Genomic DNA, 57,671 nt, shown 5'->3' with positions numbered 1-57,671 from the left:
AAACAGCTCAACGCCTTTGGTGAAATGGGATCAATCCAAAATCAGCGTAATCAATAAAGATTCTATTGCGCTTGATTTTACTACAGAGTATGATGATTTTAATCAAAAATTCTACTTAGATTTTAAAAGAGAACCTTTAGAACGCTATGTTATTAAAGCAATGCCGGGTGCAATGACTGATTTTTTTGAAAAAGAAAATGATACATTGTCTTATAAAGTCAGTACCAAAAATAGTTCTGATTACGGGAATTTGAGAGTCATTCTTGAAAACGCCAAACGTTTTCCGATTATAGTAGAACTGACTGATAAGACCGGAAAAGTTAAGTATACAGCATATACAGAAAGTGATACTGCCATATACTTTGACGCTATTGAACCGGCTTTATACACCTTGAGAATCATCTACGACGATAACAAAAATAAGATTTGGGATGCCGGAAATTTTCTCGAAAAACACCAATCTGAAGAAGTGATTTATTTTCCAAAAGAAATAGATGTTCGCTCTAATTGGGATGTGGAGCAGCCTTTTAACTTAGGCGGTTAACCCTATAAGCCATATAAGTCTTTTGTTTTCTTATATGGTGAAATGATCTCTATCTTCTAAAAAAGCTAATTTACTTCGGGTTTCTAATAGTTTTTCTTTGTCTAGTTCCACTATAAAAACACCTTCACTTTGTTGTGGTTCAACCAAATAATTTCCCAAAAAATCAACGGCTTGAGAATGCCCAACGTATTCCAAATTATTCTTGTCCATTCCAATTCTATTCACGCCAATGGCATAACTCATGTTTTCTACCGCGCGCGCCTTGAGTAAAATATCCCAAGCATTGATGCGTGGTTTGGGCCAATTGGCCACATAAATTAGCAAGTCATAATTCTCCACATTTCGGGCAAAAACCGGGAAACGCAAATCGTAACAAATCAGCGGGCAAATCTTAAATCCTTTGTACTCAATGATTATTTTTTCTTTTCCCGCGGTATATACTTTGTCTTCTCCTGCGAGTGTGAACAGGTGTCTTTTGTCATAAGTTTTCAAGTCACCATTCGGAAAAACAAATATCAATCGGTTGTAAAAATTACCGTTTTCTTCTATAACCAAGCTTCCGGTAATTGCGCAGTTTTTGGCTTTCGCCAAATGTTGGAGCCACGAAATTGTTTCGCCATCCATAGTTTCAGCAACGTTTTTCGGATTCATGGTAAACCCGGAAGAAAACATTTCGGGCAACACAATCAAATCGACGTCTTCCATAAAACCCGTAATTTTTTGGGCCAAATGACTTCGGTTCTCCGTTGGGTTTTCCCAAATTAAGTGCATTTGTATTAAGGCGATTTTCATTTTTAGGGATAAGTTTACTTTATGGTAATTTCATCAATAAAGATAAAAGCATCGCCATTGTACGGATAGCCTAAATGCCATTCCGGTAGTTTGCCGTAATTGTAAGCTTTCACTTTTACATATCTTGCTTTGAGTACTTTTGAAGCCGTTAGGTTGAAATCTTTGATTTGATTGTCATCGGTTTTCGGATCAACATCGTTATCCACGCTTCCGGCTAAAGTAAAATTAGTATTATCCGAAGAAATATAATATTCCACTTTGGTCGGCATCAAAATCCAAGAGCGCTGGTCTTGCAGAAAAGTACTGTGAAATTCTGTTACGGTTTGTTCTTTTTGCATATCGATTACCGCTTCAAAATCTTGGGTTTGGTAACCTTGCCAATCACCTTTGCGCCAATTAGTCGTTCCGTTGATGCCGTCTAATAAACCTTCAGCACCACCGGCATGGTATTGCGGATTGTAAGTCGATTTGATATCGATGGTGTAATTGTTGGGCTTTTTGAAGAAATTCCCTGAAATAATTTGGCTTTTGATAGGTTGATTGTCAATCATTTCGGCAAATCGCACTTCTATTGTTGCAGTTTCTTTCAAAGTAATTTTTTCTCCTTGGTATTGTTTGAAAGGCACTCCTTTTTCATCATTATAAACAATTCTATAGGAATAACTACCCAAATGATCCGGATGCGGATGATCAAAGTCGATGGCTAAAGAATCTTTAAACGATTTTCTTTGAGCAATAATGACCGGAACGGGAACAATATCTTTGTAAACAAAAAGATTGCTGCTTTTAATAGCATTCTTGTAAAAACCACCTAAATTTTTTAATTCTTCAGCAGTTGAATTTTGATTAATTTCTGCTATATTTTCTCCATCTATATTGAATTTAATTCTTTCAAAATAGGGTTTAGTTTCATCCCATTTGGCCATTCCCGGTGTAACCGCATAAATCCCCATAGAACTCAACACATACCAAGCGCTCATTTGACCACAGTCTTCGTTGCCAATCAAACCGTCGGGTGTGTTTTTGTAGAATTCGTTTAAGATGTATTGTACTTTGGCCTTGGTTTTTTCCGGTTTCCCAACATAATTGTATAAATACGCCATGTGATGACTTGGTTCATTGCCGTGTGCATATTGCCCAATTAAACCGGTGACATCGACTTGTTCTCGACCGGTAGTTTTGCTTTCGCTGTTGAACATTTCGTCGAGTTTGGCTTCAAATTTTTCGGCTCCGCCATATGCTTCAATCATACCCGGAATATCTTGCGGAACAAAAAAAGTATAATGCCAAGCATTCCCTTCGGTGAAGTTATTATTGACTTCTTTCGGGTCAAAAGGTTTGTCCCAACCGCCGTTTTTCTTTGGTCGCATAAAACCGGTATTCCAATCAAAGACGTTTTTCCAGCTTTGGGAACGTTTCATGAAGTACTCGTAATCGTCTTTTTTGTTTAAAATCATTGCCATTTGCGCAATACACCAATCGTCATAAGCATATTCGACCGTTTTGGAAACGCTTTCGTGTTCGTCATCCATGGAAATAAAGCCTTGTCTTTTGTAGGCTTCCAAACCTAAATGATCGAGCATTGCGCTGTGTTTTGCTGCTTCAAAAGCCTTTTCGTAATCAAAACCGGTCAAGCCTTTGGCCATCGCATCTGCCATCACGGAAACCGAGTGGTATCCAATCATACAATCGGTTTCATTCGATGCCAATTCCCAAACGGGTAATCTTCCGCCTTGTTCGTATTGTTTTAAAAAGGTATTTATAAAATCGACGGTGCGTTTTTTTTCAATCAAAGTGTACAACGGATGCGCGCCACGGAAAGTATCCCAAAGCGAGAACACTGAGTAATAATCAAAACCTTCCGCTTTATGAATTTTATTGTCGCGACCACGGTATTTGCCGTCGATGTCTTGGGCAATATTGGGTTGCGCCATCGTATGGTATAAAGCGGTGTAAAAAATGCTTAGTTTGTCTTTATTGGTCTCTGTAATTTCAATTTTGGCTAATTGTTGGTCCCAAAGTTGCTCGGCTGCTTTTTGAACTTTACTAAAATCCCAACCCGGAATTTCGCTCATGTTCAACTTGGCGCCTTCATAACCGGTTGGTGATAAAGCTACTTTGATCCAAATTTTATCGCCTTTGCTGACTTTTTTAGAAAAACTCAACGCCAATTGCGTTCCTTTAAATACTTTGTCAGTGGTAGCAGCTTGTGCCGAATTATTGCTTCTGATTTTATTGATTTGCATCGGTTGGCTGAATTCAATGCGGGCAAAAACGTATTGGTCTTTTGCCCAAGCTTCGCTTCTTCGAAGGATTTCGATGGTTTTGGCGTTAATGATTCGCACTTCACCTTGCAATAATTTATCGCGGTGGTTTAAATCTAGAATAATATTGGCTTGACCGGAATTATTAAAAGTATATTGGTGAAAACCAACTCTGGTAGAAGAAGTCAAAGCCACGTCAATATTATGTTTATCAAGTTTAACTGAATAAAAACCGGCCGAAGCTTTTTCATTAGCATGCGAAAATGTTGAGCTGTAATCTTTTGGACTTAACATTGGATTACCCATCGTTGGCATCAACATGATGTCGCCATAATCGGTACATCCGGTGCCGTTTAAATGTGTGTGTGAAAAGCCGTAAATCGTATTGTCATCGTAATGATAACCCGAACAGCCATCCCAACTGCCGTCAATTCGGGTATCGGGTGACAATTGCACCATACCGAAAGGCACTGTTGCGCCGGGATAAGTATGCCCGTGACCACCGGTGCCAATCATTGGGTTAACATGTTGGTGGAGATTTTGACTAAAAACGGAAAGCGAAATCAGTAAAACAAAAGTGGTAAGTTGCAGTTTCATGGTATGGTTTGTTGTTGTTATGCCAAAGATAAAAAATGGTTTGGTTAAATTTTAAGTTCGATAAAAACAGGCAAATGATCAGAAGGATATTTTAAGTCTTTGGAATCGCTAAGTACTGCGTATTTCTCGACTTTAAACGGATTGTCTTTCGATAAAAAGATGTAATCAATGCGTTTAGTCACGGGTTCATTGTGTTTGAAACCGTTGAAAGTACCACTTGGACCAAAAGGATTTTCTTCCGAGATATCGTGGCTGTCGAGCATTTCTTTTTTGAGATTGATGATCCGCTCTTCGGTGGGTTCCGAATTGAAATCGCCCATCAAAAAGACCGGATAATTTTTAGTATTGAGTGCTTTGATTTTTGAAAGAATAAGAAGAATCGAATTCGTTCTGGCCAATTCGCCCATATGGTCTAAATGTGTATTGAAAATCCAGAAAGTTTGCTTGGTTTTGCTGTCTTTGAACAAAGCATAAGTACAAACGCGATTGAGCGCGGCGTCCCAACCTTTAGAGATTTTTTCGGGTGTTTCCGAAAGCCAAAAGGTGTTTTGTTGCAAAACTTTGAATCGGTCTTTTTTATAAAAAATATTCGAAGATTCGCCTTTACCAATGCCATCTCTACCGATACCGACGTAACTGTAATTGGGTAACATCGTACTGATATCAGTCACTTGATGTTGTAAAGCTTCTTGTATGCCAAAGATATCCGGTTCATAAAAAGCGACTTGTGACGCCCAATAGGCTTTGCGGTTTGGCCAAGCGTTTTCACCGTCGGAAGCTACATCGAGGCGAATGTTGTAGGTCATTAATTGTAGCTTTTGTGCATTGATTGTTGTGCCAAAAAACAGAATAGTTATCAATGAAATGAAGATTTTTTTCATACGAATGAAAGATAGTTTGTTTTCGTAAATGTACATTTTTTATTGCAGAGTTTGCGTTAGGGATTGCAGTGGAAATCCTTTTTGTTTTAGGAATTGTCCTCCGACTGCGCTCAGGTTGACAAACAAAAAGATTGGAACGGAAAGCGCGGCCTGAAAGGACACGCCATAAAAAAACGCATCCAAATTAATGAATGCGTTCTAATGCTTAATGCCTTTTGGCTTGTGCCTATATAATACTCGCTTTTAGATATTCTCTGTTCATACGAGCGATGTTTTCTAAGGAAATTCCTTTTGGACATTCTACTTCGCAGGCACCGGTGTTGGTACAGTTTCCGAATCCTTCTTCGTCCATTTGGCGTACCATGTTTAATACACGTTGGGTAGCTTCTACTTTTCCTTGCGGTAACAAAGCGTATTGTGATACTTTAGCTCCAACGAATAGCATAGCCGAACCGTTTTTACAAGTCGCCACACAAGCACCACAACCGATACAAGCGGCTGCTTCAAAAGCTCGGTCAGCATCGTGTTTAGGCACCGGAGTTGCATTAGCATCAATGGTTCTTCCGGAAGTATTCACCGAAACGAAACCACCGGCTTGTTGGATTCTGTCGAAAGCACTACGGTCAACCACTAAATCTTTTACTACCGGGAAAGCTTTGCTTCTCCAAGGTTCGATGTAAATGGTATCACCGTCGTTAAATTTACGCATGTGTAACTGACAAGTGGTTGTTCCTGTATCCGGGCCGTGTGCACGACCGTTGATATAAAGTGAACACATACCGCAGATTCCTTCGCGACAATCGTGGTCAAAAGCCACCGGTTCTTTTTTATCGTTGATTAATTGCTCGTTCAATTGGTCTAACATTTCCAAAAAAGAACTTGCAGTAGAAACATTATCTAATTTATACGTTTCTATTTGACCTTTGGCTTTAGCGTTTTTTTGACGCCAAATTTTAAGGGTTATGTTGATGTTTTTTGCTGCAGACATAATTTAATTATTTGTAGTTTCTAGCGGCTATTTTGATAAACTCGTATTTCAATTCTTCTTTGTGAAGATTTTCTTTGCTGATATCGTAGCCCATGTATTCCCAGGCACCAACGAAGGCAAAGTTTTCATCATCACGAAGGGTTTCTCCTTCTGAATCTTGGTATTCTTCACGGAAGTGACCACCACAAGATTCTTTTCTTTGAAGCGCATCCATTGCCATTAATTGACCTAAATCAATAAAGTCAGCTACGCGAAGTGCTTTCTCTAATTCAGGGTTTAATTCGTCTGCACTTCCCGGAACATAAACGTCTTTGTAGAATTCTTCTTTTAAAGCGGCGATTTCTTCGATGGCTTCTTTTAATCCTTTTTCGTTACGAGCCATACCAACCTTATTCCACATAATCAAACCTAAACGTTTGTGGAAATGGTCAACCGATTTCGTTCCGTTATTGTTTAAGAATTTATCGATTGATTCTTTTACACTGTTTTCCGCTTCAACGAATTCAGGAGAATCGGTAGAAATTTTTCCGGTTCTGATTTCGTCTGCCAAATAGTTGGAAACGGTGTAAGGCAATACAAAATAACCATCGGCCAAACCTTGCATCAAAGCCGAAGCTCCTAATCTGTTCGCTCCGTGGTCAGAGAAATTCGCTTCTCCGGCAACGAAACAACCCGGGATTGTTGATTGCAGGTTATAATCTACCCAAACGCCACCCATAGTGTAGTGAACGGCCGGATAAATCTTCATCGGGGTTTCGTATGGATTCTCGTCGGTGATTTTTTCATACATCGCGAAAAGGTTACCGTATTTTTCTTCCAACCATTTTTTACCCAATTTGGTCACTTCTTCCGCAGACGGATTATGGTTTCCTTGTGAGTAAGCCGCTTGGCGACCTTTGGTTTGGATTTCGGTAGAGAAATCTAAGTAAACACCTTCGTTGGTATCATTAGCTTCAATCCCGTGGCCTTCATCACAACGCTCTTTGGCGGCTCTTGAGGCAACGTCACGCGGTACTAAATTACCGAAAGCAGGATATCTTCTTTCTAAGAAATAATCTCTATCTTCTTCTTTTAATTGAGTTGGTTTTAATTTCCCGGCGCGAATGGCTTCGGCATCTTCTTTTCTTTTTGGTACCCAAATTCTACCGGAGTTTCTCAATGATTCCGACATCAAAGTCAGTTTCGATTGGTTAACACCGTGAACCGGAATACAAGTTGGGTGAATTTGCACAAAACAAGGATTAGCGAATAGTGCACCTCTTTTGTGAACTTTCCAACTGGCCGTTACGTTGCTTCCCATGGCATTGGTTGATAGGAAATATACGTTTCCATAACCACCTGAAGCTATAATTACAGCATGAGCTGAATGTCTTTCTAATTCTCCGGTAACTAAGTTACGGGCGATGATACCGCGTGCTTTTCCGTCTACTTTTACCAAGTCTAACATTTCGTGACGGTTAAACATTTGCACGTTTCCTAATCCGATTTGTCTGGATAAAGCGGAATAAGCTCCTAAAAGTAACTGTTGTCCGGTTTGTCCGGCAGCGTAAAAAGTACGTTGTACTTGCGTTCCACCAAACGAACGGTTGTCTAACATACCGCCGTAATCACGGGCAAAAGGAACACCTTGTGCTACACATTGGTCAATGATATTGGCAGAAACTTCGGCCAAACGGTGAACATTGGCTTCACGAGCTCTGTAATCACCACCTTTGATAGTGTCGTAAAACAATCTATAAGTACTGTCGCCGTCGTTTTGGTAATTCTTGGCGGCGTTGATTCCACCTTGAGCAGCAATAGAGTGAGCTCTTCTTGGAGAATCTTGGAAACAAAATGCTTTTACATTGTATCCCATTTCTCCCAAAGATGCTGCAGCAGAAGCACCAGCTAATCCGGTTCCAACTACGATTACATCGATTTTCGGACGGTTATTTGGGGCTACTAATTTTAAATGATTTTTATGATTAGTCCATTTCTCTGAAATAGAACCTTCTGGTATTTTTGAATCTAACTTCATGATCTATACTGATGTTGATTATTTTAGGAAAAAGTGAATGTAAACCGGAATCGTTGCAAATAATAAAGGGACTATAATGGCAAAAGCCGCTCCGAAACCTTTGATGGCCGGTGTATACTTTGGGTTGTTTAAACCAAGTGATTGGAAAGCACTTTGGAAACCGTGAAGTAAATGGAAAGCTAAAACAAACATGGCTAAAACATAAGCAATTGTAGCGATTAAACCCGTTTTAGCATCTTTAAAGAAAGCTACCGTGATTTTGTGTAAGTCTTTATAACCTTCACCCATTTTTACATTGGCTTCTTTGTTGTAAAATTCTGTTCTATTTCTAATTTCCAAGCCCATTTGTTTCAATTGCAAAGAATCTGTCGGGAAAAATTTCCCGGTATCTGTGGTGATATAGTAATCTATTTTGGCACCCATTTGATCTACTGTGATGGTTTGTAAAGGCATTTTTTCATCAAAATGCATTACGGCCCAAAAGTTAACCATGTGAGTAACAATGAAAACCAAAATCAAAGTTCCTAAAACCGCCATGTTTCTGGAAGAAAAACTACTGTTTTTGGAAGGATTGTTTTTGGCATAACCAATAGGTCTTGCTTTTACGTTTTGGTACGTCAATAAAAATCCATCCACAGCGTGGAAAAGAATGGAAATGTAAGTTAGGTAAGAAAGAATTTTTACTGCCGGATTAGAGGTCATGAACAACGCATACTTGTTGAACGCTGATGCATCGCTAAAAATTAATTGAAGATTTCCTGCTAAGTGACCTGCTAAAAACAAGCATAAAAATAAACCTGTAAGAGCCATCCAATATTTTTTTGCTAAGGATGACTTTAAAAGTGCAGATTTTGCCATAATTGTGTATAATTTGTTTAAAAAAATCACACAAAAATACACCTATTTGGCATTAACTACAACCTTTTCGTTCTAATTTATAATGAATTTAAAGTGAGTTTAACACTTGTTGATTTTCAAGTGTTTAAACGGCTTTTTTAGGGCTAAAAACTTAAACAAAACTATCGAACATAACTCGGAATCAAGCCTCTCAATCCCATGTCGACTACATTTTCGCCTATAGAAGGTTCAAATTTTCCGTCAGCGGTGACTTCTTGCCATTCAAAACTGTTATTAATCGATAGTGAAAGCGTGATTATAATATCGTCTGTCTCGTTACCATTGATGACCAAATTGGAAGCAAATTTTCCGGTTACTACACAAGAACCTTGCGGGATGGGCGAAGTTGAGGCAATAGGATTAGGAACTGTGGTAGCATTTGCAGGCGCTTGTCCTGAAGAAGAATAAGGTTGGTTGTTTAATCCAAATGCCCAATAGCCTTGTGCTCTGTTGCCGTTCACTTGAAAAATATTATTACCAATGTTAAACTCGGAAATGTAAGTTTTAAATCCGACAAAACTAGCTAAAGTTCCCATGTAATCAACATTTTGATGGCGAATATTGATTTGATAATTTTGATAAGATAAAGAAACTCTCATCCATTCATAACTTCCTGATGTTACTTGACTCAGAGGAATTTTCAGAAATGTTTCACCTTCTGATACTATTTTAGACCGATCAAAATCGATAGCTGAATCTCCACCTAGATTGGTTTCCGGCGCATGATATATTACTGTTCCTTGACCAATTTGTGTAAAAGCGTTTGGTGCCAACTCCATGTAATGAGCGGAAATCGTATTGAATATTGGAGATTGCGCAGCATTTCCCGTTGCAACGGTTGAAGGTTGTCCTAGATTATTTAGTCGCGCCTGATTTTCATCAAATTGGAATTTGATAATTAACATCGGTTCTTCTGGAGTATTATCACTGCTGCACGAAAAGAAGGGCAAGGCGGCGATTAAGAAGATTAGAAGGATATAAACTTTTTTCATTTGATTTTTTGATTGATTTTGATTTTTTCCGCTTCGCGACAAACAATTCGGCTTTGTCTCGGGTGATTGATTATGTTAAGACGTTGTTAATGTGTTTTTGTTACATCTTCATCTATAACGAGAATATAGTCGGCTTTATTGTGTTCTTCTGCCGGTATTTTTTCTAAATCTTTTTGTTCCAAGGTGGCAATGGTCATTATTTGAAGGTTGGGCGCACTTTTTTTCAAATACCAATAAATTCCCTCAAAGTTATCCGAATGGTAAGTGCCGTTGTAATGAATGAAAATCGAATCCGGTTTTAAGTTCTTTTGAATAAAATAAGCCATAGTCGCGTCTTTACTGGCTTGCGCTTTCGGCATATTCGGACTAGCATGATCACCCATCATTTTCATCATGTTGACATAACCTGGCAAATTTTCATCATAAGCCATCGGCAATGGCGCTATCCAAGATTTTTCTTCGGCAGTTAACGTTTCTAAGGCTTCAAATCCTTTTTTGGAAACCATAGAAGCATATCTTCTCGGAATATTCGTGGCGATAAAAGACAACTTATTTTCTTTGGCAAAATCTACTAAAGGTTTATAATCGGTTTTATAATTGGGCCAAAGTCGGGCAGTAGAATCTAATTTTTTCTGATTGATTTCTCCTTTCAGGTATTGGTCCAACTGCTTTTGGTTGTCGGCTTCCAGCATTTCGGCACCCAAAACCAATGGTTTTTTTTCGGCTAAATCTTTAGTCAGTTCCAATTGTAACCAATGCACAACCGAATTGTTATGGTATTCGCCAAACAAAACCACTTGTGCTTTTTCCGCATCTTTAAGCAGTGTGCCGTAGTTTACTTTTTTGCCTTTTTTATCAAACAATTGGTAAGCTTTTTTGTCTTGGGCTGATAAACCGAAACCAATCAGAAACACGAGGAATAACGTTGCCTTTTTCATAGAATGAATTTTGTTTAAAATTATTCATTAATCGTTGAATAAAAAAATGTGTCCCAAAAAAGAATATTTTTGTGGTCAGTATTTATGAAAACTCAAAACGACAACACGGCTTTTTTAACCTATTTGCGTCATTTTATTAATGAGTCAGATAAGCATTTGGAAACGCCACTTTCCGAAATTGCCAATCGTTTTAAGGTTTTGACTTTAAAGAAGAACCAACTCTTAGTCGATGAAAACCAAGTCTGTCCCTATTTCTGTTATGTGGAAAGCGGGATTTTGCAACACGCCATTTTAGTAGAAGCCGAAGAAAAAACGACTTATTTGGCCTTGCGAAATTCGGTTACGTCATCATTAAATAGTTTCCTCAATAAAATTCCGTCCCGAAAAAGCATCAAAGCTTTAGTAGATTGCCAACTTTGGGTAATCGATTTGGAAAACTTCAAGGATTTATTGGCCAATAACCAAGTGTTCCAACAGTTTTACCACAATTTAATCGAAAAACAAATCATGTTGATCGACGATTATCGCATCGATTTACTGACGTTAACTCCGGAAGAGCGTTACAAAAAGTTATTGTCCACCGAACCCAAACTGTTACAAGAAGTGCCTTTGCATTATTTGGCTTCTTTTCTTGGGATCTCTAATCGACACATGAGTCGCATTCGTAAAAACAGCCATTAAAAATTGACCGCAGATTCGCAGATTAAAAAAATAAAAATAAAATCTGCGAATCTGCGGTCAATAAAAAATAACGCCATTTGGCTACTAATTGCTTTTGACTATTGTGTAATTTTGATAAAAATCAATTTTCAAATTTTCAAATCAATTAATTTTCAAATCAGATTATGAAATACCATCCAATAGACCGCGATTTATTCGTAAAAAACAGAGCTAAATTAACCGCACAAATGAAACCCAATAGTGTAGCGGTTTTCAATTCTAATGATATTTATCCGGTTTCAGCCGATAGTACTTTGCCATTTGCACAGCACAGAGATATTTTTTACTTATCAGGCGTTGACCAAGAAGAAAGTATTTTGTTGCTTTTTCCCGATGCGCCTTATGAGCATTTGAAGCAAATTTTATTCTTAAAAGAGACCAACGAACACATTGCCATTTGGGAAGGCGAGAAGCTGACTAAAGACAGAGCGTTTGAAGCTTCCGGCATCAAATCGGTGATTTGGTTACAAGATTTTCATAAAACATTGAAAGAAGTAATGGCTTACGCCGATACCATTTACATCAATACCAATGAGCATTATCGCGCGTCAATCGAAACTGAAACCCGTGAAGCCCGTTTTGTCAAATGGTGGAAAGAAAATTATCCGGCGCATAAAGTCGAAAAATCTAACCCAATTTTACAAAGATTGCGTTCGGTAAAAGAAAGCGAAGAAATCGATTTAATCCAAAAAGCCTGCGATATTACCGAAAAAGGATTCCGTAGAGTGCTGAATTTCACCAAGCCTAATGTAATGGAATACGAAATCGAAGCCGAATTCGCTCACGAATTCTTAATCAACCGTTCCAAAGGATTTGCCTATACACCGATCATCGCTTCAGGGAATAATGCCAATGTGTTGCACTATATCGAAAACAACCAACAGTGCAAAGCCGGTGATTTATTGTTGTTAGACGTTGGTGCCGAATACGCGAATTATTCCAGCGACATGACCAGAACCATTCCGGTTTCGGGGAAATTTAGTGACCGACAAAAAGCGGTTTACAACGCCGTTTTAAGAGTGAAAAATGAAGCGACTAAAATGTTGGTGACCGGAAATTACTGGAAACAATACCACGTTGAGGTAGGCAAAATCATGACTTCAGAATTGTTAGGGTTAGGTTTAATCGACAAAGCCGATGTACAAAACGAAAACCCCGATTGGCCGGCGTATAAAAAATACTTCATGCACGGAACCTCACACCACATGGGATTAGACACGCATGATTACGGATTGTTGCACGAGCCAATGCAAGCCAACATGGTCTTCACGGTTGAACCGGGCATCTACATTCCGGCAGAAGGTTTCGGAATCCGTTTGGAAGATGATGTAGTGATTCAGTCAACAGGAGAACCTTTTAATTTGATGAGAAATATTCCGATTGAGGTTGAGGAAATTGAGAGTTTGATGAATGGGTAATTAAGAAAATAGAATATAGAGAATAGAAAATAGACGGCTCACGAAAGTGGGTCGTTTTGTTTTACCATATAAGTCATATAAGAAAACTTAAATTAACTTATATGACTTATATGGTTAAAAAACTATTTTTGCATCAATGAAGATCATTACCTACAAAAACACCAAAATCTCTTTTACCGACGAAGGTAAAGGTACAGCTGTGGTGTTATTACACGGTTTTCTCGAAAACAAAACGATGTGGAAGGCTTTTGTGCCGGAGCTTTCTAAGAAATACCGCGTCATTACTGTTGATTTATTAGGTCACGGGGAAACTGAATGTCTCGGTTATGTTCACGCCATGGAAGACCAAGCCGATATGTTATTCGCTTTGCTGTTGCATTTAAAAATTAGGAAAGTAGTGCTTGTTGGACATTCTATGGGCGGTTATGTAGCTTTGGCTTTCGCCGAATTGTTTCCTGATCACATGAAAGGGTTGTTCTTATTGAACTCTACTTCCCGGGCGGATAGTGACGAGCGCAAAACCAATCGCGACCGTGCTGTGGTTTGTGTCAAACAGAATTATGGCGCTTTTGTCAGCATGTCGATTGCCAATTTATTCGCCGAAGACAACCGCGAACGCTTAGCGGATGAAATCGAAAAGGTAAAGGAACAAGCTTTAAAAACACCATTACAAGGAATCGTTGCGGCTCTCGAGGGCATGAAAATCCGTAAAGACCGCGAAGTGATTTTGCATTTTGCGCCTTATCCGATGCAATTGGTTTTGGGCCAAAAAGACGGCGTTTTACTTTACGAAGACAATTTAGAACAAATAGAAGGCACCAAAGTCGAACTCACCACTTTTCCCGACGGTCACATGAGCCACATTGAAAACGAAAAGGAGTTGCTGAAAGTATTACTGAATTTCTTGAAGAAGGTTTAGTTTTATTTCTTTATGTCTTTAGCGTTTCAATTTTTTACCACAAAAGAATCAAAAGATTTTCAAAAGTCACAAAGATTTAATCTTCCAACTTTTTGAAATACTCGTTAACAAAGGTTTTCTGCCCATCTTTGAACAAGTTTACAGTATGGAAATTGAATAAAACTCCTTTCGGCGCTTCTAATAGTTTCATGTAAGTTAATAATTGTGCATGGTGAATAGGAGCAATGGTTTCGATGGCTTTTAATTCAACAACGATACAATTTTCTATAAATAAGTCACATCTTAAATCAGTTTCTAATTCTAGTCCTTTGAATAGGATAGGTACCAATAATTCTGATTGAAATGAAATACCTCTTTCACTCAGTTCTTTTTTTAAACATTTGTGATAAATGCTTTCTAATAATCCTGGGCCTAAAAATTTATGAACTTCAATAGCAGCTCCATTTATTTGATAAGTTAAATCGGTAAGATAGGATTTTGTTAAATTCATAATCTTTGTGTCTTTGTTATTCTTTATGTCTTTTGTGGTTCAATTTTTTTAACTACAAAGAATAATGGTTTACCAAAAGGCACAAAATTGTTTTACTGTGTCTTTGAAATTAAAATTAATTATTTTTTTCTTCAAAAGAATAATTTATATCAAAAATTTCTTGCAATAAAACTACAATCTGTTCCAGATAATTATCCATGATTTCAGGAGAAACGATATCGGTTACATCTTTATCTTCCTTGAAATTAAACGGTAAAAATCCGGCTTTTAAGTTTTTAAACGAAAGGATTCCGGCTTCTATGTCGAGGCCTTTGGCTTGTTCTTCATACATGAAGGCGTAGGCCAAAATCTGAATGATTTTATCGTTTTTGATGTCTTCCGTTAAACCGTTCCAATCTTTTAAGGTGACATTTTTTTGCTCCACTTTACCGGTTTTGTAATCGATGATTCTGATTTTGCCGTTGCGGAGTTCTATTCGGTCTACATTTCCTTTAATCAATACCGGAAAGGGTAAACGCGCATCTTCTAAAGTTCTTTCAAAGGTTTGTTCCAAAGCAATGATTTGCACTTCATCACCTTTTTCCAAAGCTTCTAATTCGAGTTTGAGAAAATTGTAGACATTGCGTTTCGCGACTTCAAAAGCCAATAGGTTTCGGCCTTTTTTGATTTCACCTTCTTTGTACACTTCTTTGAATTGATTCAGTACTTCTTCTTCTATCTTTTGGAAACAACTTTCAAGATCAACTTTGGTCAACAATCTTCCGATAAAAGGTTTGTAAAGTTCTTCTAAAGTTCCGTGAATAATGGTTCCTAAAGTATTCACCGCTACATTTTCTTCCACTTCATCGACTTCTTTGATGCGCAAGACTCTTTCAAAATAAAACTGAATTGGGTTGCGGATGTAAGTCGTTAACGATGAAGGAGAAAAACCATTCGCAGCAATTTCGTGCAAGCGTGTTAAAACACTTTCTGTTTTGGGAACAATTATCGGTTGGTGTGCAATATTGGGCACATTCGGATTGAAATATTGAAACGTTAAGTTGTGATTGGGTTGTTTTTCGACTTCCAATTGGGTGATAAAACGGCTTTTTTCTCCGGCATCAAATCCGTCGCTGTCGGCATTGTAAATGAGGTAAATGTTTTTGGCACGTTGTAATAAATGATAGAAGTGATAAGTATAAATCGCGTCTTTTTCTTTGTAAGTCGGTAATCCTAGTTCGCGTTTCACATCATACGGGATAAAAGAATTGGTGCTTTTTCCGGCCGGAAATTTACCTTCATTGACCGAAGTAATGATTACAGTTTCAAAATCGAGCACACGACTTTCTAAAACACCCATAATTTGTAGACCGTCTAAAGGTTCGCCTTCAAACGAAACTTCAGCCACATCAATCACTTGTTTGTAAATGGCGTGTAATGTTTTGATGTCATCTATATTGGTATGTTCGGCAAAATAAGAAGTCATCTTGTTAATCACTTTGAATACAGAATAAACAAAGGCATTGGTGATTTTTTCTTCCTCGTTGTCGTAACTCAAATTCGCTTTGATTTGAAGCAGAATCTGAGAAAGGTTTTCTAAAACGGTTACTGAACTTGTATCCCATTTTCGGAACAGCCTTTGGAACAAATTATTTTCCTGAGTATATAATTCCTCTAGTTTTTTATGGGTAATAAAAGTGTAATTGTTTTTGTTGATTCGGTTCACCAATTCACCGGCGTAAACATAAGGTTCAATTAGCGGATGCGTTAAAATGTCGAGTACATCTTTGTAATACATCACATAACTGCCCGGATTTCTTGAGAGCGCATTGGAATGCAACTTGAACAATTTGGCAATGAGCAACTGCGCCGGATTGTTTTTACTCGAAAAACCCATGGTCACGTTCAAGGCATTTACGGTATCGGGTAATGAATGTAATACGGGTAATAACAAATTTTCTTCACCCAAAACTACGGCTACATTTTGCAGATTAGAATCGTTTTTGGCGACGTGTTGTTCAATAATGCTTCCGGTAATTTTGGCTTGACCGATAGATTTGGAAGTCGCTATCACGTGGATGTTTTTGGCTTCGGTAAAATCGTTTACAATCCATTCGTAAGGATGCGTTTTATAGTAAATCCACTCCGATTTGAATCTTCTTTGGAACAAACCGGCATCGTGAAAAGTGTCGTGGAGCAAAGTCTCGTCAATATCCCAATAGATTTTGGCTTTGTCTAAGGCCAATAAATGTTGGATAATTTTTTCTTCTGCTTGGTTTAATGCGTTGAACCCTGCGAAAATGAATCGGTTGTTATTATTTTCCGAAAAGTGATTCAGATTTTCAACGGCTTCGCGATAGATTAAACCTTGGTAACCAATGCCTTTGTTCAGTAGATAATCATACAGCGATTGATAATATTTCGGCAATTTTTTCCAGAAGATTAGGTAGTTTTCTATGAGTTCAGTTCGCTTTTCAATATCTACAGCCCAATGTTCAATCTCTTTGATGTTTTCAAGATATTTTAGTATGTGGTTTGGATCTAATAAATAACGGTCGATTTCGTTGAAATCTTGTAGCAGTGTTTTGGCCCAATTGGCGAAGGTTTCGAAAGATTCTTGTTTGTCTTTTTCGGTTACGGAAAGATAGACGTCATAAAATTCGAAAAGCAATTCAATGCTATCAATGGAACGAATGCCGGCAATCTCTTGAATAAACTCTTCTATACTGATGATTTCGGGCGCAAAGACATTATTGGAGACAGATTTCTTTAGCTCTTCTAGCAGAAATACTTTGGCTCTTTTGTTAGGTAATATTACCACCAAATCCAATAGATTATTGGAATGGGTTTTAAGAATTTCTTGTGCGAGTTGGTAAAGAAATGTTGGTTTTGACATTTTATAAAAATAAAAAAACGCCCCGAACTTCGGAGCGTTTTTTAGAAATATTTTGAGAAGAAATTATTTTACTAATTTCACTTCAACTCTTCTGTTGTTAGCTTTACCAGCTTTAGTTTTGTTGGTGTCGATTGGTTTAGACTCACCGAAACCAGCTGAAGACAATCTTGAAGATGCAATTCCGTTTTCAATTAAATAATTTTTAACGGCTGCAGCTCTGTTTTCAGAAAGTATTTGGTTGGCAGCATCTTTACCATCGCTATCAGTGTGACCTTCGATTGAGAAGTTAGAGTTTGGATACTCTTTCAAGATAGCTACAATTGCTTGTAATACTGGGTAAGTTTGTTGTTGGAATGAAGCTTTACCGCTATCAAATAAGATAGTTTTAGCATAGTCGTTCAATCTTTTGATCGCTTCTTCAGTAACTTCAGGACAACCATTGTTTGCAGCAGTACCTTTTACGTCTGGACATCTGTCATCTTTGTCAAGTACACCGTCACCATCTCTATCTGGCCAAGGACAACCACCATTTTCTTTAGGACCTTTAACGTCAACACATTTATCTTCTTTGTCTTGAACTCCGTCACCATCAGTATCAGGACAACCACCAAATTGTTTTAAACCAGCCACTTCTGGACAAGCATCAACATTATCAGCAATTCCGTCACCGTCAGTATCAGGACATCCGTTGAATTCAACAGGACCAGCAACATCTGGACAAGCATCTTTGCTGTTCTCAATTCCGTCACCGTCAGTATCAGGACAACCGTTGAATTGTTTTAGACCTGGCTCTTCTGGACAAGCATCGTCTTTGTCATAAATTCCGTCACCGTCTTTGTCAGAACCTCCAAATTTGAAAGTAAGACCTGCAAAATGTTGCATGTGTGATGGCATATCTTCACGTAAATCTTCGAAAGAATGTTTGTAAGTTGAACGAAGAGATAAACCTACATTTTCACTAAACCAATAAGTTAAACCTAAACCTCCGTTTACAGTTCCGGCGCTCATGTCGTCACCAATCCAAGTGTAACCTCCACCGGCGTGAATAGATGGATCAATTTTTTTAGATCCAATTAAACTCATTAGGCTGTAGTTAATAACTCCATCAACAGCATAATAGTTTAAATCACCAGGATTCACAACTTCATATGGTCCTTCACCAACTCTTGGCAAAACAAACCTAGTAATTTTGTTAACAGAACCAGTAACTCCAAAAGAGAAATTACCGCCAACGTGTTTAGACACGCTTACGAAAGATACTGAAGGAAGAATATTCCAGTTGTCATTAGCATTGAAATACTGTGAAAACTGATCTTCTAATTTTGATGCAGCACTTACTCTTGTGTCTACTGCGTTAACCCCAAACGATATTGCCCAAGGGTTGTTGCTGTCTTGAGCTTGTGAGCTTAAACCAGCTAACATTAGCATAGCAACGAATAATTTGTTAAGATGTTTCATACTTAATTTGATTAGATTATAATAATTATAATAGAGCAAAAGTAATACGTATTAATATAATATCAAAATCTTATTGTTAAAATATGGAAATTATATAATGATTTTGAGGAATTTTGGAATTATGATAACAATTACGCAATATTTAACGTCATTTTATATAACATTTAACATCTTTGCTACTTCTTCAAAGGCTTTAATGGCCTGGTCAAGATGCTCTTTTGTGTGTGCTGCCGATAATTGGACTCTGATTCGGGCTTTGTCTCTCGGAACAACAGGGAAAAAGAATCCGATAACGTAGATGCCTTTTTTCAACAATTCGTCGGCCATGACTTGAGATAATTTCGCATCATACAACATTACAGGAACAATGGCTGAATCCCCATCGATAATATCCAATCCTGCTTTTTTCATTCCTGCTTTGAAATAGTTGGTGTTCCACTCTAATTTATCTCTGAGCGTAGTGTCTTTTTCTAAAAGTTCAAAAACCTTGATGGAAGCACCAACAATAGCCGGAGCCAATGAGTTGGAGAACAAATACGGACGCGAACGTTGACGTAAGATTTCTATGATTTCTTTTTTAGCCGTAGTATATCCGCCCATTGCACCACCTAAAGCTTTTCCTAAAGTTCCGGTGATGATGTCTACTCTGCCCATTACACCTTTGGCTTCGAGCGTTCCTTTTCCTGTAGCTCCGATGAAACCTGCCGCATGACATTCGTCTACCATAACCAAAGCATCGTATTTATCGGCTAAGTCGCAAATTTTGTCTAACGGCGCTACCAATCCGTCCATAGAGAAAACACCATCGGTTACGATTAATTTGAAACGATGACCGGCTTCTACCGCTTTTTTCAATTGGTTTTCTAAATCTTCCATGTTGGAATTTTCATAACGATAACGCGCTGCTTTACACAAACGGACGCCATCAATAATAGAAGCATGGTTCAAACTGTCTGAAATGATACAGTCTTCTTCGCCTAATAAAGGTTCGAAAACGCCGCCATTGGCATCAAAAGCCGCTGCATATAGAATGGTATCTTCTGTACCGTAAAAATCGGCTATCTTTTTTTCCAAAGTTTTATGGATGTCTTGTGTCCCGCAAATGAAACGCACCGATGACATTCCGAAGCCATGAGAATCCAAAGCGTCTTTGGCTGCCTGAATTACTTCCGGATGGGATGATAAGCCTAGATAATTATTGGCACAAAAGTTCAATACTGTTTTGCCGTTAACTGTAATTTCGGCACCTTGTGGCGAAGTAATAATACGTTCTCTTTTGAAAATACCGTTTTGCTCAATGGTATTTAATTCGTTTAGTAGGTGTTGTTGAATTTTTCCGTACATGTTGTTTGGTTTGTTGTTTATCGTTTGTGGTTACAAATTTACTATTTCCAAGCTTTCCCCAATGTAAACGAGAGCTTTTTTAGTTACTTTAAAACCCATTTTTTCTATGGCATTCTGGTAATTTTCTAGTTGAGTAGTGTATTTGGTTTGATGCGCACCGGTTTTGTAGTCGAGCAAATAAATTTCGTTGTTGTTGTTGATGACCATTCTGTCGGGCTTTACGAGACTGCCTTCTTTTTGAATGATGGTTTTTTCGTTTAAAATTTTGTTGCCAATGGCGAAATAATGAATCAAATCGGGATGATGAATAACTTTATTAATCGTTTGTTCTACTGTTTCTTTTTGCGAAGCGATAATCAATCCGTTTTCTATGGCTTTGGTTAGGGCCAAATCGATATCGTCTTTGGTTTTGACAAAAGATAAAATCTCGTGGAGAATGTTCCCAAATTCAATCGCTTTTTGTTGTTGTGTATTCCACATCAAACTTTCTTTTTGGGCAATTTTGATGTTCTTCGGATTCAAAGTAGCCGATAATAGCGGAATAGTTTCGGTTTCGTCAATGATTTCTTTGGTTTCGGATAATTTTTCGGCTTTGCCAAATGAATAGTCGAATTTACTTTCGTCAAAATCATTCCCCAAAAACTTGATAAAAAACGTCGCCATATTGTTAGGATATTCGCCCGAAGTCTTGCTGCGACTTTGCATGCCCGAAATAATATACAACTGTTCTTCGGCACGGGTTAGCGCTACATACAAAACATTGATGTTATCGAGCAATTCTTCCTGTTTTTTTTGTTGGTAAATCACATTCGCTTCTTCGCCATAACCTTCAACTTTACTACTTTTATCCACTAAGGCTTTCGGCAATCCGGTAACTTCTTCATCGGCATTGAGCCATATTTTTTCCCGTGGACCTTTGCTGTAATCTTCTTCGGCAAAAGGAAAAATCACCACCGGAAATTCCAATCCTTTCGATTTGTGAATGGTCATAATGCGAACGGCATCGTTTCCTTCCGGCGACGGAATACTCAGCTTTTCAGAATTATTATCCCAATAAGTAAGGAAGTCCGAAATACCGGCTTGTTTTTTTAAATCGTGTTCCAAAATTAAATCCAAGAAAAACTGAATGTAAGCATTGCGTTTGTCCATCGGAATGACTTTGGCAATAATGATTTCCGAGGCTTCGTAAAGCGATTTTTTGCGGATATTTTGAAACGAAAAATCAATATTAAAACCAATCAGCCATTGTTGAAATTCGGTCTCCGACTTTTGTTCCATGCCTTGCGCAATGAAATCGTGCGTTTGCAATTGGTCTTGTTGCGAAGCCAAATAGTAAAGAAAGTTAGCTTTGGCCACTAAATCGCTGTTGTTTTTCAGATAGCGCAAAATGTGGATTACGCCTTGCACTTCGGAAGAGGCGCCGAGTAATAAACTTTCCGAGGACAAAATCGGAATCCCGTTTTCGGTTAAATAATTGGCGACTTCTGTTCCGTGTGCTTTTTTTCGGGTAAGAATTACGATGTCTTTGTAGCGAAAGCCTTTTTGTTTTACTTTTTCAATGGCAGATAAAGTGGCTTGCAAATACAATTCGTTTTTCTCCGGACTTTCCTCTTCGTCAAAAGCGGCTTTTTCGACTTTGGGCACAAAAGAAATATTGACATAACCACCGGTTTTGGTGTTGCATTGTTGATGGCTGTGGTTTTGGTACAAATCTTTGTAATCTTCGTGAGCGAATTCCTGACTCAAAAAAGCAAACAATTTGTTGTTGAAGTCTATGACTTCCGAGTAACTTCTCCAATTGGTTCCCAATGAAAAAAGCTTTTTATCCGGATTGACGAACGGATTTTTGTCTTTACTCAATTCTATAAACTGTTCGGCTTTTCCGCCGCGCCAACGGTAAATTGATTGTTTCGGATCGCCTACAATCATTAGCGAACCTTGTTCACCATTCAAATCTTCGCTCGACAACGCATTATCAATCAGCGGAATCAGATTGTGCCATTGCATTTCGGACGTATCTTGAAATTCGTCGATGAAGAAATTTCTATATTTTTCTCCCAAACGCTCATAAATAAAAGGCGCCGGTTGGTTTTGGATTTGGTCGTAAATGAGTTTGTTAAACTCGGCTATCGATAAGATATTTTGCTCTTTCTGAATTTTGTCCAATTCGTTACTAACAGTATTCAGCAAAGAAAGCGGTGTGATGTTTTTGAGAAACGCTTCATAGAAATGTTTCTTTTCGAATTTTTTGTAAATCGAAGCTAAGATTTCGAGTAAATTAGGAATAATGCTTTCAATTGTCGCTCGGTCTGAAGCGGTTTTGTTGATAGCAATATCTTCAAACTGATGATATCTCTTGTTGATAGGATTGAATCTTTTTTCGACAATACTTTTTAAATGATTTGGGAAAGTTTCTCTTGAAAACGATTTGAGGTCAATGCCTTTGTTTTCAATTAACAATAACATTTCGCTTGCTGATTCAACCGTTTCGGCCTCTAATTGCGCACAAAGTTCGGTGAGTTTGTTTTTGATTTCGATAAACTCAGCGATGGTTTTGTTTTGAAAATGCGTGATTTCTTCTCGGTTGTTTTCGTTGAGAATTAACTTTCCCGTTTCCATAATTTCGCGTGAAATGTCCCAAGATTTGTCGTCATCGGTTTTTTCCATCGTGAAATTGACCAACAAATTGGTTAAGGTTTCATCGTTTCCGGCTTCGGCTATAATGGCATCAACGGCTTCGGTTAATAAGTTTTCGGTATCCAGAGACACTTCAAAAGTAATCGGCAAATTCAAATCGTGCGCAAAAGCTCGTATGACTTTATGCGTGAATTTGTCAATGGTAGAAATATCAAAAGCGGCATAATTGTGAATCAGATTTTTTATAATGCTTTTGGCTTTTTCGGTAATGGTAGCCAAGGATAATCCGGTTTCTGCCTGAATGTCTTGCATCAATTGCAACGCTTTCTCCGAAGGTTTTTCTTTGGCAAACTCCGACAAACTTTCCACGACACGGCTTTTCATTTCGTGTACGGCTTTGTTGGTAAACGTAATGGCCAAAATATTGCGATAAGCATCGGGTTTTTTAGACAACAGAATAATTTTCAAATATTCTTTGACCAAAGTATAAGTTTTGCCCGAACCGGCGGAAGCGTCGTATATGGAGAAAGCGGTTTTTTGCATTAGTTATTTTTTGACCGCAGATTCGCGGATTATTTTAATTAAAAATGGACTGATACTGATGATCAAACTAGTGATAAAAATCAAGTCATAATCAATTGCATTGTAATGTATGTTAAGTTTTCCATCATCACAAGCAGTGCATTCTAAAATCCTTGAATGGCTATCAATATAACTTATAACAAATGTTGAAATTAGAAATAAAGGTGAAACGATTAAAGTATTAAAAGGTTTTTTTCTGTCCGAAATTTTAAAAAGCAATAAACAGAAAACGCCAAAACTTATTATAAATATTCCGCTGGCAAAAAGATGGAAATTTTTGCCGATAAAAGTAATATTGCTATCAGTAGAAAATTTGAAAAAGTACCTGATTAATCTTCTGAAGTAATCTTCAAAAAAGAAAGCGCTGATTGCCGCAAGAATAAAGACAAAGAATGAGAGCAGTATTTGTAATGCTTTTTTATTCATAATCTTGTTTGGCTATTTCATAAACAAAATTCAACTTCGCGTCTTCGCCATAATATTCGACTTCAAATTCATCCACTTTTATGGCACCTATTTTTTCAATGGCTTTTTGTGACCGAATGTTAAACGCGCCAATATGAAAATAGACTTTATCGACTTGTTGAAACGCATAATCGAGCATGATTTTTTTCAAAGCTTTGTTGTAACCGTTACCCCAAAATTTCCGCCCGATAAAGGTGTAGCCGATTAAAACCGAATTATCATTTTCGTTATAATCGTAAAACCGACTGCAGCCAACTACTTCCTTGGTTTTTTGGTCCCGAATTAAAAAAGCGCCTTTGGATAACATTGCACCTTCAAAATAATTTTGAAAAACTTCGAGTTGATAACGCAATTTGTTCGGGTGTTGTTCCCAAACCAACGGATCAGAAGCTACTTCGTATAGTTCTTCGAAATCAGTTTCCCGCAAAGGGATTAGTTTAATGAGCTCGTTTTCAAGAAAATTGGGTTGCCAATCAAACATGGGAAACTATAGTTTTTATTTATGCTACTAATGTAATTAATTAATTCTTTATTAAGAAAAAGGAATTCCGCAATGCTTAATTTTGCAGCACAATTAAAATGTATTGCTTTGAAAAGAAATGAAGTTATTTTGGTAGCGTTAATGGCGTTGCTCAATTTTACGCATATACTCGATTTTATGATCATGATGCCTTTGGGAAATATTTTGATGCCCAAATGGAATTTGACGACTTCAGAATTTTCAATTATTGTTTCTAGTTATTCTTTGGCGGCCTTTGTGAGCGCCTTTTTTGCCATTTTCTTTGCGGATAAATTCGATCGAAAAAAATTATTGCTTTTTGGCTATTCCGGATTTTTAATCGGAACTTTTGCTTGTGCATTTGCTTTTGGAACTTATTCGATGATATTAGCCAGAACTTTTACAGGATTGTTTGGCGGATTAATCAGTGCCCAAATTTTGAGTATAATTGCCGATGTTATTCCGTATGAACGTCGAGGCAGAGCAATGGGCATGTTGATGGGTGGATTTGCATTGGCTTCGGTAATTGGGGTGCCTTTTGGATTGTTTTTGGCCAATAAATACGATTGGCATTATCCGTTTTTAGTAGTAGCTATTTTTGGAATATTGTTATTGCCATTTTTGTTTCGATTTGTTCCCAATGTAAATGCGCATTTATCTACTCCGATAAAGTTGAAAGAACGCATATCGAATTTCTATGACATCTTTAGCAATCAAGCTCAAATCACAGCGTTGTTATTTAGTTTTTTATTGATTACTGGGCATTTCATTATTGTGCCGTTAATTAATCCTTATTTGGTTTACAATGTTGGTGTGCCACAAGAATATACCCCTTTAATCTACTTAGTTGGTGGAATCTGTTCGTTAATTTCTGCTCAAATTATTGGAAAATTAGCCGATAGTTACGGTAAGAGAACTGTGTTCGTTTGGGCGGCTTTAATTTCAACTTTTTTTGTGATACTGATAACCAATATGCCGCATTGGCAACTTTTCATTGTCTTGGGCATTTTCGGATTTTGGTTTAGTTCCGCAACCGGAAGAACTGTTCCCGGACAAGCTATGATTACTCAGGCTGTTACCAGTCAAACGCGTGGTAGTTTTATGAGTTTAAACTCTTGTGTGCAATCACTCGGAACAGGTTTTGCTTCGTTGATGAGCGGCTGGATTACTTACAGCGATGCTAAATTTGCGATTCACAATTATAATTATTTAGGCTACATAAGTATTAGTTTGATTTTATTGTGTGTTGTACTTTCTTATCAATTAGAGCGAAAATTAGAATATGTTGAAGTCTAATTTTTCGAAATGTTATAAATGATTATGTGAATTTTATAAGTAAAAACGATTTATAATTTATAAATTTGAACATCAAATATTAATCTTTAAAATAATTAATCATGGCTTTTGAATTACCACAATTACCTTATGCATACGATGCATTAGAACCACATATTGATGCCAGAACGATGGAAATTCACCATTCGAAACATCACAACGCTTACACGACCAATCTGAATGCAGCCATAGAAGGAACTGATTTAGCAGGGTTGACCATTGAAAACATACTAATTAATTTGGATATGAAAAACGCAGCGGTTAGAAATAACGGAGGTGGATTTTATAATCATAATTTGTTTTGGAGAGTAATGGCGCCAAATGGCGGTGGATTACCAACGGGTGAATTAGCTGAAGCGATTGAAAGAGATTTTAAATCATTCGAGGAATTCAAAGCGCAGTTTGCTAAAGCTGGTGCTACTCGTTTTGGTTCAGGATGGGCTTGGCTTTGTGTTCACAAAGGCGGAAAGTTGGAAGTTTGTTCAACGCCAAACCAAGACAATCCCTTAATGCCTGATACGGCTTGTGGCGGATTTCCAATCTTAGGGATGGATGTTTGGGAACATGCTTATTACCTGAACTATCAAAATCGTCGTCCGGATTATATCGAAGCTTTCTTCAATGTTATTAACTGGACTGAAGTGGCAAGATTGTATGCAACAGAAAAATAAAACAAGATTCTTTTTTGAAGAATTAAAACCGATTGTGAAAGCAGTCGGTTTTTTTATTGGAATAGGGATAAAAATAAACAGGCGGAATTGCTTCCACCTGTTTGCCCCAAATCTACCATAAACTTAACCTACACTAAATACTATGGTAGCACAAATTTAACAACATCAAAAAGAATAAAGTGCTTTTTAAACGAAATTATATTGGAATGATAGGCAAATGAGAGTAGAAACTGCCTTTTTTATGATTTTCAGGCTTGTATAAAATAAAAAAGGTGAAAATTTCTTTTCACCCTTTTTGCCCCAAATCTACCATAAACTTAACCTACTAATGCTATGGTAAGGTCAAATGTATAGGAGTTGTTGTGTTCTAAAAAATAAAATAGACAAACGGCAAATATAATCGTTGAAGTTTTTTTGTTGATTTTGAGGCTGGTAGAAAATAAAAAAGGTGAAAATTTCTTTTCACCCTTTTTGCCCCAAATCTACCATAAACTTAACCTACTAATGCTATGGTAAGGTCAAATGTAAGTGGTTTAACATTTTGAAAACAAAAAATTTAGACGAACTGCATCAATAATCGTTTAAAGACAAAAAATGTTAAAATTTTAGTAAGCGCGTGCATCTTTTCCTTCGAAAAAATTCATAAATGCCTTGTTTACAACACGGTTACCACCGGCAGTCGGATAATCACCGGTGAAGTACCAATCACCTAGATTTTTCGGACAAGCTATATGTAAGTTGTCAACGGTTTGGAAAATGATTTTTACTTCGGCATTAATTTCTTCGGGATGCAGTAATTCAGCTATTTTATTGGAGATTTCAGTGTCGCTGAAAGGCGCATAAATTTCGGTTACAAAATTCACTACTTCAGCGTCTTTCAATTTCTCTTGAGATTTACATTTTTTATAGACATCGTCTACAATTTTATAAAGGTTTCTTTCTTTCAATAATTCTATTGCCGCTTGAAAAGCAACCAATCCTTCCAATTTCGCCATATCAATACCATAACAATCCGGATAACGAATTTGCGGTGCTGATGACACTACAACTATGCGTTTTGGATTCAAGCGATCCATCATTTTTAAAATGCTTTTCTTCAAAGTCGTTCCACGAACAATACTATCATCTATGATTACCAAGTTGTCTGTCGGTTTAATTACGCCATAAGTCACATCGTAAACATGGGCAACCAAATCATCTCGACTGCTGTCTTCGGTGATGAAAGTTCTTAATTTGGCGTCTTTAATAGCAATTTTTTCGGTTCTGATTTTTACTGAAAGGATTTCTTCCAATTTTTCTTTGGTCAATGTTTTACGATTGTTCAAAATGAACTGGTTTTTTCTTTGGTTCAAAAAATCATTCGCCGCTTCCACCATTCCATAGAAAGAAGTTTCTGCGGTATTTGGAATAAAAGAGAAAACCGTATTGTCGGTGTCATTCTCAATCGACTCTAAGACCGCCGGCAAAATTAATTTACCCAACTGTTTTCTTTCTTGGTAAATTTCGGCATCGCTACCACGAGAAAAATAAATACGCTCAAACGAACAAGCTTTTTTAACCGTTGGTGTAATGATTTCTTGTTGAGAAACCATTCCGTTTTTCTTGATGATTAAAGCGTGTCCGGGTTGTAACTCCTGTACTTTTTCGAAAGGCACATTGAAAGAAGTTTGGATGACTGGTCTTTCAGAAGCGACAACTACAATTTCATCATCTTCATAAAAGTAAGCCGGACGAATTCCCGCCGGATCACGAAAAACAAAACTATCGCCATGACCTAACAATCCGGCCATGGCATAACCGCCATCCCAACCTTTAGAGGCGCGTTTTAAGATTTTGGCCAAATCTAATTTTTCGGCGATTACCGGAGAAGCTTCTCTTTTGGATAAACCGTTGTTTTTACATTCTTGGTACAAATCAGTCACTTCATCATCAAGAAAATGCCCGATTTTTTCCATTACGGTTACCGTGTCTGCCATTTCTTTTGGATGCTGGCCTAATTCTACCAAGCTATTGAAAAGTTCAGTTACGTTAGTCATGTTGAAATTACCGGCTACGATAAGGTTTCGGTGCATCCAGTTGTTTTGACGAAGAAAAGGATGAACGCTTTCAATGCTGTTTTTACCAAAGGTTCCGTAACGAACGTGTCCTAAAAACAATTCGCCTATATATGGAATGTGGTCTTTTTGTAATTGAACATTATCTTGATATTCCGGATGCAAAGTCATCTCTTCATTAATCCTTTCGTTGATTTGCGCAAAAATATCCTGAATCGGTTGCGCTTTGTTCGAACGCACTCGGCTAATGTATCTTTCGCCTGCTTCGACATCAAATTTAATTGAAGCAAATCCGGCGCCGTCTTGACCGCGGTTGTGTTGCTTTTCCATCAACAGATACATTTTCTGTATGCCGTAAAAGGCCGTGCCGTATTTTTCTTTGTAGAATGCTAACGGTTTTTTTAATCTTAAAAGGGCGATTCCACATTCGTGTTTAATTGCGTCGCTCATTGTAGTTGTAGTTTAGTTGTGTAATTTATTTTACCGCAGATTCGCAAATTAAAAAATCAAAAGAAATTTGCGAATTCGCGGTCATTTTTTAATAAAAATGCCTCGAAATTTCGAGGCATAAAGTTATTGTAATTCTATTTCAAATTGTGTTAAAGCTCTGAATTGTTTCAAGCGCTCGTTCACTTCTTCTTTTTTCAGTGACAGCATTCTTTCGGTACCGAATTGCTCTACACAAAACGAAGCCAAGTTAGAACCTTGAATTATAGCAGTTTTCATCGTTTCAAAAGAAATGTCTCCTTGTTGTGTGATGAATCCTGCAAATCCACCTGCGAAAGTATCTCCGGCGCCGGTTGGATCAAATACATCTGCCAATGGCAAAGCCGGAGCAAAGAAGATGTGTTCATTATGGAAAATTAACGCACCGTGTTCTCCTTTTTTAATCACTACATATTTTGGTCCCATGGTATGGATTTTCGCCGCTGCTTTCACCAAAGAATATTCTCCAGAAAGTTGACGTGCTTCTTCGTCATTAATTGTGATAACATCAACACGTTTAATTACGTCCAATAATTCAGGTAAGGCACAATCCATCCAGAAATTCATAGTGTCTAAAACTACCAATTTTGGTTTTTGTGTCATTTGGTTTAAAACACCGGTTTGAACGATAGGATGTAAGTTGCCTAACATCACTACGTCAGCATCTTTAAAATGATTAGGAACAATTGGGTTGAAATCAGCCAATACATTTAACTCAGTAGCCAAAGTATCTCTTGAGTTCATGTCGTTATGATAACGACCGCTCCAAAAGAACGTTTTGCCGCCTTTTACAATTTCTAAACCGGAGACATCAATGTTTCTGGCGGTCAATAAATCAATATATTCTTGTGGAAAATCGTCGCCAACCACCGATACGATGGCCGATTGTAAGTTAAAATGCGAAGCTGATAAACCGATGAAAGTTCCGGCGCCGCCCAAGATTTTATCTGTTTTTCCAAAAGGTGTTTCGATAGCGTCAAAAGCAACCGTTCCTACGATTAAAAGTTTGTTCATTATTTGCGATTCAAATTAAAGGCGCAAAGATACGTTATTCCTTTAAAAGTTTAAAATGGTTTAAGTTTTAAAGTTTTAGAACAATTTTCCTTCTTCTTTTTCATAAAAAGCATCGATGGAAAGCGTTGGCAAACCCGAAGCATAAACTGCCAATTCATCACAACGTTCGTTTTGCGGATGGTTGTTGTGGCCTTTAATCCATTTGAAATCAACTTGGTGTTGGCGGTAAATTTTAAGGAAACGCATCCATAAATCGGGATTTTTTTTACCGGCGAAGTTTTTCTTTTCCCAACCAAACACCCATTTTTTCTCCACGGCATCGACTACATATTTAGAATCGGAAACGACCAAAACTTTCATGTTGGGGTTTTTGAGTTTTTCTAAACCTACGATTACCGCTAACAATTCCATTCTGTTATTGGTTGTATAGCGAAAACCTTCGTAGAATTCCTTTTTATAAGGTGTGCCAACCATTTCCATGACTACGCCATAACCGCCGTTTCCGGGATTTCCTTTGGCAGCGCCGTCGGTATAGATGTGGACTTGGTGTGAGTTCAAAGTTAGGAGTTAGGCGTTAGGAGTTTTTCAATTGTTTTTGGAAAATGCTCGTGTTCCAATTCATGAACTTTGGCGGCTATTTCTTCCGGTGCTTGGCAATTTTCAATATTAACAGAAGCTTGAAAAATAAATTCACCCTCGTCGTAATGTTCGTTGACATAATGAATAGTGATACCGGTTTCTTTTTCTTTGTTTTCCAATATAGTTTTGTGTACATTCATACCATACATGCCTTTTCCGCCATATTCTGGTAACAACGCAGGATGAATATTGATGATTTTATTTGGGTATCGATGAACTATCGCATCGGGCATTTTCCATAAAAATCCGGCCAGAACGATTAAATCGGGTTGAAGTTTGTTGATTTGTTCTAAAACAAAGCCTTCGTTTAAATCAACTCTATTGAAAATCAAGGAAAACACCTTGTGGTGTTTTGCTATGTCTAAAACTTTGGCATGCTGATTGTTAGTGAAGATGCCGACTATACTTATGTTATCGTTGTTTTTGAAATACTGTATGATATTCTCCACATTGGAACCAGCGCCCGAGGCAAAAAGCAGAATCTTTTTCATGGAAAATCAAATTTGGTAGCACAAAAAAAAGAATAATTACTCGAATTAAAACCATCACAATGTAAGATTCTTAAATAATTTTTTTATTTTCGTAGTCACATTTAGTAACAAAAAGGTTGTTTTAAAATAAAGTTTTTTATTTTTGCCAACAATTAAAATTAAAAATTTAGAAATTATGTCAGACATTGCATCAAGAGTAAAAGCGATTATTGTAGACAAATTAGGCGTTGACGAAAACGAAGTTGTAACAGAAGCAAGCTTCACAAATGATTTAGGCGCTGATTCATTAGACACTGTAGAGCTTATCATGGAGTTCGAAAAAGAATTTGATATTCAAATTCCGGACGATCAAGCGGAAAACATTGCTACTGTAGGTCAAGCTATTTCTTACATCGAAGAAGCAAAAAAATAATAAATAAATCACCCGTGAAGAATCTATAGTTTTTCACGGGTTTTTATTATTTTTACTGAAAAAGATAAACATTGATTGATATTCAATCTTAAAATATTGAAATACCCCTGTCTCTTTAATGATTAAATTTGAAGAAAACATGGGTATTATTTGTTTAAATACAATTGTAAATAACATATTATGTCATTAAAGCGAGTTGTAGTAACAGGTTTGGGGGCCTTAACACCAATCGGGAATTCCATCGAAGAATATTGGAATGCACTGATCAGCGGTAAAAGTGGTGCCGCGCCAATCACCTATTACGATACTGAAAAACACAAAACAAAATTTGCCTGCGAAGTTAAAAACTTCAATATCGAAGATTTTATGGACCGCAAGGAAGCTCGCAGAATGGACAAGTTTGCACAATATGCCATTGCTGCCAGTGAAGAAGCAATAAAAGATGCCGGAATTACCAATGACAATGTAAACAAACAGAGAGTTGGAGTGATTTGGGGCGCCGGAATTGGCGGATTGGAGACATTTCAAGAAGAGGTAATGAGTTACGCAGCCGGAGACGGAACGCCAAGATTCAACCCTTTCTTTATCCCAAAAATGATTGCCGATATTGCTCCTGCTCACATTTCTATGAGAAATGGCTTTATGGGCCCCAACTATACAACCGTTTCTGCTTGTGCTTCTTCTGCCAACGCTTTGATTGATGCATTCAATTACATTCGTTTAGGTATGTGTGATGTTATCATTTCGGGTGGTTCAGAAGCAGCTGTTACTATTGCCGGTATGGGTGGATTTAATTCAATGCAAGCTTTGTCAACTCGAAATGAAAGTCCGGAAACAGCTTCAAGACCTTTTGATGCTACCCGTGATGGATTTGTTTTAGGCGAAGGCGCAGGTGCTTTGGTTTTAGAAGAATACGAACATGCAAAAGCCCGTGGGGCAAAAATATATTGTGAAATCGGTGGTGGCGGAATGTCATCAGATGCTTATCACTTAACGGCACCACATCCGGAAGGAATCGGGGTTATTGCCGTTATGGAAAACACTTTGCGCGATGCCGGAATGAAACCGGAACAAGTTGATCACATCAACACACACGGTACGTCAACACCACTTGGTGATGTGGCCGAGTTGAAAGCCATTAGCGCTGTTTTTGGTGATCATGCGAAGAACATTAATATCAATTCAACCAAATCGATGACTGGTCACCTACTTGGAGCTGCCGGTGCGATTGAAGCGATTGCCTCGATTTTGGCTATGAAACACGGAATCGTTCCTCCAACCATTAACCATACAGTTGTGGATGAAAACATAGATCCTTCTTTGAACTTGACTTTAAATAAAGCCCAAAAGAGAGAAGTGAATGTTGCAATGAGTAATACTTTTGGTTTTGGCGGACACAACGCTTGCGTTTTATTCAAAAAAATTGAAGACTAAGATTAGATGAAAATTCTAAAAAATATATTTAAAAATTCCCGTTCGTCAGAGGACGGGATTTTTTTTACTGAAATTCAAAAAGTTATTGGTTTTAAACCCCAAACCATTACCTACTATGAAAAAGCTTTTACCCATCGGTCGACTAACCGAACCGATTTGAAAGGCAATCCGATGAATTATGAACGTTTGGAGTTTCTTGGAGATGCAATGCTAAGTGCCGTAATTGCTGCTCATTTGTACAAAGAAGCACCAGCCGGTGATGAAGGTTATTTAACCAAAATGCGCTCCAAAATTGTCAGTCGGGAACATTTAAATGAATTGGGAAGAGACTTAAACCTAATCCGATTTGTAGAAAGTAAAGTGCCAACCCAACATTTTGGTGAGAATATACACGGTAATATTTTTGAAGCTTTAATAGGAGCTATTTTTTTGGATAAAGGCTATGATTTTTGCCAAAAATTTATTCAAAGAAGCGTTATTATTCCTTACGTTGATATCGCTAAATTAGAAGGGAAAGTTATCAGTTACAAAAGCTTGTTGATTGAATGGTGCCAAAAAGAAAAGAAATCTTTTCATTATGATGTGTTTGACGACAATGGCATTGATGGACAAAAATACTTTGGTGTAAAATTGAGTATTGACAATAAAGTCATTGCCAAAGCCAGAGCAACTTCGAAAAAGAAAGCAGAAGAAAAAGCATCACAAAGAGCTTATTTTGCATTTCAAGAAAAAATTAACAAAAAATAATACGGATTCTCAAAAAACTATAACGTTTTCGTTCATAAAATAACGTTAACTCAATATTGAGTTGGTTAAAATCTGTGTTAGATATACTATATTTACAACTTAAATTGCAATAGTTATGTATGTTCACAAATTGCATATTGAAGAGTTTGACGAAATAGATTATCAGTTAATTGCTATACATTCGCCTTTAGAGGATTATCGATTGGCGTATTATATCAATCAAAATTTACCCATCAATCTCAAAAAGAGCAATTGCAACATCCATATCAGTAATAAAGATGGCGAAACACAGTTTACCCGTTTTATTTTTGAAGATGATAAAGATATAGCTTGGAATTTGGTCCAAAATCAGAATGACGCCATCCTTTCTTCTGAAAATAACAATCAAGGGTTGTTTGCCAATAGTAACAATGAATTTTCAGCTAAAATTTATTTGATTCCCGAATTTAAAAAGGTAGATTACTTTTTGAAAATTGAAAATGATGAAGTCGCTATTGATGTTTCAACAATTATCAACAGCCTAAAAAAAATAGATAGGATTAGTACTGTTTACGCGGTAGAAGTAGAAAAAATAAAATCAAAAAATAATTTAATTTTTTAGTTAAAATGCCAACAAGAAAAAAAACTAAAATTGTCGCCACATTAGGGCCGGCTTGTAGTTCGAAAGAGGTGATTAAAAAAATGATCGATGCCGGAGTGAACGTATTTCGTATTAATTTCTCTCATGCCGATTATGCTGATGTAAAAGAAAGAATTGATATCATCCGAGGATTGAATGATGAATTTGGATACACAACCGCAATTTTAGCCGATTTGCAAGGACCAAAACTTCGCGTAGGCGTAATGAAAGAAGATGTAGTGGTAAATCCAGGTGATATTATAACGTTTCAAACGGCAGAAGATGTTCCGGGAACGAAAGAACGCGTTTACATGAATTACAAAGAATTTCCAAGAGATGTAAATCCGGGCGAAAAAATTCTTTTAGACGATGGAAAATTGATGTTCGAAGCTTTGGAAACCAATGGTACGACAGAAGTAGTTTGTAAAGTAATTCAAGGCGGGCCGTTAAAATCAAAAAAAGGAGTAAACCTTCCAAATACCAAAGTGTCTTTACCGGCATTGACCAAAAAAGACATCAAAGATGCGCTATTCGCCATCGAACAAGAAGTAGATTGGATCGCACTTTCTTTCGTTAGAACACCAAAAGATTTAGAAGAGTTGCAAGACTTAATTGCTAAACACTCGACCTATAAAATTCCAATTGTTGCCAAAATCGAAAAACCGGAAGCCGTTGAAAATATTGATAAAATTGTAGCATTCTGTGATGGTTTGATGGTAGCTCGTGGCGACCTTGGTGTTGAAATTCCGGCACATGAAGTACCATTAATTCAAAAGAAATTAATCCACAGAGCGAAAACGGCTAGAATTCCTGTAATCGTTGCTACACAAATGATGGAAACGATGATCACCAGTTTAACACCAACGCGTGCTGAGGTAAATGATGTAGCCAATTCGGTTATGGATGGTGCTGATGCCGTAATGCTTTCCGGAGAAACTTCGGTTGGAAATTATCCGGTTGAGGTAATCGAAAAAATGACACAAATTATTGAGGCCGTTGAAGATTCACCACTGATCATGGTACCGCAAAATCCGCCTCACGTGAGAACGAAACGTTTTATTACCAAGTCGATTTGTTATCATGCTGCGATTATGGCTAATGAAATTAAGGCAAAAGCCATTTCAACTTTAACGAATAGTGGTTACACGGCTTTCCAAATTTCGGCTTGGAGACCTAAATCACATATCTTGGTTTATACTTCGAATAAAAGAATTTTAACGCAATTGAATTTACTTTGGGGCGTAAATGCATTTTATTATGACAAATTCGTGAGTACAGACGACACCGTGGATGACATCAATGACATTGCCAAAGCCAATGGTTATGTGAAAAAAGGCGACATGCTGATCAATTTAGCGGCAATGCCGGTGGCCGATAAAGGAATGGTAAATACTTTGAGAGTTTCTGAAATAGAATAATTTTATTACTTTTAGACTTTAAAATTTTTTAAAACAAGAAATATGAATTCAAACAATCCGTTTTTTAAGAACAAAACTTTTTCAAATACTTCACGTGCCAATGAAGTAGTACACGAAGCAACGGTTATTGATTACAATCAAACGATGACGGTTTCAGGAACCATCAACAAAAGTTTCCTAATGTTGGTTTTATTAATTGCTAGTGCTGCGGTTACTTGGATGATGACTTTTGACGGTCAGAATCCTATGATTTTAACCATTGGTGGTGCTATCGTTGGATTTATTTTAGTTTTGATTGCCGTATTCAAACCTCAATATTCAACTTTTTTAGCGCCTGGTTATGCTATTTTCGAAGGACTTTTCATCGGAGGTATTTCAGCTATTTTTGAAGTGATGTATCCAGGAATTGTGATTCAAGCCGTTAGCTGTACTTTTGTTACGTTTATGGTTTGTTTCGGTTTATACAAATATGGAATCGTAAAAGTAAACGACAAATTCAGATCAGTTGTGGTTGCTGCGACCTTAGCGATTGCTACTTATTATTTAATTTCTTGGTTGTTGTCGATGTTTACCAGCTTTACACCGGTTCACCACGGAAATTCATTAATTAGTATTGGAATTAGCGTATTTGTGATTGTAATTGCCGCTTTGAATTTATTCTTAGACTTCGATCAAATCGAAAAAGGCGTAGAGCAAAAAATGCCGAAATACATGGAATGGTATGGCGCAATGGGCTTAATGATTACCTTAGTTTGGTTGTACATCGAGTTCTTGAGATTGTTATCTAAATTGTCTAGTAGAGATTAATTATCGATTCACATAAAATGCAAAACCAGCTTTCGGGCTGGTTTTTTTGTGGCTAAAACTCAAACTTCAATTGTACCACAACCGTTTTTTTAATTTCAGTATTTAAATTATTCAACGAAATCCCAAGGAGTCGAACTGATTCTTTCATCCGTTCTTGAAACAAAAGCTCTTTGGCAGTCTCGAGAAGCAATCCTTTATCGGAAATAAAGTAAGGCAAGGTTTTGCTTCGTGTTTGTGTCGTAAAATCGCTGTATTTGATTTTGAGTGTAACAGTTTTTCCGGAGATGTTGTGTTTTTTGAGTCTGTTTTCTAATTCGTTGGCGATGCGCTCCAACTTTTCTACCATAAAAATTTCCGAAGTCAGGTTTTCGTTAAAAGTATGCTCGGCCGCGACCGATTTGGCAATTCGATTGGGTTTTACCGCACTGTTGTGAATGCCGCGAACAATATTGTAGAAATGCAATCCGCTTTTGCTGAAATGCTCTTCGAGAAATTCTCTTGATTTTGACTTTAAATCTTTTCCGGTGAAAATACCTAAATGATACATTCTATCAGTGGTGACTTTACCGATGCCATAGAATTTTTTGATGTCTAAGTTTTCCAAAAAGCTTTCCACTTCTTCCGGATTTACGGTTTTCTGACCGTTGGGTTTGTTATAATCACTGGCAATTTTGGCCACAAATTTATTCACAGAAATTCCGGCTGAAGCAGTCAAACCAACTTCTTCAAAAATGCGTTTTCGAATTTCCTGCGCAATAAGGGAAGCACTTGGATTGCCTTTTTTGTTTTGGGTAACATCCAAATAAGCTTCGTCTAAAGACAAGGGTTCGACCAAATCGGTATACTCGTGAAATATCTTTCTGATTTGTTTCGAAATCTCTTTGTAGCGGTCAAATCTTGGTCGGACAAAAATCAAATCGGGACAATTTCTTTTGGCTTGAACACCGCTCATGGCTGAACGAACACCAAATTTTCTTGCCTCATAACTTGCCGCCGAAACCACACCGCGCACTTCGCTTCCGCCAACCGCCAATGGTTTCCCTTTAAGTTCAGGATTGTCCATTTGCTCAACCGAGGCATAGAAAGCATCCATATCGACGTGTATAATTTTTCGATATACAACTTCGGATTCCATTTTATTTGTCTTTTATAGGAAAAAAGAAAGCTAAGGGACGCGATTTAAAATAGGCCCAAGTTGAGCTAAATAAAAAGCGCAATTCCGAAATCGGAATGTTTCTGGAACGAAAAGCCAATCCTAACGAAAGTGAAAAACTCACGGCAAAATTGACAAAACCAATCAAACCAATCCCAATAATTCCCCAAATGAGTGTAGGTAATTCAACAAAAAAATTGGAACCATATAAGCCTAAAGCAAGGTTACCACTGGCAAAAGTGATATGACGAATGTCAAGATTCAAACCCAGAAAAGCTCCAATAGAAGCGGTACTTCCTAAAAACACACCAAACCAACCATTGGAAACTACGCCAGCCCAATTGTTTTCAAACCATTTGGCCATTGCATTCGTTTTTACAATCCCTAAGTTTTGTTTCAAAACAGGATGCTCTTTAATTCTGAAATACACTTGATTGTGTTTGTTTCGATTGGATATATTACCCGAAATAATACCTGAAAGGAAAAGAAAAACCCCTGCAATAGCAGCGTGGAAAAGAGCTGCAGAAGTTACCGGTGACAAATCATTCAACAATTTAGCCGATTTTTCAAAGGCAATATTATAATCTAAAAAATAGTCAATTAGCCAAATTCCAAGCATGGCTACCGGGAATGCCATAAAAACATTACCTACAAAAGCAATAAATTGAGAACGAAATAAACGCGCAAAAAGTTTGGCAAACGAGCTGTGTTTGTTTTCATTTTTAGCCTGTTTTTTCATGCCGCTTTCTAAAGCTTTAATCAAGGTAGCTGCTGTCATGGCAGGCTGTTTTGTGGCTAAAGTATACCCTAAAAGAAATATGATGATAAATCCCAAAGAATAATTTAAGCTATAATAAAAAGCATGACCAAAATCACTACTGTTCATTTTTGACAGTAGGAGTTTGATAATACACAAAATCCCAACAATAAATCCACCACCAATGGCTGCTTTAAGCATTGAAAAATATTCCGATTTGCTTTCGGTGATGTAATGTTCACCTGTTTTTGCGGTATGTTGTGTGATTTCGTAAGATATTAATTGCGTGCTTTCGTTTATGAGTTGGCGCACATTGTTTTTATGACAATTGTATTTAATTAATCGTAAAATCAATTGAATTGAGTTGTTTTTTTTGTCGATTTCTTTATTGACTACTAAAGTCGAAATCAAAACTTTTACCCTTTGTAATTGTTGTCTAATACGAAGTAAGCTTTGATTTACCTTGATGGAGATGCCAAATTTGGCGCTATTGCTAAAAGCTTTATCTACATAATTCTCACATTGTTTGTGAAAGAGAATCAATTGTTTGTAATTGATGTCTTCAGAATCTATATAGTGATTGTTACTGTGTCTTATTTTTTTTTGGATGGTATAAAGTTCGCTTTCAAAAGCTACAAATGGACTTTCAAGTTCTTCATATTCAGGAACCATTTTAATAACATCATTTTCCATAGAACGTCCGCTCATTCGTTGGGAAATGATACCCATAGCATGCATAACTTCCGAGAGCATCGATTTTTCTGTGATGACTTTATAAATGTCTTCAAAATCAAGAATATCGAACAGTCTTTGAAGTTCTTCAAGTGGAATTCGGGTAATCCAAATCGGATCAGTACTTTTAAAGAACACTTGGTTTAATACAAATTCTAATGTGTCTTTTTCAGGCTGGAAAGGCAGAATTTTGGCAAATAATCTTTGTCTTACTTCATAAATGAAATCAGAATCCCTAAGGATTCCGGTATCTGATAATACGCGGCTAAATTTTCTTTGTTTAAGTAAATCGGTTAAATGGTCTTTGAGTAGGTTTTTCTGGTGCGGATTATCAACCAAGTATTTTAAAAGCGACTCAATCGAAACAACACTAATGGTTTTAGGATTGCTAGGGCGAAAATAATTAACCAAGTCAATCAAAAACAATAGACTATCGTTGGATTTATAGCTGTTTTCATTGAAATACAACTCAAATAGATCTCCAATAGAATTAATATTTTTTTTGTGGTGGTATAGTTTCATCGATAAGGTTAGCGGCAATTAAGATTATGGTAAAAATACAATTTCAAAGTTATATATTTCTTAACTTGCTCCTAAATATACAAAGAAAAAATGGTCGAAATTGAACGTAAATTTTTAGTAGTTTCTAATGATTTTGTAAAGGAATCCTTTTCTAAAAAAAGAATTGTACAAGCTTATTTGAGTTCAAATCCTGAAAGAACGGTTCGCATCAGAATTAAAGGTGACAAAGGGTTCATTACGATTAAAGGGAGAAGTAATGCTCTAGGGACAACGCGTTTGGAATGGGAAAGAGAAATTAGTTTGGTAGAAGCAGAAACCCTATTGACCATATGTGAAAGTGGAAAGATTGATAAGATTCGCTATGAAATTAAAGTAGGTGATCACATTTATGAAGTCGATATTTTTTCCGGAGAGAACGATGGTTTAATCATAGCTGAAATCGAGTTGCAATCAGAAAATGAAGCCTTTGAAAAACCCAAATGGTTAGGCGAAGAAGTAACCAATGACGAACGTTATTATAATGCCTATTTAAGCAAAAATCCTTTTAGCAGTTGGTAGCTATTTTTTTTCTTCAACCACTTCTATTTTTACAATTACAACACCAGAATTTTTATTGGATGTAATGTCCATAAAAGCCCTGCGGCTTAAGTCAATTTCACGTACTTTCGAAAACGGACCACGATCGGTAATTTCGACTACAACCGATTTTCCGTTGGTTTCATTCGTTACTTTTATAATGGTGCCAAAAGGTAATTTTTTGTGAGCAGCGGTGTATTTATTGTTGTCAAATTTTTTTCCGCTTGCTGTTCTTCTTCCATTAAATTTATTGTGGTAATAAGAAGCGTGTGCGTTTTTTTTATACACTTTAAGTTTAGAGTTTGGGTCAATTTGTAACGTATCAGTTTCGTAAAAATTGATGGCAGACCTGCTTTTAAGTGTATCAGTAATCTGAGTGGTCTTGTCTTTGTTGTCCTTAATAGTAGTGTTTTTCTCTTTGCCTTTCTCTTGCTGAGGTTTCTCTTGTTGTGGCGGATTTTTAACGGCAAAATTGACGGCAAAAAGAGAGGTTATTATTGAAAAAGAGAGGATGATTATTTTGGTATTCATAAGGAGCATTTTAATTAGTAAATGGGTTTTGCAAAAACCGTACCTTGATAAAAAAAGTCCTGAAAAGGACTTTATTTGTTAGAACCACATTTTCCAAGGAATTCGACTCAAAATAAGAAGTAAACCCAAGCCGTAAAAAATAGCAATTGATCTAAATTTTCCGGTACTGGTAGTAGCTTTTTTGTGTTTAGACCAACCGATAGTAATCAAAACGATAGCAATAATATTGGTCAATGGATGTTCTAAAGAAGTAAGTCTCAATGCAGCATCTTTCATTTGTCCAAAAACGGCAGAACCCAGAGGTGATACAAAGTAAAGAATTAATCCAACTAATAATTGTATGTGTGTTGCAATCAAACCAAACAATGCAATTTTTCGATCTTTGGCTGTAAATTCTTTTTTGGATGACATTCCCATAAACGAATTGATAACAGCGAAAACCAATAATAATAGTGCTAAATAAGCCCAGCCAGAGTGAAATTTTTGAACAAAGTGGTACATAGTTTAATTTTTAGAATAACAAATATAGAGAAAAGGGATAAAAAAACGGCACGAATTAGTGAGGTTTTAGGTTCTGTTTAAGCTATTTCTTTTTTAAAAAATATTTTAAGAGAAATTCTGTAGAACTGTCATGGTTTTTAACAGTACCGGAATGAATTTCTTCTAAAATAGAATTTGCGAGTTGTTTTCCAAGTTCAACACCCCATTGGTCGTAGCTGAAAATGTTCCAAATAATCCCTTGAACAAAGATTTTGTGTTCGTATAAAGCGACTAGTGAACCTAGTGATTTAGGGGTTAATTTTTCAATTAAAAGCGTATTTGTTGGTTTGTTTCCGGTGAAAACTTTGAAGGGTAAAAGGGATTCTGCTTTTTCTCCGGTTACGTTTTGCTTTTCGAATTCGGCTTTGACTTGTGCTTCGGTTTTGCCATTTAGCAAAGCTTCGGTTTGAGCAAAAAAGTTCGACATCAACTTATCATGATGGTCTTGATTGCCGAACAAAGGTTGAACGTAGCCAATGAAATCCGTCGGAATCAATTTGGTTCCTTGGTGAATCAATTGGAAAAAAGCATGCTGAGAATTCGTCCCTGGTTCGCCCCAAATAATAGTTCCGGTTTGATAATTGACCGGTTTTCCATCGCGACCAACGCTTTTTCCGTTGCTTTCCATAATGCCTTGTTGTAAGTATGGCGCCAACTTTTGTAAATATTGCGTGTATGGAATTAAAGCTTCGCTTTCGGCTCCAAAAAAGTTGTTGTACCAAATGCTTAGCAATGCTAAAGTTACAGGGATATTTTTATCGAAAGATTCGTTTTTGAAATGGTCATCCATTTCATTAGCACCTTTTAATAAGTTGTCGAAATTATCGAAACCAACGGCTAAACTAATGGATAAACCCACGGCACTCCAAAGCGAAAATCTTCCGCCAACCCAATCCCACATAGGGAAAATGTTATCGGGATTGATGCCGAATTCAGTTACTTTTTGAATGTTGGTAGAAACGGCAACAAAATGCTTGGCAACATCTTCTTGTTTCGCTGATTTTAAAAACCAAGCACGAATCGTTTCCGCATTAGAAAGTGTTTCTTGGGTGGTGAAAGTTTTAGAAGCGATGACAAACAACGTCGTTTCCGGGTTTAGTTTTTTGATGACTTCATTTACGTGATCGCCATCGACATTCGATACAAAATGAACCGTTAATTGGTTTTTGTAAAACTGCAAAGCTTCAACGACCATTGCCGGACCAAGGTCTGAACCACCAATTCCGATATTCACAACATCAGTAAAAACTTTTCCTGTAAAACCTTTTCTTTGTCCCGATATAACTTCGTCAGAAAATAATTTCATCTTATTTTTTACCGCAAAAATTTCCGCCATTACATTCTCACCATCTACTAAAATATTGGCTGTTTCAGGCGAACGCAAAGCAGTGTGTAAAACGGCTCTGTTTTCGGTTTGATTGATGGTATCACCATCAAAGTATTGTGCAATGGCTTTTTTTAGATTGACTTCTTCAGCCAAATCTTGCAGTAATTTTAAAGTATCTTGATTGATAATGTTTTTAGAGTAATCTACTAAAAAATCATTCCATTGGATGTGAAATTTAGCTGCTCTTGCAGAATCATTGGCAAACATTTCCTTCATGGAAACGTTTTTCATTTGAGCATAATGCTGAATCAATTTTTGCCAAGCGTTTGTAGCTGTCGGATTTATTTGTGCTAATGCCATTATTTTACATTTGAAGCACAAATTTACAAATATAGATTGGTAAAAAAAGGATGAATATTTTACGCTAACGTTATAGTTGCTAAATATTTTCGAAATTATTTTTTAAACTTCAAATTTGCTGTACTGTCCAATACTTTTTTAAGAGGTGTAATAACTTCTAGGAATTTTTGCTTGTATTTGGCATCCATAGGAGTAGAAGTTGGCAATTTTAAACGCAAGGCATCCACTTGTACGCCATTTTGCCAGAAACGATAGCAAACGTGTGGTCCAGTGGCTAAACCTGTACTTCCAACTTTTCCGATAACTTGTCCTTGGGTTACTCTTTGGCCACGTTTGACCAGAATTTTAGACATGTGTAAGTATTGAGTAGAATAAGTTCTGTCGTGTTTTACTTTGACAAAATTTCCGTTTCCTGTGGTAAATCCGGCTTGTTCTACAACACCGGCAGCGGTTGACATAATTGGAGTTCCGGTTGGTGCCGCATAATCAGTTCCGTTATGTGCTTTCCATCTTTTTTGTACGGGATGGAATCTGTTTTTGGTATATCTAGAAGTGATATTGATAAATTTTAAAGGCGCTTTTAAGAAGAAGTTTTTCAAAGTTTTTCCTTCTTCGTCATAATATTCCAGTCTTTTTGAACTTTCATTTGGAGAGAAAGGAAAGGCGTATATTTTTTTGCCTTTGTATTCAAAAAATGAAGCTTTCAAACTATCCACACCATCATAAACGGTGTCGTTGATGTAACGTTCCGTAAAAGTTAACCCAAATTTGTCACCTTTTTGGAGTTTGAAAAAGTCGATAGACCAAGCATAAATTTTGGCAATTTTGGAGGCCAATGCAGGATCAACATTTTCTTTGGCTAAAGTTTCCGATAACGATCCGTCTAAAGCTCCGGCAATTGTTCTGGTTTTAAAGGTTAACGGCCTGGTTTTTTTATAGGCAATAATGGAATCCCTAAAATCGATTACGTAATAATTGATTTTGTCAGGTTGATAGATAAAGTATTGAATTTTATTAGATCGGTCTTTGCGGCGAAGAATAGTGAAAGGTTTCCCTTTTCTGATGTTTCTGACGTCAAAGCTGTCTTTAACTTTAGCGGCGATATCAAAAACACCTTTGTCACCTAAGTTTTGTTTGTCAATAATGCTTCCGAAAGTGTCACCTGATTTTATGGTGTCATTAACAATGTTGAAATCATTCAGATTGAATCCGAAATCGACTAATTTTGGTTTTGGTTTTTCTACAATGAACTCTTCTTCTTTTGTTTTATCACACGATATTGCAAAAGAAATAAGCACTAAGGCTAATAAGATTTTTTGAAAGATTTTCGACATCATTTTTAACTATAATCCTTCGCCCCAATTTTTTAATTCGTCTTCACTCCACAATTCAGGGAAAAAGATACGACGTTGGTATTTAGGATGCATGTATTTTTTCCAGTCGCTTCCGCCGGTTGCTTCGCCCGAACCTTGTCCACTTTCAATGTATTTTTTAGCAGCGTTTAAATGACCCATTACCCACGTAATATTGACGGTGTAATCGTAATGGCGCATGGCGTTTATTAAAGCAGCGTCTTTTTGGTCTTCAAAAGGAAGTTGTTTGAATTTTTGCCAAATATTGATGGTGTTGTATTCTTCCATATAGCGAAGAAATTCTTCACGGTATTTTTTTTCAAAATTGATTAATAATGCACTTTTTTCTCCTGTTTGATAATCTTTTCCGGCGGCTTGCCAATATAAATGTTCAAAGGCATGAGAATAAGGTGTATTTCGATCTATGTTAGCCCTGAAGCGATAATCGATCAAATTAATTAAATCGGTTGAGGAGAATTCAATCATTCGATATTGAGCGCTCTGAAACCCGCTGGCCGGAGTTAAAGTATTTCTAAATTTCATGTATTGTTCCACTTCCATACCGTCGCCCATGATGTCGAAAGATGTAGTGAGCATATCGAAATAACGACTGATTCTTCTGAGTTTTTCAGTAAAAAAAGCGGTATTGGGTTGTTCGGTATGGCATAATTGGTCGATTTCCCAAAGAATCATTTTAAACAACAATTCGTTGACTTGATGGTACATGATGAAAACCATTTCGTCAGGTAAAACAGTTCTTTGGGTTTGAAGATTTAATAAAGCATCAGTTTGAATGTAATCCCAATAAGTGATGGGTTTTGACCAAAGTAATCCTTCGAGATGGGTTTCGGTTTTTTGATTTATAGCTTCAAACTTTTGTTCTAATGCGTCTAATGTTGAGTTGTAGTTGGTTGTTTTGTTGTTCATTATTTTTTTAATTTAACCATAAAAGGATTTTTCAATCCTTTGAAGCCGTCTAAATCTGCTTTGATAGAGCCAACGGCTAAACTAGCTTTAATTCGCAAAGGTATTTTATTTTCATCATCCGAGATCCAAACGGTCAGACTTTCTTCTTCTTTAAATACTCTTCCCGATTGTACTAATGGTCTAAACACCATAGTTGAGGCTGTTCCGAATTTGGTTTTTAATTCTTCTCTACCAGTGAATTTTAATTTGAATTTAAAAACTTCGTCATCAAAAAACATGTCGACTACAATAGATTCACCCACTTTTAATTTGTCAATATTCGGATGGTTTCTCAAGTAGTAAAAGGTAGACAAGATGTCTTGGACGTTTTCAGTTACCGCAAATGTTTTTTCGGTATTGTTTTTATAATTTTTTACCAAAACTTTATTGGTTGTCTGATTAAAAAAACCTTCTTGATTTTTGGTATAACCACCTTCATCAATTTTTCTGACGAATTGATAAGGTTTGTTAGTAACTTTATCAAAATAACTCTCATAAGTGTCATCAACTTTGAAGAAGAAACGTGACATACCGACAGTATAACCTTTGCCAATTACATGATATACTTTTCGGTTTTCTTTAACCGCTTCTTTCACCTCCAAGGTTGCATAACCTGCATTGATGAAGCCGTAGTGTATTCTGAATTTAAACCATTCACCGGTATCGTAGGCTTCAGGCTTCTGATTATCAAAACTTACAGTGACAAAAAGCAACAATATAAATAAATATTTTTTCATTTTCTTTGGGGATTTTCTACTGTAAGTGCAATATCCGTTCCAAAAATACCAAAACAAAAAAACCCAGTCAAATTAATGACTGAGTTTTTATGCTATTAACCAACCAAAAAACTATAAATTATGAAAATTTATCCAAAAGTTGAGGGAACCACCCCTCTTTTTTGATGCTGCAAAGATAGTCTAACAGATTGCATTATTACAAGCAAAAAACTAACTTTAACAATAATTTAATAAAATATAAGCTTTTTTAAGGGTTGTTTTTAAATTATGTTTAACGAATTTTAATTTTTACAGTGTTCCCCGCAACATTTGTTCTCTTTCAATAGATTCAAATAACGCTTTGAAATTTCCGGCACCAAATCCTCTGGCGCCCATTCTTTGAATAATCTCAAAAAACAAAGTAGGTCGGTCTTCAACCGGTCTGGTGAAAATTTGTAACAAGTAACCTTCCTCATCAGCATCAATCATAATGCCTAGTTTTTGAAGTTCGTTAATGTCTTCTTTGAATTTATCCATATGATCTTTTAATCTTTCCGGAATAGCATCATAGTAAGCCTGTGGCGGAGTACTTAAGAATTCAATCCCTCTTGAACGCATATCCGCAACTGTTTTTAAAATATCATCTGTTGCTACAGCAATGTGCTGAACTCCTGAGCCTTCGTAAAAGTCTAAATACTCTTCAATTTGAGAACGTTTTTTTCCTTCGGCCGGTTCGTTGATAGGGAATTTGATTCTTCCGTTGCCGTTACTCATTACTTTTGACATCAAGGCCGAATATTCAGTAGTGATTTGCTTGTCATCAAAAGATAAGAAGTTTACAAATCCCATCACGTCTTCATACCATTTTACCCAAGTATTCATTTCGTTCCAACCTACATTGCCAACCATGTGGTCAACATATTTTAGCCCAACCGGTGCTGGATTATAATCGGATTTCCATTCTTTGTAGCCCGGTAAAAATGAGCCATTGTAATTTTTGCGTTCTACAAACATGTGAACGGTTTCACCGTAAGTGTAAATTCCGGCTCGAACTACTTCGCCATGTTCGTCAGTTTCTACGGTAGGTTCCATAAAGACTTTAGCGCCACGTTTTGTAGTTTCTTCAAAAGCAGAACGGGCATCTTCTACCCATAGAGCAATTATTTTTACACCATCACCGTGTTTTTTTACGTGTTCTCCAATTGGCGAATCACTATTTAAAGCAGTCGTCAATACCAAACGGATTTTGTCTTGTTTCAAAACATAAGACGCTCGGTCTTTCATTCCGGTTTCTAATCCTGCGTAGGCGTGCGATTGAAAACCAAAGGCGGTTTTGTAAAAATGAGCAGCTTGTTTAGCATTTCCAACGTAAAATTCTACGTAATCAGTTCCTAAAAGCGGCAAAAAATCTTGTGCGCCTTCAAATATTTTTTCTAGTCCGTATTCAACGGATTTTATTTCTTTTGACATAATACTTGTATTTAATAAAGCGGTAAATGAATTACCAAAAGTTGTGTTTAAATTTTAATTCATAGCCCCGATTGCAGCTGGCTACCATGTAGCGCGGAAAGCGGGAAACAGCTCCTAATTATTCTAACCAAGATTGATAATATTTATCGTCGGCGATTTTCATGGCTTCTTCGGTGACCATTAAAGGTTTGAAAGTGTCTACCATTACGGCCAATTCTTGTGTCTCTGTTTTTCCGATACTTCTTTCTACCGCTCCCGGGTGTGGTCCGTGTGGAATTCCGGCAGGATGAAGTGAAATATGTCCGGCTTCAATGTCGTTTCTGCTCATGAAATCACCATCAACATAATATAAAACTTCATCAGAATCAATATTGCTATGGTTGTATGGAGCCGGAATGGCATCCGGATGGTAATCGTATAAACGCGGAACAAAAGAGCAAACCACAAACGCATCGGTTTCAAAGGTTTGATGTACCGGTGGCGGTTGGTGAATTCGTCCGGTTATTGGTTCGAAATCGTGAATCGAAAAGGCGTAAGGATAATTGTAACCGTCATAACCTACAACATCAAAGGGATGCGTGGCATAAACCATGTCGAAAATTTCGTCTTTCTTTTTTACTTTGATGATGAATTCACCCTTTTCGTCATGGGTTTCTAACTCATGTGGACGACGAATATCGCGTTCACAGAATGGTGAATGTTCTAATAATTGTCCGAACCAGTTTCTATAACGTTTTGGTGTGTAAATTGGTCGGTGAGATTCAACGATAAACAACCGATTGTCTTCCGTATCGAAATCAATTTTGTAAATAATCCCGCGAGGAATCAAGAGATAATCTCCGTATTTGAAATCAAGATTGCCCAACATGGTTCTTAATTTTCCGCTACCGCGATGGATGAAAAGCAATTCATCGGAATCGGTATTTTTATAGAAATAATCTTTAGTCGACTGTTTGGGTGCGGCTAAAGCGATATGACAATCGGAGTTGGTTAAGACAATTTTCCGGCTTTCTAAAAAGTCGTTTTCCGGGCTGACTTGAAACCCGCGAAGGCGATAAGATTGGATGTTATTGGCTTTTGAAATCTTTGGTGCAACGCTATATTGCTTTCTTATTTCTTTGACTTGTGTTGGTCGGTGTTCGTGATAAGAATTGGTAGACATCCCGTCAAAACCTACGGTGCCGAATAGTTGTTCATAATACAAATCTCCGTTAGGTTTGCGAAAAATGGTATGTCTTTTGGGTGGAATATTTCCTAATTTGTGATATAGTGGCATAAATTTAATGGTTTAATTAAACAATTTAAAAATGTAGCAATTTGCATATTGTTACATCAAATAATTGATATATCGCCTCAACTCACTCAGGATTTCTCTTGATGAGGAATTTTAAATGTGCTAATAAATTATCCCATTTTTTCATTCATACAAATATCGGAAAAATATAAATGCTGAAAATGATAATTGTCAATTTTTATAATTGCAAAAAAGGATTAAAGAGTTTGAATGGCTCTTTAATCCTTTTTGATTAAAATTTATAATTGAATTATTCTTTATTATTTGGATTGTTTAATTTACTTCTTTTTTTACTGTATCCGAAGTAAACAATGAAACCTAAAGCTAACCATCCTAAAAGTCTTAACCAATTGGTCCATCCTAAACCATAAATCATGGCCAGACAAACTAAGATTCCTAAAATTGGCACCAATGGTACAAAAGGCGTTTTGAATTCACGTTTCATATTCGGCTCGGTTTTTCTTAAAACGATTACTGAAACACAAACTAATATAAAGGCAAATAAAGTTCCTATACTTGTCATATCACCTACAATATCACCCGGAACAAAAGCAGCGAAAAGTCCAACGATTACTAAAATCGCTAAGTTAGCTTTGTATGGTGTTTTATATTTCGGATGTACTTCACTAAACGCTTTAGGCAACAAACCATCTTTACCCATAGAGTAGAAAACTCTGGATTGACCCAATAACATTACTAGAATAACAGAAGAGAAACCGGCTAAAATAGCCACTGTTACAAATTGACCTAACCATTCGTATCCTGGCATTGAAGATGCTATAGCATTGGCTACAGAAGCTTCTTTTCCTCCTGTTCTAAAAAATTCTACCGATTCTAATCCTGTTAAAACATGTGCAAATAAGATGTATAAAACGGTACATATTGCTAAAGAGCCTAAGATTCCAATAGGCATATCACGTTTTGGGTTTTTAGTTTCTTGTGCTGCTGTACTCACGGCATCAAATCCGATAAAGGCGAAGAAAACCGTTCCGGCTGCACCAAGAATTCCCATAATACCGCCATAGCTATGGCCAATACCATGTTCGTCAGTAAAAATACCCGGTTCCGGAATATATGGAGTGTGGTTAGCATCGTCTATAAAACTCCAGCCAAAAACAATAATCATTACAACAATTGCCACTTTTACAACCACTATGATTCCGTTTACAAATGCAGATTCTTGCGTCCCTTTAATTAAAAGCAAACTGATGGCACCAACTATAAATAAAGCCGGTAAGTTGATTATTCCGTTAACACCATCTAAAGAAGTTTGGAAAGGGGAATGGCAAAATTCATACGGAATTGGGCTCACATGGAGCACATTGACCAGCAGATTATTGAGATATTCACTCCAGGCGATACCAACTGTGGCAGCACCAACGGCATATTCTAAAATTAAATCCCAACCGATAATCCACGCTAGGAATTCACCCATGGTGGCATAAGTATAAGTATAAGCACTTCCGGCAATAGGAATAGAAGAAGACAATTCAGCATAACATAATCCGGCTAAAGCACAACCGATAGCGGCTACAATAAAACCAATGGTTACTGATGGCCCGGCATTTTGAGCAGCAGCAGTCGCAGTTCTAACAAATAGACCAGCGCCAATAATCGCTCCAATTCCCAAGGCAACCAAAGACCATGCGGTTAATGTTCTTTTTAATCCTTTTTCGGATTCTGATGCTTCTGCTAACAGCAGTGCCATCGGTTTTCTTTTCCAAATCGACATAAATAGTTAGTTTAGTTAAAAGTTTTTCAAATATAGTTTTTTATGAATTATATACTGCAAAAAAATAGTTTTTAAGGATTATTTCAAAATTAGAACCAAAATCCAACACTGATAAAGGTAAATCCTTTGGTTAGTTCAGGTGACCAACTGTATTTAACTTCAACCGGTCCGATAACAGATTCTAAAGCATAACCAATAGCATAACCGTTGTAAGTTGGTTTCGAAAGCCAATTGCCGATTCGGAATAAATCATCTTCTACATTCGCAAAATTCGCTGAAAAATTGACGTGATTTTTTTTGTAAAATTCATAATCAAAAGTAATACAAGACTTGATATAACTATCGGCTGAAATACTCAAAAAGTCATAGCCATAAAAGTGTTTAAAGTTATTAATGGTATTGTAGCCATAACCGCCAAGCACAAAATCAAAGAAATGAACACTATCATTGCCAAAGACAAAACCCAAATCAGATTGTAATTTGACTGTAGCTTTGTTATAAAATGTTTTAACAACACCAATTTCTCCTTTGGCGATGGAGTAACGGTTAAATTCTTTGGTATAATCAGAAGAATATAAAAAAGATTGAATGTCACCTGAGAAAAACCAGCCTTTTTTTGGAAAAAGTTTATTGTCAAAAGAATCATATTTGGCATAGCCAAAAACACTGACATAGGAACTGTTTTCAAAGGTTGGATTGACTTCGCTTAAGTTGTCAGATCTGATTTTTAGATATTTCCATTCGACACCGGCACCAATCAGAAACTTTTGAATAAAAACTGTTTGCATGTAGGCTTGATTCGTAAAATCAGAGAAGTCCATGTTGATACTATTTAGGCCTAATGAGTTCAAAATTTCACCATCCCTAAAATCAGTTTCTACATTTCGATTGAATTGATTGAATCGTGATTTGATTCCAAAACTCCAATAAAAACCATTGTCAATATAGTAATCTAAATTGTATCGAATGTTGTCGCCAAGACCTATGTCGAGTGAAACTACATCGTTTTTAAAGAGCGATTTCTTTTGTGTGATGTTAGTTAGTAAAGCACTTTTATACAAACCATCATAATGCAATCCGAATTTTAAAAAAGTTTTGGTTGGGTTTTCTGTCAAGCTTAATTTTAACTCATCAGCGTCTTGGTAAGGCTCAATGGTATAACTTATTCTGCTGAAGTTTTGCGTGGCATTGATGTTATTAATGCCCGTTTTCAAATTGTCATAGCTGATTTTTGTTCCGTTTTTAAAACGCAATTTCCCTAAAATATAAGCTCTGGTATAATTGTCCAATTTATTAAGACTGATACTTTTGATAAATAAAGAATCTTGGTTAACGCTATGGTTGTTGAGTTTGTAGGTTTGGGTTGAATCGGCTAAGCGTTTGATTTTGTCAATCTCCAATAAGGCTGCAAGTTCTCCTTTTTTAATAATTTCTCTTCCATCATCAAAGGAAATTACGCCATAATTTGAAATATCAGGTTTGATGTAAATATCCGTAATTCTCTTTTTTTCATTCATGCTTTTAATCATGTCTAAATTCGTGATTTGAACCAAAATCCGAGTGGCATCTTTCAAAGCATCTCGATTCTTCAAATCGTCTTGAACATCAACACCAATAATAATATCGGCACCCATTTTTCTGACTTCTTCTGCCGGATAATTATTAACAACACCGCCGTCAATCAATAATTTACCGTCAATTTCTACAGGAGAAAATAGGGATGGAAAAGCCGAACTGGCCAATAAGGCTTGCGCCAAATAACCTTCTTTCAATATGACTGCTTCGCCGGTTTCAATGTCGGTGGCCACACACAGGAACGGAATGGGTAATTTGCTGAAATCGCTAACATTTCTAACATTGTGGGTCAGTTTAGACAACAAATTGTAATTGTACATTCCTTTAGAAAGCGCAATGGGAATGCCGATTTTGAATTTGTGAAAGGGTAAGGAAATAGCATACATTTCATCGTTTCGTTTTTCGTAAAAACTTTTAGATGAACGTGGTATGTAATCTTGAAGTAATTCGTCAAAATCAGTATTGTAAAAGATAGAATCTATTTGCATTGCGCTGTAGCCGGAAGCATACAAACCACCAACAACCGCACCCATACTGGTGCCGCCAATGTAATCAACTTTTACGCCGTTTTCTTCCAATACTTTCAAAACCCCAATATGGGCAAAACCTTTGGCACCGCCACCACTAAGCACCAATCCGATTTTGGGCCTTTTGGTTTTAGTAGAGTCTTGCGCCACAGCTGCTTGAAGAAAAAAGAACCCAACAAGAAGCAGTATAGTTTTTTTCATAAATGGAGACTAGGATTTGCTGATTTGGTAAAATTCGGAAATTTTTTTGGCTTTTGATGCACCAACAACCTCGGAAATTTCTTTTTCGGTGGCCAATTTCAATCTTTTAACACTTTTGAAATGTTTTATTAACGCCAACATGGTTTTTTCACCTATACCGGGAATGGTTTCTATCGTAGTTTGTAAAGCCGTTTTGCTTCTTTTATCACGATGATGCGTAATTCCAAATCGGTGTGCTTCATTTCGCAAATGCTGAATGATTTTGAGTGTTTCTGATTTTTTGTCCAAATACAAAGGCACCGAATCACCCGGATAAAACAACTCTTCCAATCTTTTGGCAATGCCAATGATGGCTATTTTTCCACGTAATCCTAAATCGTCTAAACTTTTCAATGCCGAAGACAATTGTCCTTTTCCGCCGTCAATAATGATGAGTTGTGGCAAGGGTTGATTTTCATCTAACATTCTTTTATATCTTCGGTAAACCACTTCTTCCATTGAAGCAAAGTCGTTCGGGCCTTCAACGGTTTTGATGTTAAAATGGCGGTAGTCTTTTTTACTCGGTTTGCCATCTTTAAAAACCACACAAGCCGAAACCGGATTCGTACCTTGAATGTTAGAATTGTCGAAACATTCTATGTGTCGGGGTTCTGTCGAAAGCCGTAAATCTTTTTGCATTTGTGCCATAATGCGGTTCGTATGGCGTTCCGGATCAACGATTTGGATTTGCTTTAATTGTTCCAAACGTTGGTATTTGGCGTTGCGCTGCGACAATTCTAGGATTTGCTTTTTGTCGCCAAGTTGTGGTACCGTGACTTTTATTTTATCGCCAAAATCGAGTTCGAACGGCAGGATAATTTCTTTGGTAGTCAAATGAAAGCGTTCTCTAAGCTCTACAACGGCTAGCTCTAAAAGTTCTTCATCGGTTTCGTCGAGTTTCTTTTTGAGTTCCATGGTGTGCGAACGAATAATGGCGCCATGAGAAATTTGAAGGAAATTGACATAAGCCATCGTTTCATCTGAAACTATAGAAAACACATCCACATTCGAAATTTTCGGATTTAAAATGGTCGAACGCGATTGGTAATTTTCTAAAACTTCGATTTTTTCTTTGATTTTTTGCGCGGCTTCGAATTTCATTTCGCCTGCCAATTCTTGCATGAGCTTTTTAAAATCGCGCAAACTGTCTTTGAAATTGCCTTTTAGGATTTCGCGAATGGCATCGACTTGCTTCTGATAATGTTCCAATGTTTCATAACCTTCACACGGACCTTTACAATTGCCGATATGATATTCCAAACACACTTTGTATTTGCCTGATTGGATATTAGTGTTGGATAAATCGTAATTGCATGTCCGCAACGGATACAATTCTTTAATCAAATCTAAAATCGTGTTTACGGTCTTGAAATTGGTATACGGGCCAAAATATTCCGAGCCGTCTTTCACCATTCTACGCGTTGGAAATATTCTGGAAAAAGGTTCTTTTTTGATGCAAATCCACGGATAGGTTTTGTCATCTTTGAGCAATACATTGTAGCGTGGTTGCAGTTTTTTGATGAGGTTGTTTTCCAGTAAAAGCGCATCAGCTTCAGAGGAAACGACAATGTGTTTGATTTCTACAATCTTTTTGACTAGTACATTTGTTTTGGCATTATCGTGGAGTTTGTTGAAATAAGAAGTAACTCTTTTTTTTAGATTTTTGGCTTTTCCGACATATAGAATTTTAGCATCTTTATCATAATATTGATAAACACCCGGACTGTCGGGCAAGGTCTGCAGTTGTAATTCTATAGAAGGGATTTCCATAAAAACAAAGTTAACGGAAATCTACACAAATACAAGAGTTGTAAAGCCTAACATTTATCATGTTTTTTGAGTAGATGAAGCCTTAGTTTTGACAAAATTTTTAGGTATGATATTCTGGAAGAAACTCACTAACGACCAAAGAAAAGAGCGTATTGAAAAGGCATTGCAAGGGAATGTGAATTTTTCAAAAGACATTTCTTTGGGTTATCCTGCGTCAAAATTGGACAGCAGAGTATTTAACGATGACGCACCATTTTTGAAAGATGCGCCTATTTTACAAACCTATGTGGCGAATCCGAATAATATTGGTTGCCACACTTTTGGTACTTCTGAAAAAGCTTTTAACGGAACGCATGATATAGAACGCGAAGTATTGAATGTGATTGCCGTTGATATTTTTAAGGCAGAGCCGAATGGTTTTGACGGTTACATTTCGCCCGGTGGTACCGAAGCCAATATCCAAGCCATTTGGATGTTTCGCAATTACTATGTGAATAATTTTGACGCAAAGATTCAAGAAATAGCCATAGTAGCTTCAGAAGACACTCATTATTCGATTCCGAAAGCCTCTAATTTGTTACAGCTTGATTGGCTGAAAATACCCGTTGATTTTGATACGCGTGCGATTGATAAAAAGTCATTGGAAGAAATAATTCTCAATGCCAAAAACAAAGGGAAGAAATATTTTATAGCGGTTTCAAATATGGGAACCACCATGTTTGGTTCGGTAGACAATCCGGAAGATTATACCACTGTTTTTGAAAAACACGATTTGCAGTACAAACTTCACATTGATGGCGCTTACGGCGGATTTGTTTATCCGTTTAGTAACCAGCAATCGAGCATTAATTTTAACAATCCTAAGATCAGTTCGATTACCATTGACGCGCATAAAATGTTGCAAGCGCCTTATGGAACCGGAGTTTTTATTTGCCGAAAAGGGTATATCGAAAACGTGTTAACTAAAGAAGCCGAATACGTAGAAGGCATGGATTTAACCCTTTGCGGTAGCCGAAGCGGTGCCAATGCCGTGGCGGTTTGGATGATATTGTTTACTTATGGGCCAAACGGTTGGTTTGAAAAAGTGAGTGTCTTGCAAATGCGAACACAGTTTTTGTGTAACCAATTGGACGCCATGAATATTCAATATTTCCGCGAGCCGTTTATGAATATTGTTACGATTAAAGCCGATTATATTCCTCTAAAAACAGCCGAGAAATATGATTTGGTACCACAGCAGCATGACGAAAATAATAAGTGGTACAAAATTGTGCTGATGGATCACGTAGAAGTAGAACATTTGACTACTTTTATAGAAGATTTGATGGCCACCAGTTATGTTTAAAAAAGACCTTCGCAAAAAACACAAAGCATTAAGACAAGAGCTTTCCGAAGCTCAAATAGAAGATAAAAGTTTGGCGATTGCCAATCGTTTGTTGCAATTGGATGTTTGGGATTACACTTATTTTCATCTCTTTCTAACCATTGAAGAGCAAAAGGAAGTCGATACCGAATTTATTCTGCAAATTTTGGCCGGAAAAGACAAAGAAATCGTAGTGGCCAAAAGTAATTTCGATACGCTCGAAATGACCCATTATTTGTTTACGGACAATACTAAGTTCCAAAAAAATGATTACAATATTTATGAGCCGGTTGATGGGATAGAAGTACCAATTTCAAAAATTGACGTGGTTTTTGTGCCGCTTTTGGCTTATGATGTAAAGGGAAATCGGGTAGGTTACGGGAAAGGTTTCTACGACAACTTTTTGTCAAAATGCAAAGAAGAGGTAATCAAAATAGGATTGTCGTTCTTTGAACCTGAAGAAAGTATTGAAGATGTTTCTCCAACTGATATTCGATTGGATTATTGTGTAACGCCTATGACTCTTTATAGTTTTCGATAACCGTTTTTTTGGCGAAAGCCTTTTTATTGAAAACAATCAAAATACCAACACCGGTTGAAATGGCCATATCGGCTATGTTAAAAATGGCATTGAAGAATTTGAAAGGTTGTCCGCCCCAAATGGGTAACCAATCCGGAAAATGCCCTTCAATAATTGGGAAGTAAAGCATGTCGACTACTTTACCATGAAACCAAGTGCCATAAGGTTGGTCAGCAAACATAGTTGACAAATGGCCATAGCTGTCATCAAAAATAACACCGTAGAAAACAGAATCAATAATGTTTCCCGCTGCGCCGGCAAAAATCAATGCAATAGCTACCATTAAATATCTTGAACTGTGTTTGGTACTGGCATCATACAGCCAATAACCAATTCCGAAAACCGCTAAAATTCTGAATAGCGTTAGAAATAGTTTGCCGTATTCTCCGGGAATTTTAGTTCCCCACGCCATTCCTTCGTTTTCAATCAGCAATATTTTAAACCAATTGGTAACGTCAATTTGGCCCGCTTCACCGTAAACAAAATTCGTTTTGATATAAATCTTGGTAAATTGATCAATCAATAAAATGATAGCGATGATTAAAATGGAATTGCGTAATGACATTCTTCGGGTTTTGTTCGCGCAAAAATAACAATATTATTATATAAAAAACATAATATTTTTTTAGTTATAAATCTCATTCTATACATTTTACAAATGGTAACGAAAGAATTGTTAATTTTACTGTTGGAAGCAACCAATTCTGTTTTTTTACATCCACAAGAAAACAGTAACCAATAAAACTATTGACATGAAAAAAATTTATTTACTCTCGATTGTTCTTTTTTCAATTTTTACAGTCTCATGTGACAATGATGACAATACCGAATTGGCAAAATTTGCAGTTCCTACTCTAAAATCGTTAACCCAAATTAGAGCAGATGTTTCAGTCACGGCGGCAAGACAAACCCAATCTGACGGGAAAATTTATGTAACAGAAGATTATCTTTTTTACATTGCTCAAGAATCAGGCGTTCACATTTTTAACAATACCAATCCGGCTTCACCCGTGAATATTGCCTTTATTAATTTGGATGGCGTTCACGATATCTCAGTAAAAGGGAATTATCTCTATGCTGACAATTTCGTTGATTTGTTGGTTTTTGATATTTCAAATATTCAAAACATCACTTTGGTTAGAAC

General features: G+C 36.9%; 49 protein-coding genes and 1 pseudogene (2 of these 50 only partly in view). 17 read left to right on the top strand and 33 right to left on the bottom strand.

What is annotated here, in order from left to right; translation table 11 throughout:
* Positions 1-544: the final stretch of an Ig-like domain-containing protein gene (locus tag ACK4R1_RS01220; protein WP_409682501.1), read on the top strand. It extends 1,052 nt beyond the left edge of the window; only the last 544 of its 1,596 coding nucleotides appear in the window; the start codon falls outside the window, past its left edge; the stop codon is at positions 542-544.
* A gap of 30 nt (positions 545-574) precedes the next feature.
* Here the strand turns inward: ACK4R1_RS01220 and ACK4R1_RS01215 are convergent, their stop codons facing one another.
* From ACK4R1_RS01215 to ACK4R1_RS01180, 8 genes are all read right to left on the bottom strand, one after another.
* Positions 575-1,336 carry a nitrilase family protein gene (locus tag ACK4R1_RS01215; RefSeq protein WP_409682498.1) on the bottom strand — a complete coding sequence of 254 codons (762 nt, stop codon included), beginning with the start codon at positions 1,334-1,336 and terminating at the stop codon, positions 575-577.
* Positions 1,337-1,350: 14 nt separating this feature from the next.
* The gene (locus tag ACK4R1_RS01210; RefSeq protein ID WP_409682495.1) at positions 1,351-4,197 is read right to left on the bottom strand and encodes a GH92 family glycosyl hydrolase; all 2,847 of its coding nucleotides are present in this window, start codon (positions 4,195-4,197) and stop codon (positions 1,351-1,353) included.
* A 44-nt stretch (positions 4,198-4,241) separates the two neighbouring features.
* The gene (locus ACK4R1_RS01205; protein ID WP_409682492.1) at positions 4,242-5,078 is read right to left on the bottom strand and encodes an endonuclease/exonuclease/phosphatase family protein; all 837 of its coding nucleotides are present in this window, start codon (positions 5,076-5,078) and stop codon (positions 4,242-4,244) included.
* 226 nt (positions 5,079-5,304) lie between these two features.
* Positions 5,305-6,066 (bottom strand): succinate dehydrogenase/fumarate reductase iron-sulfur subunit, encoded by a 762-nt coding sequence (locus tag ACK4R1_RS01200; protein ID WP_409682490.1) that lies wholly within the window; start codon positions 6,064-6,066, stop codon positions 5,305-5,307.
* A gap of 7 nt (positions 6,067-6,073) precedes the next feature.
* The gene (locus ACK4R1_RS01195) at positions 6,074-8,083 is read right to left on the bottom strand and encodes a fumarate reductase/succinate dehydrogenase flavoprotein subunit (RefSeq protein WP_409682487.1); all 2,010 of its coding nucleotides are present in this window, start codon (positions 8,081-8,083) and stop codon (positions 6,074-6,076) included.
* 18 nt (positions 8,084-8,101) lie between these two features.
* Positions 8,102-8,941, bottom strand: a complete 840-nt coding sequence (locus ACK4R1_RS01190) for a succinate dehydrogenase cytochrome b subunit (RefSeq protein WP_409682484.1) — start codon at positions 8,939-8,941, stop codon at positions 8,102-8,104.
* Between the two features lie 161 nt (positions 8,942-9,102).
* The gene (locus tag ACK4R1_RS01185; RefSeq protein ID WP_409682482.1) at positions 9,103-9,972 is read right to left on the bottom strand and encodes a hypothetical protein; all 870 of its coding nucleotides are present in this window, start codon (positions 9,970-9,972) and stop codon (positions 9,103-9,105) included.
* An 86-nt stretch (positions 9,973-10,058) separates the two neighbouring features.
* Complete coding sequence (locus tag ACK4R1_RS01180) at positions 10,059-10,910, bottom strand: ChaN family lipoprotein (protein WP_409682479.1); 852 nt, start codon at positions 10,908-10,910, stop codon at positions 10,059-10,061.
* A gap of 84 nt (positions 10,911-10,994) precedes the next feature.
* Between ACK4R1_RS01180 and ACK4R1_RS01175 the strand changes: the two genes are divergently transcribed.
* The 3 genes from ACK4R1_RS01175 (at position 10,995) to ACK4R1_RS01165 (ending at position 13,967) form a co-directional block, all read left to right on the top strand.
* Entirely contained in the window at positions 10,995-11,591 is a 597-nt protein-coding gene (locus tag ACK4R1_RS01175) for a Crp/Fnr family transcriptional regulator (RefSeq protein ID WP_409682476.1), read from the top strand.
* Between the two features lie 164 nt (positions 11,592-11,755).
* Positions 11,756-13,048, top strand: a complete 1,293-nt coding sequence (locus ACK4R1_RS01170) for an aminopeptidase P family protein (RefSeq protein ID WP_409682473.1) — start codon at positions 11,756-11,758, stop codon at positions 13,046-13,048.
* Between the two features lie 136 nt (positions 13,049-13,184).
* On the top strand, positions 13,185-13,967 hold the full coding sequence (locus tag ACK4R1_RS01165; RefSeq protein ID WP_409682470.1) for an alpha/beta fold hydrolase: 783 nt from the start codon (positions 13,185-13,187) through the stop codon (positions 13,965-13,967).
* Positions 13,968-14,043: 76 nt separating this feature from the next.
* Here ACK4R1_RS01165 and ACK4R1_RS01160 read toward each other — a convergent pair whose 3' ends face one another.
* The 7 genes from ACK4R1_RS01160 to ACK4R1_RS01130 form a co-directional block, all read right to left on the bottom strand.
* On the bottom strand, positions 14,044-14,457 hold the full coding sequence (locus ACK4R1_RS01160) for a GxxExxY protein (protein ID WP_409682467.1): 414 nt from the start codon (positions 14,455-14,457) through the stop codon (positions 14,044-14,046).
* Between the two features lie 115 nt (positions 14,458-14,572).
* Entirely contained in the window at positions 14,573-17,332 is a 2,760-nt protein-coding gene (locus tag ACK4R1_RS01155) for a PD-(D/E)XK nuclease family protein (protein ID WP_409682464.1), read from the bottom strand.
* A 63-nt stretch (positions 17,333-17,395) separates the two neighbouring features.
* Positions 17,396-18,790 carry an OmpA family protein gene (locus tag ACK4R1_RS01150; protein ID WP_409682461.1) on the bottom strand — a complete coding sequence of 465 codons (1,395 nt, stop codon included), beginning with the start codon at positions 18,788-18,790 and terminating at the stop codon, positions 17,396-17,398.
* Positions 18,791-18,943: 153 nt separating this feature from the next.
* Positions 18,944-20,134 (bottom strand): glycine C-acetyltransferase, encoded by a 1,191-nt coding sequence (gene kbl, locus ACK4R1_RS01145; protein WP_409682458.1) that lies wholly within the window; start codon positions 20,132-20,134, stop codon positions 18,944-18,946.
* A gap of 30 nt (positions 20,135-20,164) precedes the next feature.
* On the bottom strand, positions 20,165-23,314 hold the full coding sequence (locus ACK4R1_RS01140; RefSeq protein WP_409682456.1) for a UvrD-helicase domain-containing protein: 3,150 nt from the start codon (positions 23,312-23,314) through the stop codon (positions 20,165-20,167).
* A gap of 3 nt (positions 23,315-23,317) precedes the next feature.
* Positions 23,318-23,779, bottom strand: a complete 462-nt coding sequence (locus ACK4R1_RS01135; protein ID WP_409682453.1) for a hypothetical protein — start codon at positions 23,777-23,779, stop codon at positions 23,318-23,320.
* On the bottom strand, positions 23,772-24,299 hold the full coding sequence (locus tag ACK4R1_RS01130; protein ID WP_409682450.1) for a GNAT family N-acetyltransferase: 528 nt from the start codon (positions 24,297-24,299) through the stop codon (positions 23,772-23,774). The genes ACK4R1_RS01135 and ACK4R1_RS01130 overlap by 8 nt, the downstream gene beginning before the upstream one ends.
* A gap of 108 nt (positions 24,300-24,407) precedes the next feature.
* Between ACK4R1_RS01130 and ACK4R1_RS01125 the strand changes: the two genes are divergently transcribed.
* Positions 24,408-25,613 (top strand): MFS transporter, encoded by a 1,206-nt coding sequence (locus tag ACK4R1_RS01125; protein ID WP_409682447.1) that lies wholly within the window; start codon positions 24,408-24,410, stop codon positions 25,611-25,613.
* Between the two features lie 101 nt (positions 25,614-25,714).
* A complete protein-coding gene (locus ACK4R1_RS01120) occupies positions 25,715-26,323 on the top strand; it encodes a superoxide dismutase (RefSeq protein ID WP_409682444.1) in 609 nt (202 codons plus the stop codon).
* A gap of 605 nt (positions 26,324-26,928) precedes the next feature.
* On the opposite strand, the gene ACK4R1_RS01115 is transcribed toward ACK4R1_RS01120, so the two are convergent.
* The 4 genes from ACK4R1_RS01115 to ACK4R1_RS01100 form a co-directional block, all read right to left on the bottom strand.
* Positions 26,929-28,827, bottom strand: coding sequence for an amidophosphoribosyltransferase (locus tag ACK4R1_RS01115; protein ID WP_409682441.1), 1,899 nt, complete (start codon positions 28,825-28,827; stop codon positions 26,929-26,931).
* 123 nt (positions 28,828-28,950) lie between these two features.
* Positions 28,951-29,877, bottom strand: a complete 927-nt coding sequence (locus ACK4R1_RS01110) for a PfkB family carbohydrate kinase (RefSeq protein WP_409682438.1) — start codon at positions 29,875-29,877, stop codon at positions 28,951-28,953.
* A 75-nt stretch (positions 29,878-29,952) separates the two neighbouring features.
* Positions 29,953-30,435 (bottom strand): ribonuclease HI, encoded by a 483-nt coding sequence (gene rnhA, locus ACK4R1_RS01105; RefSeq protein WP_409682435.1) that lies wholly within the window; start codon positions 30,433-30,435, stop codon positions 29,953-29,955.
* Positions 30,436-30,437: 2 nt separating this feature from the next.
* Positions 30,438-31,007, bottom strand: coding sequence for a phosphoribosylglycinamide formyltransferase (locus tag ACK4R1_RS01100; protein ID WP_409682432.1), 570 nt, complete (start codon positions 31,005-31,007; stop codon positions 30,438-30,440).
* Between the two features lie 175 nt (positions 31,008-31,182).
* Here ACK4R1_RS01100 and ACK4R1_RS01095 point away from each other — a divergent pair, with 175 nt between their 5' ends.
* The 6 genes from ACK4R1_RS01095 to ACK4R1_RS01070 all read left to right on the top strand — a co-directional run bounded on the left by ACK4R1_RS01095 (position 31,183) and on the right by ACK4R1_RS01070 (position 36,444).
* Positions 31,183-31,419 carry an acyl carrier protein gene (locus ACK4R1_RS01095; protein ID WP_007137004.1) on the top strand — a complete coding sequence of 79 codons (237 nt, stop codon included), beginning with the start codon at positions 31,183-31,185 and terminating at the stop codon, positions 31,417-31,419.
* Positions 31,420-31,599: 180 nt separating this feature from the next.
* The gene (fabF, locus tag ACK4R1_RS01090; protein ID WP_409682429.1) at positions 31,600-32,853 is read left to right on the top strand and encodes a beta-ketoacyl-ACP synthase II; all 1,254 of its coding nucleotides are present in this window, start codon (positions 31,600-31,602) and stop codon (positions 32,851-32,853) included.
* Positions 32,854-32,859: 6 nt separating this feature from the next.
* Positions 32,860-33,600: a ribonuclease III gene (gene rnc, locus ACK4R1_RS01085; RefSeq protein ID WP_409682426.1), complete on the top strand. Its 741-nt coding sequence runs from the start codon at positions 32,860-32,862 to the stop codon at positions 33,598-33,600.
* Between the two features lie 115 nt (positions 33,601-33,715).
* The gene (locus ACK4R1_RS01080; protein WP_409682423.1) at positions 33,716-34,201 is read left to right on the top strand and encodes an IPExxxVDY family protein; all 486 of its coding nucleotides are present in this window, start codon (positions 33,716-33,718) and stop codon (positions 34,199-34,201) included.
* A gap of 5 nt (positions 34,202-34,206) precedes the next feature.
* Complete coding sequence (gene pyk / locus ACK4R1_RS01075) at positions 34,207-35,637, top strand: pyruvate kinase (protein WP_409682420.1); 1,431 nt, start codon at positions 34,207-34,209, stop codon at positions 35,635-35,637.
* Between the two features lie 42 nt (positions 35,638-35,679).
* Positions 35,680-36,444 (top strand): Bax inhibitor-1/YccA family protein, encoded by a 765-nt coding sequence (locus ACK4R1_RS01070; protein ID WP_409682418.1) that lies wholly within the window; start codon positions 35,680-35,682, stop codon positions 36,442-36,444.
* 52 nt (positions 36,445-36,496) lie between these two features.
* Here the strand turns inward: ACK4R1_RS01070 and dinB are convergent, their stop codons facing one another.
* Both dinB and ACK4R1_RS01060 read right to left on the bottom strand, forming a co-directional pair.
* On the bottom strand, positions 36,497-37,579 hold the full coding sequence (dinB, locus tag ACK4R1_RS01065; protein WP_409682415.1) for a DNA polymerase IV: 1,083 nt from the start codon (positions 37,577-37,579) through the stop codon (positions 36,497-36,499).
* A 1-nt stretch (position 37,580) separates the two neighbouring features.
* Entirely contained in the window at positions 37,581-39,608 is a 2,028-nt protein-coding gene (locus tag ACK4R1_RS01060) for a recombinase (protein WP_409682412.1), read from the bottom strand.
* A 90-nt stretch (positions 39,609-39,698) separates the two neighbouring features.
* Between ACK4R1_RS01060 and ACK4R1_RS01055 the strand changes: the two genes are divergently transcribed.
* Positions 39,699-40,166 (top strand): CYTH domain-containing protein, encoded by a 468-nt coding sequence (locus tag ACK4R1_RS01055; protein ID WP_409682409.1) that lies wholly within the window; start codon positions 39,699-39,701, stop codon positions 40,164-40,166.
* On the opposite strand, the gene ACK4R1_RS01050 is transcribed toward ACK4R1_RS01055, so the two are convergent.
* The 7 genes from ACK4R1_RS01050 to hppD all read right to left on the bottom strand — a co-directional run bounded on the left by ACK4R1_RS01050 (position 40,167) and on the right by hppD (position 47,446).
* The gene (locus tag ACK4R1_RS01050) at positions 40,167-40,715 is read right to left on the bottom strand and encodes a septal ring lytic transglycosylase RlpA family protein (RefSeq protein ID WP_409682406.1); all 549 of its coding nucleotides are present in this window, start codon (positions 40,713-40,715) and stop codon (positions 40,167-40,169) included. It abuts the gene before it with no gap.
* A 78-nt stretch (positions 40,716-40,793) separates the two neighbouring features.
* A complete protein-coding gene (locus ACK4R1_RS01045) occupies positions 40,794-41,216 on the bottom strand; it encodes a hypothetical protein (RefSeq protein WP_409682403.1) in 423 nt (140 codons plus the stop codon).
* A gap of 82 nt (positions 41,217-41,298) precedes the next feature.
* On the bottom strand, positions 41,299-42,942 hold the full coding sequence (pgi, locus tag ACK4R1_RS01040; RefSeq protein WP_409682400.1) for a glucose-6-phosphate isomerase: 1,644 nt from the start codon (positions 42,940-42,942) through the stop codon (positions 41,299-41,301).
* A gap of 95 nt (positions 42,943-43,037) precedes the next feature.
* Entirely contained in the window at positions 43,038-44,276 is a 1,239-nt protein-coding gene (locus ACK4R1_RS01035; RefSeq protein WP_409684037.1) for a peptidoglycan DD-metalloendopeptidase family protein, read from the bottom strand.
* Between the two features lie 9 nt (positions 44,277-44,285).
* Positions 44,286-45,221, bottom strand: a complete 936-nt coding sequence (locus tag ACK4R1_RS01030; RefSeq protein WP_409682397.1) for a tryptophan 2,3-dioxygenase family protein — start codon at positions 45,219-45,221, stop codon at positions 44,286-44,288.
* Entirely contained in the window at positions 45,221-45,997 is a 777-nt protein-coding gene (locus ACK4R1_RS01025; RefSeq protein ID WP_409682394.1) for a DUF3108 domain-containing protein, read from the bottom strand. The genes ACK4R1_RS01030 and ACK4R1_RS01025 overlap by 1 nt, the downstream gene beginning before the upstream one ends.
* Before the next feature lie 288 nt (positions 45,998-46,285).
* Positions 46,286-47,446, bottom strand: a complete 1,161-nt coding sequence (hppD, locus tag ACK4R1_RS01020; protein WP_409682391.1) for a 4-hydroxyphenylpyruvate dioxygenase — start codon at positions 47,444-47,446, stop codon at positions 46,286-46,288.
* 376 nt (positions 47,447-47,822) lie between these two features.
* Here hppD and ACK4R1_RS01015 point away from each other — a divergent pair, with 376 nt between their 5' ends.
* Positions 47,823-47,867 (top strand): hypothetical protein, encoded by a 45-nt coding sequence (locus ACK4R1_RS01015; protein ID WP_409684035.1) that lies wholly within the window; start codon positions 47,823-47,825, stop codon positions 47,865-47,867.
* 114 nt (positions 47,868-47,981) lie between these two features.
* Here ACK4R1_RS01015 and ACK4R1_RS01010 read toward each other — a convergent pair.
* The 4 genes and pseudogenes from ACK4R1_RS01010 to uvrC form a co-directional block, all read right to left on the bottom strand.
* Positions 47,982-48,608 (bottom strand): annotated as a pseudogene (locus ACK4R1_RS01010) (homogentisate 1,2-dioxygenase); the annotation flags it as partial.
* A 382-nt stretch (positions 48,609-48,990) separates the two neighbouring features.
* Complete coding sequence (locus ACK4R1_RS01005) at positions 48,991-50,472, bottom strand: amino acid permease (RefSeq protein ID WP_409682388.1); 1,482 nt, start codon at positions 50,470-50,472, stop codon at positions 48,991-48,993.
* An 89-nt stretch (positions 50,473-50,561) separates the two neighbouring features.
* Positions 50,562-52,775, bottom strand: a complete 2,214-nt coding sequence (locus ACK4R1_RS01000; protein WP_409682385.1) for a patatin-like phospholipase family protein — start codon at positions 52,773-52,775, stop codon at positions 50,562-50,564.
* A gap of 9 nt (positions 52,776-52,784) precedes the next feature.
* The gene (uvrC, locus tag ACK4R1_RS00995) at positions 52,785-54,584 is read right to left on the bottom strand and encodes an excinuclease ABC subunit UvrC (RefSeq protein ID WP_409682382.1); all 1,800 of its coding nucleotides are present in this window, start codon (positions 54,582-54,584) and stop codon (positions 52,785-52,787) included.
* Positions 54,585-54,690: 106 nt separating this feature from the next.
* On the opposite strand from uvrC, the gene ACK4R1_RS00990 reads away from it, so the two are divergent.
* Both ACK4R1_RS00990 and ACK4R1_RS00985 read left to right on the top strand, forming a co-directional pair.
* Complete coding sequence (locus ACK4R1_RS00990; protein WP_409682379.1) at positions 54,691-55,929, top strand: pyridoxal-dependent decarboxylase; 1,239 nt, start codon at positions 54,691-54,693, stop codon at positions 55,927-55,929.
* Complete coding sequence (locus ACK4R1_RS00985; protein ID WP_409682376.1) at positions 55,922-56,488, top strand: 5-formyltetrahydrofolate cyclo-ligase; 567 nt, start codon at positions 55,922-55,924, stop codon at positions 56,486-56,488. Before ACK4R1_RS00990 ends, ACK4R1_RS00985 begins: the two co-directional genes overlap by 8 nt.
* On the opposite strand, the gene ACK4R1_RS00980 is transcribed toward ACK4R1_RS00985, so the two are convergent.
* Positions 56,463-57,092 (bottom strand): lipoprotein signal peptidase, encoded by a 630-nt coding sequence (locus ACK4R1_RS00980; RefSeq protein WP_409682373.1) that lies wholly within the window; start codon positions 57,090-57,092, stop codon positions 56,463-56,465. The two genes, ACK4R1_RS00985 and ACK4R1_RS00980, sit on opposite strands and share 26 nt — an antisense overlap.
* A gap of 187 nt (positions 57,093-57,279) precedes the next feature.
* On the opposite strand from ACK4R1_RS00980, the gene ACK4R1_RS00975 reads away from it, so the two are divergent.
* Positions 57,280-57,671: the 5' end (the start) of an LVIVD repeat-containing protein gene (locus ACK4R1_RS00975; RefSeq protein ID WP_409682370.1), read on the top strand. It continues 853 nt past the right edge of the window; only the first 392 of its 1,245 coding nucleotides appear in the window; its start codon is at positions 57,280-57,282; its stop codon lies beyond the right edge, outside the window.

The sequence above is a fragment of the Flavobacterium sp. genome, from assembly GCF_046293665.1.
GTDB lineage: Bacteria > Bacteroidota > Bacteroidia > Flavobacteriales > Flavobacteriaceae > Flavobacterium.
This window is presented reverse-complemented; position numbering and strand designations above follow the sequence as displayed.

What these genes read in the sequence shown, in the direction of transcription:
- ACK4R1_RS01215 (WP_409682498.1), bottom strand. Translation starts at nt 1,336, where the DNA reads ATGAAAATCGCCTTAATACAAATGCACTTAATTTGGGAAAACCCAACG.
- ACK4R1_RS01210 (WP_409682495.1), bottom strand. Translation starts at nt 4,197, where the DNA reads ATGAAACTGCAACTTACCACTTTTGTTTTACTGATTTCGCTTTCCGTT.
- ACK4R1_RS01205 (WP_409682492.1), bottom strand. Translation starts at nt 5,078, where the DNA reads ATGAAAAAAATCTTCATTTCATTGATAACTATTCTGTTTTTTGGCACA.
- ACK4R1_RS01200 (WP_409682490.1), bottom strand. Translation starts at nt 6,066, where the DNA reads ATGTCTGCAGCAAAAAACATCAACATAACCCTTAAAATTTGGCGTCAA.
- ACK4R1_RS01195 (WP_409682487.1), bottom strand. Translation starts at nt 8,083, where the DNA reads ATGAAGTTAGATTCAAAAATACCAGAAGGTTCTATTTCAGAGAAATGG.
- ACK4R1_RS01190 (WP_409682484.1), bottom strand. Translation starts at nt 8,941, where the DNA reads ATGGCAAAATCTGCACTTTTAAAGTCATCCTTAGCAAAAAAATATTGG.
- ACK4R1_RS01185 (WP_409682482.1), bottom strand. Translation starts at nt 9,972, where the DNA reads ATGAAAAAAGTTTATATCCTTCTAATCTTCTTAATCGCCGCCTTGCCC.
- ACK4R1_RS01180 (WP_409682479.1), bottom strand. Translation starts at nt 10,910, where the DNA reads ATGAAAAAGGCAACGTTATTCCTCGTGTTTCTGATTGGTTTCGGTTTA.
- ACK4R1_RS01175 (WP_409682476.1), top strand. Translation starts at nt 10,995, where the DNA reads ATGAAAACTCAAAACGACAACACGGCTTTTTTAACCTATTTGCGTCAT.
- ACK4R1_RS01170 (WP_409682473.1), top strand. Translation starts at nt 11,756, where the DNA reads ATGAAATACCATCCAATAGACCGCGATTTATTCGTAAAAAACAGAGCT.
- ACK4R1_RS01165 (WP_409682470.1), top strand. Translation starts at nt 13,185, where the DNA reads ATGAAGATCATTACCTACAAAAACACCAAAATCTCTTTTACCGACGAA.
- ACK4R1_RS01160 (WP_409682467.1), bottom strand. Translation starts at nt 14,457, where the DNA reads ATGAATTTAACAAAATCCTATCTTACCGATTTAACTTATCAAATAAAT.
- ACK4R1_RS01155 (WP_409682464.1), bottom strand. Translation starts at nt 17,332, where the DNA reads ATGTCAAAACCAACATTTCTTTACCAACTCGCACAAGAAATTCTTAAA.
- ACK4R1_RS01150 (WP_409682461.1), bottom strand. Translation starts at nt 18,790, where the DNA reads ATGAAACATCTTAACAAATTATTCGTTGCTATGCTAATGTTAGCTGGT.
- kbl (WP_409682458.1), bottom strand. Translation starts at nt 20,134, where the DNA reads ATGTACGGAAAAATTCAACAACACCTACTAAACGAATTAAATACCATT.
- ACK4R1_RS01140 (WP_409682456.1), bottom strand. Translation starts at nt 23,314, where the DNA reads ATGCAAAAAACCGCTTTCTCCATATACGACGCTTCCGCCGGTTCGGGC.
- ACK4R1_RS01135 (WP_409682453.1), bottom strand. Translation starts at nt 23,779, where the DNA reads ATGAATAAAAAAGCATTACAAATACTGCTCTCATTCTTTGTCTTTATT.
- ACK4R1_RS01130 (WP_409682450.1), bottom strand. Translation starts at nt 24,299, where the DNA reads ATGTTTGATTGGCAACCCAATTTTCTTGAAAACGAGCTCATTAAACTA.
- ACK4R1_RS01120 (WP_409682444.1), top strand. Translation starts at nt 25,715, where the DNA reads ATGGCTTTTGAATTACCACAATTACCTTATGCATACGATGCATTAGAA.
- ACK4R1_RS01115 (WP_409682441.1), bottom strand. Translation starts at nt 28,827, where the DNA reads ATGAGCGACGCAATTAAACACGAATGTGGAATCGCCCTTTTAAGATTA.
- ACK4R1_RS01110 (WP_409682438.1), bottom strand. Translation starts at nt 29,877, where the DNA reads ATGAACAAACTTTTAATCGTAGGAACGGTTGCTTTTGACGCTATCGAA.
- ACK4R1_RS01100 (WP_409682432.1), bottom strand. Translation starts at nt 31,007, where the DNA reads ATGAAAAAGATTCTGCTTTTTGCCTCGGGCGCTGGTTCCAATGTGGAG.
- ACK4R1_RS01095 (WP_007137004.1), top strand. Translation starts at nt 31,183, where the DNA reads ATGTCAGACATTGCATCAAGAGTAAAAGCGATTATTGTAGACAAATTA.
- fabF (WP_409682429.1), top strand. Translation starts at nt 31,600, where the DNA reads ATGTCATTAAAGCGAGTTGTAGTAACAGGTTTGGGGGCCTTAACACCA.
- rnc (WP_409682426.1), top strand. Translation starts at nt 32,860, where the DNA reads ATGAAAATTCTAAAAAATATATTTAAAAATTCCCGTTCGTCAGAGGAC.
- ACK4R1_RS01080 (WP_409682423.1), top strand. Translation starts at nt 33,716, where the DNA reads ATGTATGTTCACAAATTGCATATTGAAGAGTTTGACGAAATAGATTAT.
- pyk (WP_409682420.1), top strand. Translation starts at nt 34,207, where the DNA reads ATGCCAACAAGAAAAAAAACTAAAATTGTCGCCACATTAGGGCCGGCT.
- ACK4R1_RS01070 (WP_409682418.1), top strand. Translation starts at nt 35,680, where the DNA reads ATGAATTCAAACAATCCGTTTTTTAAGAACAAAACTTTTTCAAATACT.
- dinB (WP_409682415.1), bottom strand. Translation starts at nt 37,579, where the DNA reads ATGGAATCCGAAGTTGTATATCGAAAAATTATACACGTCGATATGGAT.
- ACK4R1_RS01060 (WP_409682412.1), bottom strand. Translation starts at nt 39,608, where the DNA reads ATGAAACTATACCACCACAAAAAAAATATTAATTCTATTGGAGATCTA.
- ACK4R1_RS01055 (WP_409682409.1), top strand. Translation starts at nt 39,699, where the DNA reads ATGGTCGAAATTGAACGTAAATTTTTAGTAGTTTCTAATGATTTTGTA.
- ACK4R1_RS01050 (WP_409682406.1), bottom strand. Translation starts at nt 40,715, where the DNA reads ATGAATACCAAAATAATCATCCTCTCTTTTTCAATAATAACCTCTCTT.
- ACK4R1_RS01045 (WP_409682403.1), bottom strand. Translation starts at nt 41,216, where the DNA reads ATGTACCACTTTGTTCAAAAATTTCACTCTGGCTGGGCTTATTTAGCA.
- pgi (WP_409682400.1), bottom strand. Translation starts at nt 42,942, where the DNA reads ATGGCATTAGCACAAATAAATCCGACAGCTACAAACGCTTGGCAAAAA.
- ACK4R1_RS01035 (WP_409684037.1), bottom strand. Translation starts at nt 44,276, where the DNA reads ATGTCGAAAATCTTTCAAAAAATCTTATTAGCCTTAGTGCTTATTTCT.
- ACK4R1_RS01030 (WP_409682397.1), bottom strand. Translation starts at nt 45,221, where the DNA reads ATGAACAACAAAACAACCAACTACAACTCAACATTAGACGCATTAGAA.
- ACK4R1_RS01025 (WP_409682394.1), bottom strand. Translation starts at nt 45,997, where the DNA reads ATGAAAAAATATTTATTTATATTGTTGCTTTTTGTCACTGTAAGTTTT.
- hppD (WP_409682391.1), bottom strand. Translation starts at nt 47,446, where the DNA reads ATGTCAAAAGAAATAAAATCCGTTGAATACGGACTAGAAAAAATATTT.
- ACK4R1_RS01005 (WP_409682388.1), bottom strand. Translation starts at nt 50,472, where the DNA reads ATGTCGATTTGGAAAAGAAAACCGATGGCACTGCTGTTAGCAGAAGCA.
- ACK4R1_RS01000 (WP_409682385.1), bottom strand. Translation starts at nt 52,775, where the DNA reads ATGAAAAAAACTATACTGCTTCTTGTTGGGTTCTTTTTTCTTCAAGCA.
- uvrC (WP_409682382.1), bottom strand. Translation starts at nt 54,584, where the DNA reads ATGGAAATCCCTTCTATAGAATTACAACTGCAGACCTTGCCCGACAGT.
- ACK4R1_RS00990 (WP_409682379.1), top strand. Translation starts at nt 54,691, where the DNA reads ATGATATTCTGGAAGAAACTCACTAACGACCAAAGAAAAGAGCGTATT.
- ACK4R1_RS00985 (WP_409682376.1), top strand. Translation starts at nt 55,922, where the DNA reads ATGTTTAAAAAAGACCTTCGCAAAAAACACAAAGCATTAAGACAAGAG.
- ACK4R1_RS00980 (WP_409682373.1), bottom strand. Translation starts at nt 57,092, where the DNA reads ATGTCATTACGCAATTCCATTTTAATCATCGCTATCATTTTATTGATT.